Raw genomic sequence first — 43616 nt, forward strand, 5'->3', positions numbered from 1 at the left:
CGACGGCGAGCGACCGCAGCTTGCCTTCACGGGCCAGGCGCAAATGCTCCTGCAACAGGTCGATCATGGAAGCGGCATTTTCATCGACAGGTGCGACTGAGACTGGGTGGAGCCTGGTGACCGACCCATGTTGCGTCGTGTGCGTATCGGTCATATCGCGGCACTCTCCATCATTGTTGTTGGGTTCTTGCAACCTTTTGGACAACCGAGGATGCGCACGAGACGTGAACCGAGTGTCAACTCCAGGCCAATACAGCAGAAACATCGGCTGTGTCGCACTCAGGCAACAGAAAACCGGTCGCCTTGAGCATTGCAATCGCGGGCTCATTCGCATGGCCAACCGGCGGCCGAGCGGCTCTCTGAGAACGTGAAGCGCCGGCTGACCTGCGGGAGGAGGCCGAGGGGTTGAGGGTGCGGACCCTTCCCAGTTCGCAGTCGACGTTCTACGTTCCAGGCTGGATAGGGGATGAAGAATGTCGAACCTGAAGGTCGCCGCGATCGGGCTTGTCTTCGCCGTTGCTGTCGCAAGCCCTCGCTCGGCCATGGCGCTGACCCTGCAGTGCAGGCTCGCCAGCGATCCTGTCGAAGCAGAGAACATGGGGCGGGTGAACCGGTTCGCGATCGACGAGGGCAACCAGTCCGTCGGCATGTACCTGCCTGGCCAGGAGGCTGGCTCACCTGAGTGGAGCTACCAGGAGCGCGAGGGTGATGTGTTCGACCAAAAGGGGGACGTCTTCGTTGTCAGATCGGATGTAACCGGCATCTACGGCTCCGGAATCAGGGCTGGGTTCCCGCACTCGTTTTACTTCAATTCGGTGACGAAGCTGATGACGTGGTCCTACATCTGGAAGGACAAGGTCACCCGGATGCAGTGGCAATGCCGGCCGTGAATTGCACGCCGCGGGAGCCCGGTATGTGTACGTGCGTATATAGTTACCCAGGGTAGGGAAGTCTTCGGGTTATGGAGCCGGTGGATGAGGCGCAGACCAAGGCAGAAGCGGCTTCCTGGCACGACCTTAAGGCACGTCTCCGTAGCGCCCCCGCCTTGAAGGCTGAGGTTATTCGGGTGCTGAGTAGGTCTTGATCAGCTGAGGTTTTCCACACGAGCTTATTTCCTTCATTGACGGAACATTTCAGATGGATCATAGTTCCTTCAATGAAGGAGCGTCGCATGAAAACTGCTGCCGAGATACTAACTGTGGTCCGAGCTTCCCAAAGGGACATTGAGAATTGGATTGCTCGGCTCGATCTCTCGACTGAGTTTAAGGAGACGGTTCGGGGAAGAGCACGGCTCTTCAGTAGGGAGAACGCCCTTGAACTCGCGTTCATCGCGACATTCGTCCGCGGCGGCGCGAGCCCTTCTAAGGCAGCAGTTTATGCGGCCCATTTCACCTCAGATGCTCGGCGACTCGATTGGGAGAGGACGATGCGAAGGTGGTTTATCTTCCCGTCCGGCGACTTGACCCACGGCAGGGGATCCAATGCGGTCGGTGATCTGTCCGATCTCGAAGAGGATTTGGGCACAGAAACTCTAACGACAGTCAATGTGTGGAAAATTATTAAGCGTGTGAACGCCTTATACGAATGGGCGTTTTGATCATGCGTAAGGATGGCAAGTATTCGCCCGATAACCGTTATGAGGCTAAACTTACCTCTGTCGCACATGCCCGGTTCGATATTAGGCCACGCCGGCTCCTCAGCCGGGAAGACGCTGCGTTCTATATCGGCGTCAGCCCAACGACGTTTGATCGGCTTGTTGCAGACGGACGGATGCCGAAATCATGCCAGGTTTACAGCCGCGTACTCTGGGACATCCACAAGCTCGACATCGCTGTTGATCTGATCTCCGATCCCGAGGAAGCCACCAGTGGCCGCGAGATCGAGCTCTGACATGCCCCGCAGATTGCCCAAGTACTGCACCGAAGACGTGGACCGCCACGGCAACCCAAGGATCTATTTCCGGCGCTCTGGCCAGAAGAAGATCAGGCTGAAGGGCATCCCGTTCTCTGAGCCATTCATGGAGGGGTATCGCCTCGCTTTGGAGGGTAAGCTTCAGCCGGAACAAGTAACAAGGCGCCCGAAGGCAAAGCCGGATACCGTTCGGTGGCTCGTGGAGGAATATCTCGGTTCCGCCTTCTTCCTGGACCGCTGCCCCGCACCACGAACCCGGCAGGTTCGTCGGCGTGAGTTGGAAGCGATGTGTGTTAAGGCTGGGGACGAGCCGATTACGGCCATCACCTCAAAGGTGATCCGGAAAGGTATGGACCGCAGGCGAGAGACGCCGGAGGCGGCCAACGATTTCCTGAAGGCGTTGCGTGGACTCTTCGCATTCGCTGTTCAGTATGAGCACTCCACGATCGATCCGACCATTGGCGTGAAGAAGCTTCGAAGCCGCAATCCTGAAGGCTGGCATACGTGGAGCGTGGATGAGGTGCGCCAGTACGAGACCCGGCATCCGGTCGGCACGAAGGCCCGCCTAGCGCTTGCGCTGCTGCTCTATACCGGTGCTCGACGCTCTGACGTCGTGGGGCTTGGACGGCAGCACGTGCGGGAAGGACACCTGAAATTCCGTGTCTTCAAGAACCGCCTTCGAAAGCATGTTGAAGTTGAGATCCCTGTGCTGCCTGAGCTGCAGGAGGTCATCGGCGCCACGCCTGAGAAAGGTGACCTGACGTTTATGATCTCGGATCATGGTCGAGCCTGGTCGAGCGGTGACAGCTTCGGCAATAGATTTCGCGACTGGTGCACCGAAGCTGGTCTGCCCCATTGCTCGCCACATGGCCTGCGAAAGGCCGGAGCAACGATCGCTGCGGAGAACGGCGCATCGGAGGCTCAGCTCATGGCGATCTATGGCTGGTCCGATATGAAAATGGCCTCTCACTACACCCGCAAAGCGAACCGGAAGCGGCTTGCTGGAGATGCCGCGCACCTCATGGTGCCGCGTCAAACCGAGAACGAAATTGTCCCACTTTCGAGCTCGGTAGATTCAGGTGGGACAAACAGCCCTAAAAACGTGAGGAAAAACAATGCGATCTAAAGGCTATGGTGCCCCTGGCCGGTATCTTAGGGATCATACTGGCGCTCTATAGCCTTGATATTTAAAGCATCTGAGTGCGTTTGGAAAGGCGCTGTATCACCTCCTGTATCACGCTACTTGGGTGGCGCAACTTGCTCCCCCGGGCCCCAAGATACGTTTGGGATGATGCAAAGCCACAAGACGAGAGTAGCGCGAGAGCAGCAAGGTGAACGCGGAGCATCTGGGAGAGCCCTCAGAAACGGGTGCGTATGTCTATATCCTACGGAAGGTGCCTCCAGATCACCGGACCGCACTAGCAATTCACAGGGTAAGTCGATTCAGACCCAGCCCATGGCTCAGAGTGAGCCTTACCATGCGCGTAGAAGATTCACGGGCGGTTTATGCGGTTAGTAAGTGGTGGGGGCCCCGCTAAGGAGCCGCTCAAGAGGCCGGTATGAGGTTTAGGCTGCCGACACATCATCGGGGGCTAACGGAGTCTTGCCCACTGGTGTGAAGGCTCCATAATTATTTTTGAGCCGATAAAAGGATCTGCGACCATGCGTATTGGATTCCCAATTGCAATTTGTGCGGCTCTGTTATCTTGGAAAGCCGAGGCGCAAGTAAATATTAGGCCAGAAGCGCTAGAGTATTATAACGAGTGTGTAAATTCAGCAGTACAAAACAATAGGGTAGTTCAGCGTAGAAGTAGTATAGTTTATAGTTGCCGTGGTGATTTTGCCAGACGTTATTTCAACTACCTTGTTAATCGGGGGAGCCCTGTTCAAGAGGTAACGCAGAGAAACGGCAGGTTTATTATCCGATGGCTTTCGGGTACCCAGGGAGACCAAAGTCACTGTTCGCACAAGATTGAGAACGCAGATGGGACCGCAGCATCTGATTTTGGATGCTCTATCTACGCTCCAGCCCCACCTAGCTAACAAGAGAGTAGTAGAAAATGCGTGTCGCTTTGTTATTTGCTATAGCGGCAACGCTGCTATATGGGCAAGGCATAGCTCAAGTAAATATCAGGCCAGAAGCGTTACAACACTATAACAGATGTATTAATTCGGCAATACAAAGTAACAACGTCTTGCAACGGCGCGCAGAGATAGTATACAATTGTTCTGATAAAATAGCCGAAGAATACTACAATTATCTTGCCTCGAGGGGGATTGAATCCCAAGAGAGAATAGTGAGGACCGGCAGAGTTAGATTCCGGTGGATTGCAAATCCAGATAGCAGCTATTGCTGGCATAGGATCGAGAACCCAGACGGGACCGCCACTTCTGAATTTGGGTGCGCCATCTTGCAGGCGGCTCCCCCGCCCTAAGACGCTTTGGGCATTGAGAACTCCAGCGAGTCCAAGTCTTAGCGCGAGTGTCGTTAGACCCATGCTATTGACGGGTTGGCAAGTGGCCGCTTTCTTCACATAGTAGAGCGAGGTGACCTTTCCTGTAGGCTCCTGCCGTGGTCCTAAAGACCTCGCGCCTGTCCTTTACGAACTACATTCACTACTCGCTAACGGCTAACAACACTTTCCAACCCTTTAACCCTTTTTTGAACAGGTGGGTGAGGCTGTCTGGCTTCGTTAATCAGCGAGATGGGACCCTAATTCGCCCTAAGTCTGCCCTTGCTTCTCACCCGTCTCCTCCCCAAAAGAGCGCATCGCTCTTAACGTGGGGAGTGATGGTGACGATTACCCATACAAGGATTATCGAGGCCAAAACCTCAGGACACATACCTGTCAGTTAGCTTGCAAAAGCAACTTTACAAAACACCTGAACCAACTTACAAGCTTACAAGCTTACAAGCTTACAAGCTTACAAGGTGTAGTTCATGGCTGTTTACAGTTATACGCGCGTCAGCACTCAAACCCAGGCAAATGCAGGCGAGAGCCTTGGAGCGCAGCAACGGCGCGTTGAGGGGTATGCTCAAATGATAGACCTTGCCGTGGATCGCCATTTTGTTGAGCGAGGTGTAAGCGGGTCCGTGCCAGTAGCAGATCGTCCTCAAGGAGCCGCCTTGTTGGCTCTCGTTAAATCGGGTGATACCGTCATCACCCCAAAGCTGGACCGCATGTTCAGGTCAGCGCTTGATGCTCTGGATGTTCTTCGACAGCTCAAGACTCGAGGTGTCTCGCTCCACATGATTGACCTCGGTGGTGACGTGACTGGGAATGGAATCTCGAAGTTGGTCTTCACAATCCTCTCCGCCGTAGCTGAAGCAGAACGCGATCGCATCCGTGAGCGTATCGCCGATGTAAAAAAGGATCAGAAGCAGCGCGGACGTTACTTGGGTGGCAAGACCCCGTTCGGATACGTAGTAAGTCCTGATGGAAGGCTTGTAGAGGTCCCTGAGCAGCAGCGGGCGATCCGTGAGATGGTTCACCTCAAGGAACAGGGGAAGGCGCTACGAGCCATTGCAGAGAGCATGAAGGCGCAGGGATACCGAATTAGCCATGTTGCCGTGAAGGACATTCTCAACAGAGCGCGGCTGCAATCTCGGTGAACATCAGAAGAATTCGAATCCATCAGGGTGCTTTTGGTCGCGGAGTGCACCTCAATTTTGCACACCTATGCGCGCACACGGCCCATTGAATGCATCCACAAGGATGCTACTGTGTCTCGAACAAACCAAAAACAAATCACTCGGGGCAAAATGCAGAATGCAACTACTCTGGTTGGCGCTATATGGCACCAGTACCAAGGACTTCCCATCGAGACACAGTTTATGCTTGCGATGATTGTTGGTCTAATCGCAGTATTTCAATGGAATTTTAACTCAAAGACCGTCACTTATGGCCCAACTATACTTACAACGACAGGAATTTTTGCGACATTTCTCGGCATAGCAATTGGCTTGTCACATTTCAACACAACTAACATCCAGGCAAGTGTGCCTGAGCTACTTACAGGGCTTAAAACAGCTTTCTGGGCATCAGTCCTCGGTGTTGGGGGAGCCTTAAGCCTGAAATTTCGCGACTTCTTCCTTGGAGTGCGAAAAGCGTCAGGCGATACGCCCGCACCAGACGAGATTACAGCAGCAGATCTGGCTAATCATCTCATAAGCATTCAACGAGCACTTGCCGGAAGCGAAGAAGGATCTTTGATTTCGCAACTCAAATTATCTCGTCAAGATGCCAATGACAGACTTGATGCCTTGAAAGCTGCACAGGTGGAAGCACTCGCAAAGCTTTCCGAGATGGGGTCCAAAGCTTTAGTTGAAGCGCTCCGCGATGTAATCAAGGATTTTAACGCGAAAATCAGCGAGCAATTCGGCGACAATTTCAAGGAGCTCAATACCGCAGTGGCACGTCTCCTCACATGGCAAGATCAGTACAAGGAGTATATGGAGACTACGGCTCAAAGGCTTGATGCAACCTCATCGCTTATGACAAAGGCGACCTCAGACTACTCCCATCTTGTCGAAAAATCGGGTGCTTTCACTAAGGTTGCTGAAGACCTTGGGCGGCTTCTTGCTGCCCTTGAGACAGAGAAGCAGCAGCTTATCACTGTGTCAGACCAGCTCGCTAAACTATTGCAAGCAGCGTCAGGCAGCCTTCCGGAGGTGGAAAAGAAGGTCTTGGAACTTGCAAGTCAGCTCACGAGTGCTGTCAATGAGAACCAAAAGACCCTTGGAACAGCGCTGACCGAGAATGCCACCGCGATCAGAAACTCGATCCAAGCGACCCACCAAGACCTGTCTACCGCCCATTCCGAGTACAACAGGCAGATTGCTGAACTCGTAGCGAAGACAAAGGAGTAGGTTGCAACACTTGACCTCGCACTGACTGAAGAGCTTCAGAAGGCGCTTCAGAGCCTCGGACGCCAACTCGCCGCGTTATCTGAGAAATTCGTAAGTGACTATGGGCCGCTCACTGACAAGCTCCGGCGTCTGGTTGCAGTCGCAGGACAAGTTTGATGTCCCTTTCAAAGATTCTTACTGACAATCGTTCGTCTGCCCCGAAAGAGGAACATTGGATCCCTCTCAGTGACCTGATGACCGGCTTGATGATGATGTTCATGCTGGTAGCTGTTCTCTTCATGGTCAATGTCGATGCTGAGAAGGCAAAGGTCGAGGAAAGCAATAGTAAGCTGCATGACCTAATGCGCGAGACAGAGCAGCAGGCAAATCAGGTGAAGGGGATCGCGCGCCTGTACGACGAGATGCGGGAGCATCTCTATATGGAGCTTGCAAGAGAGTTCAGCAGCGACTTGCCTCGCTGGAAGGCAGTACTGGATCGTGACCTTACAATCAGGTTTCAAGAGCCTGAGGTGCTGTTTGACGTCGGGAAAGCCGTGGTGAAACCGCAGTTTGCGCGCATTCTTGGGGACTTCTTTCCTCGCTACATCCAGATCCTGGCCAGTGACAAGTACCGAGATGGGATTGAAGAGATCCGGATTGAGGGGCACACCTCAAGTGTTTGGAATACTCAGACCCCTGGAGACATTGCGTATTTCAGGAATATGGAACTGTCTCAGAGCCGGACCAGAAGCACGCTTGAGTACGTGCTGCTTCTCCCAGTAGTGGCCGACCAAAAGCACTGGCTAACCGCCCGGCTGACGGCAAATGGCTTATCGTCCTCTCGATTGCGCATGAACACTGACGGCACAGAGAACCGAGAGGCATCCCAACGTGTCGAGTTCAGGGTGAGAACTAACGCGGAAGCTCGGCTTCGGGATATCTTGGAAGCCGCTGCGCAATGAAACTGGTCGATTTTCTCAACTTCGAGCCGCTCAATCGACTGAAGGACGAAATGGGCATTCCCAGAGATGCCTATGGATCCTTTGCCATTACCGTGGATGCAGGTCGTCTTACACTCTCCGAACTGGAGGCGCTTACTTCAGGTGATGGGATTGAGATCTCGTTCAACGAGCTAACCGTCCTTCAAGACGGCACTCTCGCCTACAAAGATAGTAGGGTGTTGTTATACATCCGAGATGTGCATGAGTACGGCAGCGCCCCACGGGAGCCAAAATACCACCTCGCAAATTGCAGCACCCTTCAAGACATGCAGTCAAAGGGACGGTTCGAGAGATACGTGATCGCCACAGAAGTCACCGGCACCTTTAAGCTAAACATCATATCAAAAAACGTGAAGCGATCTGAACGCCGTCGTCTCCACGTATGCCAGAATTGCCTCACTGATATTGGCTTTGATGGATTTAGTCGTGACGATGATCGAGAGCAACGTCGTCAATATGTGGGAGCGTTTACCCCAGATCGTTTCTTCGATGTTTACCCACGATCTCTTCATGTGAAGAAGCCGAGTCATACCGCCTTTACGGCCCCATTGAACGACTATACCCCGGATTTCCCCGAGATCAGCACTACTCTGCGTAGCCGAGCAGGCTGGAGGTGCGAGATTTGCCGAAGGGAGTTATCCGAACTCCGACTTCGGAAATACCTCCATGTTCATCATAAGGACGGCGTAAAATCGAATAACAGTCCAGCAAACCTGCAGGTGCTTTGCATGAGGTGTCACGCAGAAGCTCCAAACCATAGTCATCTCAAACAGCTACCTGCATATAAAGCCTATCTCGCAGAGCACCCTCCGCTTTGAAAGCATGTGGTATCAGTACAAAAAGACTGTTCATCGGTTAAAGCAACTTGCCGGATAGCTCCAAGCAATATATTAAGAACGCGGAACGACGGCAGCCCCGACCCCCTGATGGTCGCAATATGTAAGTCCGTCACATCCTGGGTCGCGCCTCTGATGCGCACATCAGTTCCACCCCAGACCATCTCTGGCACTCAAGCCCGTGGCGCGTGAGCGTTGCGATCATGGCGTATGGTCATCATCGTGGGCGGAACTGAAAGCAAACGATCATGGACGGCATCAGCCACTCCACAAATCAACACCTGTCGCCGACGTACTCTTGGCCCACCCACCCACGGCTCCCGGTTGATACCTTTGACCCGACAACTGCATCCGATGAGGGGCCGAGCGATAGGCCTCTCTACGCCTCTCTGGACGCCAAGCCTATTACTGATGAAGCGCGCGCCTTAGTCATTGGCATCCGCAAAGGCGTTGAATTCCATGAAGCCAAGACCGGTAGCCGCAAGAACAGACGATGTGGTCACAAACTCCAAGGGTTCGACTTTGCTTTGGGAGCATTTCTGGCGGACCTCATGCGCGCACCCAACCACGAAGCAGCGGCCGGATGGGTCTTCAGGTCCATGAAGGCAGAGACTTTCACGGATGGACCCGTTAGCCACAGAACTTTCGTGCGTATCGTGAATGCGCTCTCTGAGGTTGGACTTGTCACCAAGACTCCTGGCTATCAGCGCTGGGCGAGACTAAGCGCCCAAGAGGCCGATAACACGCATCTGGTGATTGAGGCTAAGGCAGCGTGCTTCAGGGCCTCCAGAAGGCTCTTTGAGGCCGCAAAGGCTAAAGGAATAACACCCGAGAACTTCCACCTTCATTTCATGCAGTCGCTTCCCAAGCAGCCCATCGTTCTCAAGAGCGCCTCAAGGCAGGAGCGTGGAAATAAGATCGTGGGAAAGAGCATGAGGGTCATGCGAACGCCAGAGGTCGAGCGACTTAAGGCCGATGTGAAACGCCTCAACACCTTCCTCGACGGTTTCAACCTCGACGGCGGTACACACCGCGGATATCGCCGCACATTTAATCTTGGTGACCATCCTGACTTCAAATGGAACAAGGGTGGGCGTCTTTACTCTCAAGGCGAGGATTCATATCAGCGCCTGAAGAAGAATAGGCGCCTCTTGATGACTATCGATAGTGATGCAGTAGTCGAGCTCGATATTACCGCGAGCTTCCTGACCATCATCCACGGCCTCCTTCAGCAACCTTTCGATGCCTCAACTGGAGATCCCTATTTAGTGGATGATTTGAGGCTCCTTGATCTCAACAACGGCGAGGATCTTAGGCGGTGGGTGGTGAAGTCCTGGGTAGTCGCTACGCTGGGGCACGATAAACACCATGTTCGATGGCCGAGGGAAGTGATTGCTGGCTTCATAGAACGTAGTAACCATGTCCTGAGCAAGGTTTACCCAATCACCACAGTCCGAGAGGCGATGGAGCGCAAGCATCCGATCCTGAAGGCCTGGGGCAATCTCAATCTGTCATGGGCTGATCTCATGTTTGTTGAGAGCCAAGCAATGATAGACACAATGATGGAATTGATGGATCAGCATCAGGCTCCGAGCTACAGCGTGCATGACAGTCTGATTGTTAGACAGAGGGATCTTGAGATCGCTGAGGCGTGCCTAACAAGGAACTACGAGGCTGCTTGTGGTATCAAGCCTGCGCTTAAGATAAGCTCCAGTGATGGCTGAGTCCGATAGCTGCCACTATCAATATACGGACAGTGCCTGTCTTAAGAAATCTTAAGGCTTAATAGATAATCGCAATGCTCATTAGGTAACTGCTCTATCTATGTAGGTAGTATATCTATAGATCACTGTAGTATTATACACTTACTGGTTTCATTGGTCCTTAGGAGCCCCTTAGGTTTAAGGGAAACGTTTTTGACTTTCCTCTGATCCCGAAACAGTGTGCCTTAGTGTAATACACAAAGTAGAATGTAGATTAGATTTTTCACCCTGAGCAACTAAAGATTGTCATAGGCACTCGATAACACCCACGATTATCTCTACACACATGAGTAAACACAGGGCTGCGTAGGTATGTGATGGCTTGTTAGGTAAGTTTCGGAGAGTGCAAAAGGCCGTTGCATAGGGGCTCCTTGCTGCCGCAGGAGTTGGCATGGAACCGTTGGAGGTCCTATGGGGTCACCAATGCATCCATAGGCTCGATCAGGTCATCCTCCAGCATCGCGCTGAGCTTCAACAGAGCATCATGGTGCCTCTGATCCAGGCGTAATGACTGGAGCTTCTCATTGATGAGGTTCATGAGGTTACGAGCGTCCTCCTCAGGCATGATCCAGCCGTGCAGCTTCTGCATCATCGCGTTCCCCGCGTTGAATCCTGCGAGATGTGGAGGTGGATCGTAGCGGTATCAAGAGCTTGGCTACAGGGGCAGATCCAACACCCTGAATCAACCGCGCGCTGTGGGTTTGGAATGCCTTACATTGAGCCTGATCGAGGTGTGTCCTGTTCAATCCTTGGTCATGTGATCACAGGCATCGATGACTGAGAGTTCCATTCGCTCCCGCCTGCAGAGCAAGGGAGGACGCCATGAACCCTTCTCAATATGCCGACAGGCTCATCCGGAAGCTGGAGACCCTTGCCGATCTCTCGGACGAGGAGAAGCATGCGCTGCGCGGCTTGCCCATGACGGTCAAAGCCTTTGGTGCGGATCAGGATATCGTCCGCGAGGGTGACTGTCCCATGGAGTGCTGCCTGGTCCTTACCGGCATGCTGTTCCGCTACCTGGTCCTGGATGATGGCCGACGGCAGATCATGGGCTTCTACATCCCGGGAGATATCCCGGATCTGCAGAGCCTCCACATCACGATCATGGACCACTCCGTCGGCACCTTAGTCCCTACCACGGTGGCGTTCATCCCTCACCAGAGCCTCAATGATGTCAATGCCCGCTATCCCACCGTCGCGAATGCGTTGTGGCGGGACACCATCGTCGATGCCGCGATGTTCCGCTTGTCTATGGTTGGCCTTGGCCGGAAATCGGCGCATGAGCGGATCGCCCATCTCTTGTGTGAGTTGCTGGTACGCTTCAAGGCAGTGGGTTTAGCCGATGATGAACGAACTTGTGCGTTTCCGATCACGCAGGGCGAACTGGGTGATGCGCTCGGCTTGACCACCGTCCATGTCAATCGGGTTCTCCGGGACCTGAAAAGAGACGGCTTGGTCACGCTGCGCGGGCGCTCGTTGCATGTTGACGATTGGGAACGCCTGCGAGAACTTGCCAAGTTTGACCCGACTTACCTCCACCTGGAGGGGCGAAAGGCAACAGAGTGACTTCTCGTCGTCATGGGGAGCAAGGCAGTATCATCCTCACGGAGCAGCCGGTGTGACTCGCTGCGGACTGTGATGATGAAGAGGGCTATTCGGTCTTCGCGAATGACCAGCTGGTTGCCGCCCTGGTCCGCCTGTCCCAATTGCATGAGGAGATGGCAGGTCATTGGTACCTTGAGGCGGGATTGGGTCGGCTTGAGGGGCCTCAGAAGCCAACGTTTAGAGACCTTGGTGCAGCAGAACAGTAGATCACGGAGGGTCTCACGGGAAACGGCAGCACAGTCTACATTGACAATCAGGGGTCCTGATGATGAGCAAGGGTGAATACCGCCTGATACTGGTTGGACCTGCGCGGGTGTTTGCTTCCTTGGTTGATGATTAGTGACGCACAGCGTCTATTGCTTGAGCGAAATCCTTTTGGCTGAATGGCTTCTGGAGTGTTGGGCAGTCTTTGAATTTGTCCAGCAGTCCATCTGCGCCATAACCGGTTGCAAATATGACAGGGATACCGCGTCCACGAATCACTTCAGCAATGGGGTAACTGAGTGTGCCACGCAGATTAAGGTCAAGAACCGCGACCCCAAACTCCGCCTCACGGGCAAGCGCCAATGCATCATCGAACTTGGCCGCCGGGCCTACGATCTCACCGCCACAGTCCGAGACCATGTCCTCAATCAACATGCTGATAATCGCCTCGTCCTCAACGACGAGAATACGATGCTTATGCTCTCTGTTCGGCATGATGTGACTCCAAGGCTGTCTGGCAGTGTATCCTCTGAGTCCGTATGCTTTAGACAAGGCACGACCACGTTAAGAATGTTTTGACTTCTACTGAAGGCCTTGTGGTCAGACATTAACCTATGTGTTTGAATTCAACTTTTCTCTACAGACTTTCGCTGCCGAACCCAGTGGAACAACAACTGCTCGATCCTTTACTGCTTTTTTGAAAGCACCCCAAGGGCAGCAGGATGGTATAGGGCAGCGACCCGATGGGACCCATTGAGCGAGGCTCAGAAGCAGGCCGGAGCCGGTTGGGAGCCTGAGCAATCCCAAGCCACTCGTCATCATAATCATCCTGCCACAGCCAGAGGCTCCAGCAGACCACGGTCGTTGTTCTTGGGGCTGTTCACCTGTGTAGACACCAGCCACTTGGTCATGCCCTCAGACGAATGCGCCTTCAAGAGATCGCCGGGATGCTCTTCTTCGCTCATCCAGCGCTCACGGTCCTTTGTCTCGATGATCAAGGGCATTCTGTCGTGGAGTTCCGCCAAGAACTTGTTGCTCTGAATGGTGATGACCGAGAACGTGCGGACCCATTCACCGTCAGGGTTCTTCCAACTTTCCCATAGCCCAGCAAGGGTGAACGGCTGACCGTCCTCCATGCCAATCGCGTAAGGTTGCCTCCCGGCAGGCCAACGCTTCTTCCACTCATAGAAGCCGTCAACCGGGATCAAACAGCGGCGATAACGATAGGCGGCACGGAAGACATCAGTGGTCACAACGGTCTCGGCATGGGCGTTAATGAGCTGCAACGCGATCTTTGGATCATTGGCCCCGCTTGGAATGAGACCCCACTGTAACGCGCTGAACACTGGCTGATTGGCTTCTGGATGACGGCGGATTACCAAGAAGTCCTGCCCTGGAGCGCCGTTGAAATGTGCGGGGATGTCGGGAAGGTTAACTTCCGGACAACTTAGGCCAAGTGAGGCGACGTACTCCTGAGGGCTGCGATACTGCATAACTCGTCCGCACATGCCCGTTCCTCCTCCAGGCTGTCATTCTCTGCACAACCTAACCGAACAACAACAAACCAGAGTTAACGTCTTTTTCGAAGTGGCCCGGTAATCTGGCCGATGGGCCGGTAAGCCAATGGGACTCCGGAATTCCTCTCCACCCAAGGTTAAGCGGAGGCGGAGACCGAGGCAGGCCGAGTCCCTGTGTTTCCTTCTGGATAGAGCATCAAGGCATGTCCCTTGTGTGAGAGCGCACGGCGATAGAAGCGTTTGAAGCGCATTCTCCACAGATCGCTACCATCTCGTTCCTGCTTCGGAGGAGATACAATGGCTATCATCGGTTCACGGCATGCCCTCTCGATACCGTCTCAGTTTGACGAGGACCACAGCGTTGAGAGGTCTCGCCCATCCATTGCCTTGGCGTTGGTCGGAAGTGTAGCAGTAATGAACATCCTTTCGACCGTTCTGTCGCTAATAGTCTAAAGGGCGCATAACCTATGAAGGTGCTGTTCGCCTCTGTCGCCCTCATCAGCATGGGAACTGGCGCTCTGGCCCAGAGCCATCCTCTGACGGTACAGATGTCCTGTTATGGAGCGCGAGAACTGGTTTCCGTCCACGGCGCTATCGTCCTCAATACCAGCCCCACAACTTACGACCGTTACGTAGCGGCAGGTGGACGGTGTGAATTGGGTGAGGTGACGGAACCTGCTTGGGTGCCAACGGCGGATACCCATCAGTGCCCCATCGGCTACCGCTGTGTGAGCCGTACCATCCGCTCTGGAAATTGAGGCTTTCGATCCTTGGTCACTTAGCCCAAGACCGCGTTCTCCAATTGCAATCTGAGCTGTTCCAGGCGGTAACCCTCGCCGTATCCCATTCCCACTGTGCGGGAACCCCAACCACCGATAGCGTCCTGAATGTCCTGAGGCGCATTCGCGTGGCGCAGACGGTCCCGCATGGCGTGACGGAAGGAATGGCTTGTTTTGTCTGTCTTGGTCACAGTCTGGAGCCATTTGTTGATGGTATTGGAGGCGTGCGTGGCCTTGATCGAGCCATCTGAAGCATACCTTGGAAACAGCCAGCCGTTCTTGTGACCGAGCTTTCTGCTGGCTTCCGAGGCTCTCTGAGCCGCCGATAACGCGATCCCGACCAATGGCACCTTGCGTTCGCTGGCGTCCGTCTTGAGTGTCCTGCCGAGCTTCTGATGAGGCCTTATGTGGATGTGCGGCGTTGCATGGTTCAGCACTACGTCCTCAACCCTCAGGCCCACGATCTCACCCAGCCGCGCACCTGTGTCCGCCTGAAGGGCAATGATGTGACGGATATCGTCATCGTGTTCCTGACAGGCCTTACCGATGGTCCAAAGCTCCTCGGCGGTGAACGGCTCTCGGCTTTCAGCGTCGTGGTCCTCGTTCACGATGCGAAGCTTCTCAAACGGATTCTTCACTGAACCGAGGTCAAACTCTATCAGGCCCACGTTGAGAACAGCCTTGATCCGGTTGATCTCCCGCCTCACTGTCCCGGTCTTGCCGCCCCTGGCAACGAGATGCTCCCGAACCGCGTTGGCATGCTCCCGCCGGTACACGTTCAGAGGGAAGTCACCCACCGCTGCGATGACATGCTGAATAGCGCGCCGGGTATCCTTGGCGAACTTCCCCTGTTCACCCTTGTCATGGTTCTTGAGATAGACCTCCAAAGCATCGGTCAGGAGGACACGGTGCTTCTTCGGGTCGTCCATCACAAGGCGGACGGCTTCCTTCTCTACGGGGGTGTAGAACGACTCGGGTGGGAACATGGAGCCGAAGTTCTCATCGTTCCGTGCCCTCTGATAGTCACTGTATCGAGAACCAAAATAGTCGTCGAGAACGTCCACAATGTTCCCGTAGGCGATCTGGTCGGCACGAAAGCCATCGCCCGCAGCCAGACCGAGCTTCTCGATGAGCGCTTCAGCGCCCTCCCGCGCCTGAATGGTAGTCAGACCCAATCTCTGGCCTTCAGAGGATCTCAGGGATGCCCAAAGCGCATCATCCTTGGCCGCAAGTGCCGCAATCTTCTGCGCCGCTACCTGGGGCTGGTTTGTTTGCAGGCTGACCCTGCGATGAAGCTTCCCGCCGTAATGGCCCCGCAGATCTTCAGGGATTCGTCTGTAATAGAAATACACTCCCTTCTTCAGGAGCGAGTAGCGGACTGTCACGGCAAAAAACCCTGTATCGAGCAAACAAAAACCCACGGCGTATCACCTCGTGTATCACCACGAGCGCCGTGCAATCGGCCCTAAGACACTGGGAATAATGGCGAAACCAAGATGAACTTGGTGCCCCTGGCCGGGATCGAACCAGCACTCCTTGCGGAACTCGATTTTGAGTCGAGCGCGTCTACCAATTCCGCCACAGGGGCAAGGAATTGCCGAGTAGCATGCACGGGGAAGCGCGGTCAATCACGGAAGTGCGTAGGCACGCCGCATCCTGGCCTCTCGCCAGCGGCCTCGGCTTGTGCTCAAAGGGGCTGGGCCGAATGGCCTGGACCTCTCAACGCCTTCGGTATTTCATGCTCAGACGCCTCTATGACTGGACCCTTTCGCTCGCGGCCAAGCCTTCGGCTCCCTATGCGCTGGCCGCCGTGTCCTTTGCGGAGAGCTCCTTCTTCCCCATCCCGCCCGATGTGATGCTGGTGCCGATGATGCTGGCCCGGCCCGATCGGGCCTGGTTCTACGCCCTCGTCTGCACGGCCGCGTCCGTCGTCGGAGGGGTGCTCGGCTACATGATCGGCCTGCTGCTCTACGATTCCATCGGCGCGTGGCTGTTCCAGCTTTACGGGCTGACCGAGGGAGCAGAGTCGTTCCGGCATGCTTACGCGGAATACGGCCACTGGGTCATCCTGCTCAAGGGCCTTACGCCAATCCCCTACAAGCTGGTCACCATCACGTCCGGCTTTGCAGGCTACAGCCTGTTCTGGTTCGTGGTGCTGTCCATCGTCACCCGGGGAGCCCGGTTCTTTTTCATCGCCTTGCTGATGACCCGATACGGGCCCACCATCAAGGGCTTCATCGATCGCCACTTCAATGCCGTCGCGGCCGGTGCTGTCACGGCGATCATCGGCGGCTTCGTGGCCTTCCGTTATCTTTTCTAAGGAGACGGCGATGAGAGTGGGACTGACGGCCCGTCACGCGGCGCTCACCATCGCGCTCGCAGCCGCCGCGACCATCGGCGGAGCGCTCGTCTTCGAGCATGCCTGGGGCTATCAGCCCTGCAAGCTCTGCCTCATTCAGCGGAACCCTTACTACATCGCCATCCCGCTTGCCCTCGTGACCGCCTTGATGCCGGCGCGCTGGACGCGGGCGGCCTTATGGCTTCTGGCACTGGTCTTTGTGGCCAGCGCAGGCCTGGGAGCCTACCATTCCGGCGTCGAATGGGGGTTCTGGCCTGGACCGAGCGATTGCGGTGGCGGGACGGCCTCGAGCGCCGGAAACGTTGGCGACTTCCTCAATCAGCTTCAGTCCACCCGGGTGGTCAGCTGCACGGAGGCTGCCTGGCGCTTCCTCGGCCTGTCGCTGGCCGGTTGGAACGTGCTGATCTCATTAGATCTGGCGCTCTTTGCCGTCTGGGCAGCCCGTAGATCCGCAGGCGTCAGGGCGGCAGCGTTGGCGCCGAAGGCGTCTTACGGCTCCAGCTCGCTGTCCCAGTAGAGATAGTCCATCCAGCTGTCGTGCAGGTAGTTGGGCGGGAAGAGGCGGCCGTTGGAATGCAGGTCGTGGAGCGTGGGGGCGAACGGGCTCTGCTTCGGCCACATGGCCACGTCCCGGGGAAGGTGGTCGGCTTTCCTGAGGTTGCAGGGCGCGCAGGCGGCAACCACGTTTTCCCAGGTCGTCTGCCCGCCCTTGGAGCGGGGAATGACGTGATCGAAGGTCAGGTCCTCGCGATTGCCACAATACTGGCAGGTGAAGCGATCGCGCAGGAAGACGTTGAAGCGGGTGAAGGCCGGGTGTCTCGAAGGCTTGACGTAGGTCTTGAGTGAAATCACCGAGGGGAGGCGGATTTCGAAGGTCGGACTTCGTACGACCTTATCGTATTCGGACACGATATTGACCCGGTCGAGGAAAACCGCCTTGATCGCATCCTGCCAGCACCAGATGGACAAGGGATAATAACTCAAAGGCCGGAAGTCGGCATTGAGGACGAGGGCCGGGCAGGCCTCCGGTCGCACAACAGGCTGGACGTGTATCGTCACCTCACCTCCTCAAGCAGAGAAGATCATACCCCGTTGTCATTAAACTAGGTCAGCGTGACGTTGTTGTGAAGCGCCGCGCGTCCGACGTCTATGCCGCACCCACAGGAAAACGCGGATGTATGGCGAGGGTATGGCTGATATGAGTGAATACCCTCCCTGCGTGTCCCTGGCAGCCCGATGAGCATCCTCCAAGACGCCCTAGCCTGGATCGAGCCCGCCGTTGCCGCCTACGGCGCCTTTGCGCTTTTCCTCATCATTTACCTCGAATCTTTCGGGGTCCCGTTGCCGGGGGAAAGCTCCCTCATCGCCGCCGCGCTCCTGGCGTCCCGGGGGGATCTGGCCATCGGGCACGTGTTCCTGGCCGCCTGGCTCGGGGGCGTGCTGGGCGACAGCACAGGCTATCTCATCGGCCGGTTCGGCGGGCGGCGGCTGCTGCAAAGGTTCGGGTCCTGGGTGAAGCTCACCCCGGAGCGCCTCGCCCGGCTGGAGGAGATGGCCCGCAGGCGGGGCTTCCTCATGGTGCTGACGGCCCGGTTCATCGTCGTGCTGCGGCAGCTCAACGGCCTGGTGGCGGGTTCCATCGGGATGCCGTGGACCCACTTCGTTGTGGCCAACATTTTGGGCGCAGCCCTCTGGGCGGGGCTATGGACCCTCGGGCCCTACTTCTTCACGGATGTGTTTCACCGCTGGCTTTAGGGCCGGACGCGGGGACATTCCTCAGCGGGTCGGAACGGGCTTTTCGCCGCGATAGTCATAGAAGCCGCGCTTTGCCTTTCGCCCAAGCCAGCCGGCCTCAACGTATTTCACCAGCAGCGGGCAGGGGCGGTACTTGGAATCGGCCAAGCCTTCGTGGAGCACCTGCATGATCGACAAGCAGGTGTCGAGGCCAATGAAATCCGCGAGCTGGAGCGGGCCCATGGGATGGTTCGCGCCCAGGCGCATGGCCGTGTCGATGGCGTCGACGGAGCCCACGCCCTCATAGAGCGTATAGATCGCCTCGTTGATCATCGGCAGCAGGATGCGGTTGACGATGAAGGCCGGAAAATCCTCCGCGACCGTCACGGTCTTGCCGAGCTTGCCGATGAACTCCTTGGCCGATTCGTAGGTCGGGTCTTCCGTTGCGATGCCGCGGATCAGCTCCACGAGCTGCATCACGGGCACCGGGTTCATGAAGTGAATCCCGATGAAGCGCTCCGGCCTGTCCGTCGAGGCGGCCAGGCGCGTGATGGAGATGGAGGAGGTGTTCGTGGCGATCATCGCATCCGGGCGAAGAGACGGGCACAGATTGGTGAAGATCTTGCGCTTGACCTCTTCATTCTCGGTCGCAGCCTCGATCACGAGGTCACAGGCTCCGAGGTCGTCATAGGTGACGGCAGGCTGGATCCGGGAAAGTGCGGCCTGGCGGGCGCTGTCGGTGATGGCCTCCTTGGCGACTTGGCGCGCCATGTTGCCGGTGATGGTGGCCAGCCCTGTGTTGATCCGCTCTTCGGACACATCGTGAAGGCGAACATCGAGACCCGCAAGGGAGCACACATGGGCGATGCCGCTGCCCATCTGACCGGCTCCGATCACGCCAATGGTTTTAATCTCGATGCTCATCTTGCCTGCCGCCTCGGACGTCGTACCCGCAAAAAATTCCCGGGCGGGAAACCCGCCCGGACAGTTGTTATTCCTGACCTTATTGACCGGCTTTGGTCAACTCCTCCTCTAGTTGGGGGAGGATGGTGAAGAGGTCGCCGACGAGGCCGTAATCCGCAACCTGGAAGATGGGGGCTTCCTCGTCCTTGTTGATCGCAACGATCACCTTGGAGTCCTTTATACCGGCCAGATGCTGAATGGCCCCTGAAATGCCCACTGCGATGTACAGATCCGGCGCCACCACCTTGCCGGTCTGGCCGACCTGCCAGTCGTTGGGCGCATAGCCCGCATCGACTGCGGCACGGCTCGCGCCCATGGCGGCGCCGAGCCTGTCGGCGATCGGCTCCAGGTACTTGGTGAAGTTCTCGGACGAGCCGAGCGAGCGTCCTCCCGAGATAATGATGCGCGCCGAGGTCAGCTCGGGCCGGTCGCTTTGGGCGATCTCCTCGCCCTTGAAGCTCGACACTCCCGGATCCTCGGTTGCGGTCACCGTCTCGATGGAGGCTGATCCGCCTTCGCCGGCCGGCTGGAACGCGGCGGTGCGAACGGTGATCACTTTCTTGGCGTCGGTGGCCTGCACGGTCTGGATCGCGTTGCCGGCATAGATCGGCCGCTCGAAGGTGTCGGGTCCGACGACCTTGATGATGTCGGACACCTGCATCACGTCGAGAAGCGCGGCCACGCGGGGCATCACGTTCTTGCCCGTGGTGGTCGCGGGCGCAACGAGCGCGTCATAGGAACCGGCCAGCGATACGATGAGCGAAGCGGTCGGCTCGGCGAGCTGGTGCTCGTAGGCCGGTGCATCGGCGAGCAGCACCTTCTCGACGCCGTCGAGCTTCGAGGCGGCCTCGGCGGCCGCGCGGGCGTTCGATCCAACGACCAGCACATGAACGGGCGCGCCCAGCGCCGCGGCGGCGGAGAGGGCCTTGTGGGTGGCATCCTTCAGGTGAGCATTGTCGTGCTCGGCGATCAGCAACGTGGTCATTGTTCCGTCTCCCTTACAGCACGCCTGCTTCGACTTTGAGCTTCTGGACCAGTTCGGCCACGGAAGCCACCTTCACGCCGGCCTTGCGGCCGCCGGGCTCGACGGTCTTCACCACCTTGAGGCGCGGCGCGATATCGACGCCGAGCGTTTCCGGCGAAGTTTCGTCGAGGGGCTTCTTCTTGGCCTTCATGATGTTGGGCAGGGATGCGTAGCGCGGCTCGTTGAGGCGCAGGTCCGTGGTGACGATAGCCGGCAGTTTCAGGCCCACCGTCTGCAACCCGCCATCGACCTCCCGGGTCACGTCGATGGTGCCTTCGCCCGGTGCGACCTTGAACGCGAAGGTGCCCTGCGGCCAGCCGAGGAGCGCCGCCAGCATCTGGCCGGTCTGGTTGGAATCGTCGTCGATGGCCTGCTTGCCCATGATCACTAGATCGGGCTTTTCCTGCTCGATCACTTTTGCCAGGATCTTGGCGACGCCCAGCGGTTCGACGGTGGCGTCTGTCTTCACCAGGATGCCGCGATCAGCTCCCATGGCGAGGGCGGTGCGGATGGTCTCGCCCGCCTGCTGCGGGCCGATGGAGACCGCGACGATCTCGGTGGCCTTGCCCTGTTCCTTGAGGCGAACCGCTTCCTCGACGGCGATCTCGTCGAATGGGTTCATGGACATCTTGACGTTGGCGAGTTCCACGCCTGAGCCGTCGCTCTTCACCCGGATTTTCACGTTGTAGTCGACGACGCGCTTCACGCACACCAGAAGCTTCATAATGTCTGTCCTCGTTGAAGGTCAGATCCGGGCCGGCTTGCGGCCGGCTCCCCGGATGGAGAGGAAAAGGAATGGAGCGGACCGTAGCGGCAGGCTCCTGATTGTCAACGCGGAGCCTGAAGTTCCTGCGCTTGGGCGCGCGCAAGGACCGGGTCGTAGCGGTGACGCATCAGAGGCGTGAGAATAGCGCCCACGACGAATCCGCCCAGATGCGCAAACCAGCCGACGCCGTCGTCAGCGCCGAAAAAGGCCGAGATGAATTGCAGAACGAACCAGAAGCCGATGGCCCAGTAGGCCGGAAGACGCAGCGGAATGCCTTTCAGGAACAGCCCCCAGATGCGCACCCGTGGATATAAGATGAGATAAGCCGCCACCACGCCCGAAACGCCGCCTGAGGCTCCGATCAGCGGTCGATGGGAAGCCGGGTCTATGAAGGCATGCGTCAGGCTCGCCGCAGCTCCGCATATGAGGAAGAACGCGAGAAACCGCAGATGCCCCATGGCGTCCTCCACGTTGTCCCCGAAGACCCAGAGGAACAGCATGTTCCCCAGAAGGTGCAGGAGGGATCCGTGGAGGAAGATGTTTGTCACCAGGGTCAGCGGCTCGGACACGAACGGGAAGCCCTCGGGGAGGATTTCGGTGCCGAACAGAACCGACGGGATCAGGCCGAAGCCCGCCACCATGGCGTCCGGGCCCGGTGGGCCGAAGAAGGTGACCAAATAGACGACGACGCAGGAGATCAGCACGGTTCTGGTGACGTAGGGAGTCTTCATGTTCTTCAGGGGCACGCCGTCATGAAGCGGCAGGAACATGATCCGGTCCTCAGCGATTCTGCCCAGGAACCCAAAGTACGTCGAGGGCGCCCCGGTCATTGATGTAGCGTGACGCGACGAAAAGAAAATCGGAAAGCCGGTTCAGATATTTCACGGTCTCGGCCGAGACCTTTTCGTCCGGGCGGCTTGCAAGTTCGACCACGTGCCGCTCGGCGCGGCGGCAGACCGTTCTGGCAAGGTGAAGGGCAGCCGCGGCGGCGGTTCCTCCCGGTAGAACGAAGGACCGCAGGGGCGCCAGATGCCCGTTCAGCTGGTCGATTTCCTGCTCGAGCCGGTCGACCTGTCCTTGGGTGATGCGCAAGGGCGCATAGGGAAGGGGCTTGCCTGTCTCGACCGTCGCCAGATCCGACCCGAGATCGAACAGATCGTTCTGGATGCGGGCCAGCATCGGGTCGATCTCATGCTCCGCCGTATGGAGCCGGACCAGGCCCAAGCACGCATTCGTCTCGTCGACCGTGCCGAAGGCTTCGATGCGAAGATCGTATTTCGGCCGGCGTCCGCCTGCCGCCAGCGCGGTCGTCCCCTGGTCGCCTGTGCGGGTATAGATGCGATTGAGAACAACCATGGGAGGCCTTGAAAAGGTTGGTTTCGCTTAGCGCAGCGTGCGGAAAAGCGAGTCTTGTTTCACCAGAACGATGCGCTGCTTAGAGAGTAGGAGCACCGAATGAGCCCGAGAAGTGGAAGCCACTTCAAGTCCGGTGCTTAGAACGAATACCCGACCCTTGCGCCAACGTTGGTCAGCCCCCGATTATCAGAGCAGGCGCCGGCGTTCGACAGGTGTTCGACCGTGGCCATCACGCTCCAGTTCGCCGAGAGGCGAACGCCCACCGAACCGGATTCCCTGAACAGCGGCGAGCAGCCGAGCGCCTGATGGCGATCAAGGGTGCTCACCGGATGATCCTTGCCATTGTGGATCGCGCCGCCAAGGCTTCCTTCGACGAACAGGTTGGGGGTGATGTCGACCGTCCACGACAGGCCCGCATAGGCAAAGCTGGTCATGCCGTCGAGGTTCGCGCTGCCGCCGATATGCGGCCGCGGAATGAAATAGCTGGTGAAGAGGTCGGAGGCCGTGAACGGCTTCGCAAAAAGAATCTCGCCCGTCAGATTGGCGGATCCGTTCCGGCCTTCAGGACCCCAGGGGTCTTGTGCCGCGAAGCCGAAGCGAAATTCCGACAGGAAACTCGGTTGAGCCGAAACGGTCGCGCCGGGCTGGCGCTTGAGGTCCGAACCCAGGGAGCCCGTGGCTCCCATGGAGACGACCAAAAGGCTGAGGCCCAAAACCGTGCCGAGGCGCATCGAAGCTTCCACTACTCAAATAAGAATCATGCCGTAGGGTGACGATACCCAGATATGGCTAACGAGGTCTTATAAAGAACGATGGCTGAAACGTGTCAATAAGGAGCAAGTCAGACGGCTCTCCACCAGATCACGCCCATGATCAGGATAATGGCCAGAAATTGCAGCAGAACACGCAGGCGCATGAGCTGTTGGGATCGGCTCGGAGAACCGCCCCGGAGCATGTTGAAGAGGCCCAGGAGTAGCACAAAAGCCACAGCGACAAGCGCCACGGGCACAAGGAGATCGGCAAAACTGGTCATGGTGATTCCATAGAAGATTCGGGCGGACGGTGGCCCGAACCTTCAGGCGAGGCAAGGGGCGGTTGGGTTCGGCCTCAGTTTCTTCGCAGCAGCCGGTCGAAATAATCGAGCTCTTCCTGAGGCCGGGTCGGATCGCCGAGCTTCCGCCGCAGTTCCTCCAGAATCCGCCGCGCCCGTTCGGCTGCGGATTCGCCTGCCTCCGGCACGTGGACGCGGCCGTCCGAGATATCGCGATCCCTTCTGGGGCGGCCAAGGGGATCGGTGTCGCGCTGTGAGGCTTGGCCTCGACCCTGGGGATCGCCCTGGCCGGGCTGGTCTCCTGCCTGCTCGTTGCCCTGGCCCTGCTGCATCTGCTGCATTTGCTGGGCCATACCCTGCATGCCGCGGCGAAGGCCCTCGAGCGCCCTTCCTTGAGCGTCGACGGCGGGGCCGTCCTGTCCCTGGCCAAGGGCGCCCTCGGCTTCGCGCATGGCCTGTTCGGCGTCGCCGAGGCCCTGCTCGCCCTGCATTCCCATACCCTGCATCCGCCGCTGCAACTCCTCCAGGCGTTCCCTGAGCGCTTGCTGCTGCTGGTCGAGGCCTAGGGGATCCTGGTCCTGCCCGCCCTGTCCATTCTCGGCCTGTTCCTGGCCCTCGCCCTGTTCGCCCTGCTGACCCTGTTGGCCTCTCTGGCGCTGGCCCTGCCTTTGGCCTTGGCGGTTGCGGTCGCCCTGCTGCATGCGCCGGTTCTGTCCCTGCCGGAAGGTGTCGTCCCGCAGGTTTTGTTGCTCGCGCGCCATGTCTTCCAGGTCCCGCATGGCCTGATTCATCTCTCGTCCGAGCGGGTCGGTCATGCGGCTGTTCGGCTGGGTGGTCTGGAGGTTTTCGAGGATATTACGCAACTCGTCGAGAAGGCGCTGGGCCTCGGCCATGTCGCCGCGGCGCATGGCGTCCTCCATCTGCTGGAGCATCCGGTTGAGATCGTCCTGCGAGATCACCCGATCAGGCGAGCGCTGGTTCTGGTCTTGGGATTGCTGCTGGTTCTGCTGCATGCGCTGGGCGAACTCGCGCAAGAACTTGTCCATCGCCTGACGCAGCTCGTCGGTCAGCTTTTTGATTTCCTCGTTCGGCGCTCCCCGATCCATCGCCTCCTTGAGGCGGTCCTGGGCCGCGCGCAGCTCGCGTTCGGCATCCGACAGGTTTCCGTCCTCGATCTGGAGCGCCATGTTCCAAAGCCAGTCGGCCACGTCGAGAAGATCCTGGTCGCTGCGGGCGCTGCGCAGCCGGTCGGAGCCCATCCGCAATCCCATGAACACGCCCCATTGCGGCGTGAAGGTTTCAGGAGCGATGAGCAGGGCGTCGAGAGCCGTCTGCACGCGCTTCCTGTCATCAGGGGCCAGCACGATGTTGCGCCGCTGCTCCACCAGCGCTTTCGCCAGCGGGTTGGTGAACGGGCGCTGAGGCAATGTGAAGGATACGGCTTCGCTCAGACCCTCCTGATTGGCTTCGTCCTTCGCCCGAAGCTTGATCGTGACCCGTGCACCGGCCCAGGGGTGGTTGGTGAGATCGACCGGCGAGCGGGTGTCCGGCGCATTCTCGGCGACGTTGGGGGCCGGGAGATTAATCTGGGGGGGCGCCACCAGGGATCGTCCCGCGCCGCCCTCGGCTTTCTCGACCAAGCCTTCAGCCGATGAAATCCCGTAATCGTCCTTGCCTTTGTAGGCGAGCGTGAAGGTACCTCGCGCATTCACCTCGGGCGGAGCCGCGAAGGCGATCTCGGGAGGCGCATCCGGAACGGCCTCGATGAGGAGCTTCACCTTCTGGGCGAAGCCGGTGCGGACAGCGAGTTCGCTGCTTCCCTCCAGGGTGAAGCGCTCCTCACGCAGGTCCGTACGCTGGTTGCCCCTGGCGGCCAGAGGGGTAAGGCCCTGACCGGGCGTGACCTCGGCCGTGCCTTCGCCAGCGATCCGGATGACCACCGTCGAATGGATGGGGGCTCGCAGACGCTGGTCCCGCGCCAGATCGATCATGAGGGGCGGCATGCGGGTGTAGAGCGGCGGATCGACCCAGCCATCGATACGGAATGCCGGAGCGGAGGCGTCGATCTGCCTCCAGTCGAAGGCCGCCGTCAGGCGCGAGCCGAGTTCGGGCCCGGCCACGAAGGCGCTGCCCACGAGGGCCAGCAGACCGGCGGCGCGCAGGGCATAGCGGTCATGCCTCGGCATGTCGGGACGCGGCAGGGCTACCCGCATGCGCCCGACGGCCTCCTCGGCGCGCCTGCGATGCAGGGCCCACAAGGCGCGGGTGCCGAGATCGGCGGAGCCGAGCGCGAGACTGTCGTCGAGCACCCGGGCGGGGCCGTGCTTCAAGCCCGTGTCCCGGTCGAGGCGGTCCAGGGCCTTGGCGCGGTTCGGCATCTGGATTCGCAGGAGCGGCCAGAGGGACGCCAGGAAGGCGAGCGCAAAGAAGCCGAGGCCGATCATCCGCCAAAGGGGTGGCGCATCGAGCCAGAGGCCGAACCAGGACAGGGTGAGGAAGAGAAGGACGATGGAAACCGGCAGCCAGACGCGCGGCCAAGCTTGCTCCCATAGGAGGGACCACCGGGCGCGCCCGACGAGACGCCCGAACCGCTTGTCCAATGGAGTCTGCGGGGGCAACGGATTCGGGCCTTCGCTCATGCCATGATCTCCGCCATGCGGTCTCTTTCGCCAGTGCCCCGTGGAAAAGCTAGCACGGCATCGAGGGATGACCAGCGGTCAAATAGGCACAGACCTTGAGCCGGGCGAATTAATGCACTCGGCCGGGATCAATTTCTCGTCAGGTCGAGCCGAGAGAGGGGCCTGGGGCCTATGCGAGCCAGTCCGGAACCTGGTCGAGGCCGATCAGGTCCTCGTAGGTCGGGCGCCGGCGGACGACCGCATGGCCGTCGCCCCGCACCAGCACCTCGGGCACGAGCCGGCGGGTATTGTAGGTGTTGGAGGCAACCGCCCCATAGGCTCCGGTGGTCATGAGGGCGATCAGATCGCCGGCCTTCAAGGTCGGGAGGTCGCGCGACAGGGCTAGGTAATCGCCAGTCTCGCAGACCGGCCCGACCACGTCGGCTACGATCCGGCCCGTTTCCGGCCCAGGCTCGACCACGGGTTTGATGTCGTGATGGGCGTCATAGAGCGTCGGACGGATCAGGTCGTTCATCGCCGCGTCCACGATGACGAAGTTCTTGTCCGCCCCTTCCTTCACGTAGATCACTTGGGTGACCAGGACGCCCGCATTGCCGGCGATCAGGCGACCCATCTCGAAGACCAGCTTGAGGCCGAGGTCGCGGGTGTGGAGCTTGATGATGGCCGCATAGGCCTGCGGATCGGGCGGGGGCTCGTTGTCCTCACGGTAGGGAACTCCGAGGCCGCCGCCGACATCGATATGATGCAGCTTATGGCCATCGGCCATGAGATCCCTGGCCAGTTCCGACAGGAGCGCCGTGGCGTTGTCGAAGGGCTGGAGGTCGATGATCTGGCTGCCGATATGCATATCGACGCCGGTGATCTCGATCCCCTTGAGCTTCGCCGCCCGGGCATAAACCTCGCGGGCGCGGGCAATCGGGATCCCGAACTTGTTCTCGGACTTTCCGGTCGAGATCTTCTTGTGGGTCTTGGCATCCACGTCCGGGTTGATGCGGATCGAGACCGGCGCGCACATACCCTTGGACAGGGCGACTTCCGACAGCGCCTCCAGCTCGGGCTCCGACTCCACGTTGAAGCACAGAATTCCATTGTCGAGCCCAAAGGCCATTTCAGCCTTGGTCTTGCCGACGCCGGAGAAAACGATGCGCTGACCCGGCACCCCGGCTGCCAATGCGCGGCGCAGCTCGCCTTCCGACACGATATCCATGCCGGCGCCGAGCCGGCTGAGGGTTTTGAGCACCGCCTGGTTGGAGTTCGCCTTCATGGCGTAGCAGACGAGGGCGTCGGTATCCGCGAAGGCTTCTGCGAAGACGCGGTAATGCCGCTCGAGGGTTGCCGAGGAATAGCAATAGAACGGCGTGCCGACCTCGTCCGCGAGGCGGCGCAGGTCGACGGCCTCGGCGTGGAGAACCCCACGACGGTAAGCAAAGTGATGCATGAAAAGGAGCCTTACAGCAGCGGATCCAGAATGAAAGGCTTATTGGGTACGTTAAAGGGCCGGTTGGCATTCGAACGGCGAGGCGTTCCCACCGGGGAAGGGAGCGTCCCTTCCGGAGCTGTAGCGATGGCCTCCTGCGCGGCCGACGGATCCGGCGGCGGCTCGAGCGCTCCGCGACGCCCGCAGGCCGAAAGGCTGAGAAGGAGAAGGCCCGCCACCAGGACAGGGCGGGAAAATACCAGGCTAGACGACATCAGACGCTCCGAAACGTGGCCGCACCATAGCGGGATCCAGTCCCAGAGGCGAGAGGCAAAGGTGACGTCTTGGGGCATTCCCGGAAGGGGGGCGCCTGAGACCCAAGCTATGCCAGGTGCCGGGCAGACGAAGACTTCTATAGGTCTCGTGGCGAGCATCACCTGATGACGCCGAGATTGCAGGCGAATGTCGGTTCAGCTTGGCAGTATAGCGCTCGATTTCATGGAAAAATTTTCTGTATCAGAGCATGGAACCAACAAGATAACGTAACGTTATATGGTTACGGAATGATATACCGTCTCATCTTGTCCCGGAGTTCCGGAAATCTGCACCGAAATGAACCAACTGGAGCCGCTCTCATGGCAACCCGTTACGACGAACTACGCCTCTACATCTTGGAAGCGGGAGACACCGATTTCACGCTGACACCAGCAGACGGGGCGTTCAACGTCCTTGGAAATGGTGATAACAACAAGCTGACCGGCAACGCGTTCGACAACGTGCTGAACGGCGGCGCGGGAGCAGACACTCTCATCGGCGGCGCGGGCAACGACACTTATGTCATCGACAACGTCGGTGACACGGTCACCGAAGCCAATGAGACTGGCGTCGATCTGGTCCGGTCGAGCGTGACATTCACCCTGGCGACCGCAGGCGCGGCCTTCGTCGAGAACCTCACCCTGGCCGGCACCACCGACATCAACGGCACGGGCAACGACCTCGGCAACGTGATCGTCGGCAACTCCGGAGCCAATTCGCTCGACGGCGGAAAGGGGGCCGACAGCCTGTTCGGCGGAGGAGGCATCGACACGCTGATCGGCGGAGAGGGGAACGATACTCTCGATGGCGGCGATGGCATCGATGAAATGGCCGGCGGCGTCGGCGACGATCTTTACACCATCAACGATGCGACCGAAGTGATCACCGAGGCTGCGGGAGCCGGGACGGATACGGTGAGTTCGTCCGTCACCTACTCCATTGCCGACAAGGCGAACCTCGAAAACATCATCCTGACCGGTACCGGCGCGCTGAACGCAACCGGTAACGCCAGCAATAACAGCCTCACCGGCAACAGCGGCGTCAACGTCCTGACCGGCGCAGACGGTAACGACACGCTCGATGGCGGCGCCGGAGCCGACCGCCTGGATGGTGGAGCCGGTGACGATACCTACGTGGTGGACAATACGGGCGATGTGATCGTCGACACGACAGGCGTTGACACGGTCGTGTCTTCTCTTGTGAGCTACACACTGGGCGCCAATCTCGAAAACGCTCGTGCTGCCGTCGGTGTAGAGGCCTTCAACCTTACGGGTAACGCCGCCGACAACACCCTGACTGGCAATGCTGGCGCTAACGTTCTCGATGGCGGCGCTGGAGTAGACCAGCTCATCGGCGGTGCAGGCAACGATACCTACCTTGTCGACAACACGCTGGATCTTGTCACGGAGGCCACCGGCGGCGGAAGCGACACGGTTCTCACCAGTGTCCGGTATGCCCTTGCAACTGCGTCCGAGGTCGAGGTTTTGACCGCGACGGGCCGCTCCAGCATCAACCTCACAGGCTCCGAGTTCGCCAATGCCATCAACGGCAATGCCGGTCGCAACGCCATCTCGGGCCTTGGCGGGAACGACGTTCTCAATGGCGGCCTCGGACGCGACGATCTCAGGGGCGGTGCGGGCCGCGATACCTTCGAGTTCGATACGCGGCTGTCATCCAGCAATGTCGATCGGGTGCTGGACTTCAACGTACGGGATGACTCCTTCGCGCTCGACAATGCAATCTTCAGGAGGCTCGGATCGGGCAGCGAAGAGCGGCCCGGCAAGCTGAAGTCCGGTTACTTCAAGATTGCGACCGATGCACAGGATTCGAACGACTATCTGCTCTATGACAGGGCAACCGGGGTCCTATCCTATGATGCGGACGGTTCCGGCGCCGGTCGTGAGATCGCCATTGCGACCCTCCGACCCGGTCTGCGACTGACTTCCTCCGACTTCGTCATCATCTAAGGGCAGCGCCTTTAGGGCCCTTTGACCCCGGCTGTGTTCACAGCCGGGGTTCTGCTTGTTGATCGAACCCCTGCTTCTCAACATAATCGTGATGAATCGGCCACGTTCACGCTGACGTTTTCGACTTGAGAAGCGTGGCAAAAAAGATCACATCGCGGGCATGTCGAACGAAACTCAAGCCAAAGCATCCCGATCTGTCCCTTTGATCGTCGGACTTGCGGCCCTGGGGCTCCTGGGCGCAGGTGCTGCCTGGTACGGCCTCTCGCAGAAGGATCCTTCCTTTGCGGGTTCCGCCGAGTGCCAGCCCGCTGCCGCGGCGGCGGAACGGCTGAAGCCCCTGGCCAAAGGGGAATTGGCGGCCGTGGGGGTGAATGCACCCAAGCCTGCGCCGGTAATCGCCTTCAACGGGCCTGATGGCAAAGTGATGAGTCTTGGCGACTTCGGCGGCAAGACGGTTCTGGTCAATCTGTGGGCCACGTGGTGCGTGCCATGCCGCCAGGAAATGCCGGCTCTCGACAAGCTGCAGGCGGAATTGGGAGGCAAGGACTTCGAGGTGGTGGCCGTCAACGTGGACACGCGCAACCCCGACAAGCCCAAGGCCTGGCTTCGGGAGAACGGGATCCACAACCTCGCCTATTACGCCGATCCCGGCGGCAAGCTGCTGCAGACGCTCCAGAGGTCCGGGCATGTGGTGGGCTTGCCCACCACTTTCATGGTTCATGCGTCCGGCTGTGAGATCGCGCTCCTCAAAGGACCAGCCGAATGGGCGTCGCCCGAGGCCTTCACGTTCGTGCGGACTGCGCTCGGCCGCACTTAAACGGGAAGCGACCCCAGGCCATCCGGGAGGCCGGGCTGACCTGAAAAAGCAGGCTTCACGAGCCGCCAGGGCCGGTCCATCGCCTTGCGGGCCTCGCCGCGGGCGAGGGCTCGTGGGGTGCCGTCTGCCAGGATTTCCTCGATCAGCAAAAAGCCTAGGGATTGCAGCATGGCGGCCGCCACCTTGGTGGCGACGTCGTCGGCCCGCACGGGAAGCGAGCCCGCAGCGTAGATCCGCTCAAGCAGGCTCTTTGGATGATGCTGCGCCGCCGCCTTGCGGGGCTTGAACGCGACGACGTTCGTTTCTGATTCGACCATGGATAGCCCCCAGTTTCGCGCCGCCTCGGTTTTTGATTTTGCGGCCGATCCGATTTCATCGGAGTAACACTATTATGCCGGAAACTTGGCTGGGGCTGGAATGCGACAAAAAGCGAGCATGAAAAAAGGCAGGACGTCAGCCCTGCCTTTGAGGTCTTCGATAGCAGCTCGGCCGATCAGGCGCTCTGCTCGACCTTGATGCCCTTCTCGGTGAAGAACTGCTGCAGTTCGCCGGCCTGGAACATCTCGCGGGTGATGTCGCAGCCGCCGACGAATTCGCCCTTCACGTAGAGCTGCGGGATCGTCGGCCAGTTGGAATAATCCTTGATGCCCTGGCGGATGCTCTCGTTCTCGAGCACGTTCACGCCCTTATAAGGCACGCCGAGATAGTTCAGGATCTGGACCACCTGGCCCGAGAACCCGCACATGGGGAATTGTGGCGTGCCCTTCATGAACAGCACCACGTCGTTGGACTTCACTTCGTTGTCGATCACCTGATGGGCGTCGGTCATGGAATGCTCCTGTTCCACGGCGTTCAAGGCGCCGGGTTTCGTCTCAATTGTCGGGGGTCTGCGTCGTCAATGCAAGCGCGTGCAGCACGCCGCCCATGCGGCCCTGCAGCGCCGCATAGACCATCTGGTGCTGCTGGACCCGGGACTTGCCCTTGAACGCTCCGGACACGACGGTCGCGGCATAGTGGTCGCCGTCCCCCGCCAGATCCTTGATCTCGACCGTGGCGTCCGGAAGGGCGGCCTTGATCATGCTTTCGATTTCACGGGCATCCATCGGCATCGTGTCAGCTCCTCAAGCCTTGCCGGCCATATAGTCCGGCAGCCAGGATTCGTGCGCTGCCTTCAGATCCGCCACCGATATGGTCTGCTCGCCCGGCAGAATCAATGAAGCGCCGCCGGTGACGCCAAGCATCACGGCGGAAATCCCCACGGCCGAGGCCTCATAGAGAATGTCCGCGGCCGCATCCGTGTCGACGGCCATCACGTAGCGGCCCTGATCCTCGCCGAACAGGAAGGCGTGAAGGGGCATGTTCTCCGGAACGGCCGTGATGACCGCCCCAATATCGCCCGCCATGGCCATTTCGGCGACCGCCAGTGCAAGCCCGCCATCCGCGCAATCGTGGACCGTGTCCACCTGACCGGAGCGGATGAGCTGGCGCACGAAGTCGCCGTTGCGCTTCTCATGCGCGAGGTCGACCGGCGGCGGCGCGCCTTCCTCCCGTCCGCACACGTCGCGCAGATAGATGGACTGGCCGAGCCAGCCCCGCATGCCGCCGATCAGGATGATGGCGTCCTCGTCGCGCTTGAACGCCACGGAGGCGTTGACCGTCACGTCGTCCAGGAGGCCGACGCCGCCGATGGCCGGTGTCGGCAGGATGCCCTGGCCGTTGGTCTCGTTGTAGAGGGACACATTGCCGGACACGACCGGAAAATCGAGGGCCAGGCAGGCCTCCGAGATCCCCTTCAGACAGCCGACGAACTGGCCCATCACCTCGGGCCGCTCTGGGCTGCCGAAGTTGAGGTTGTCGGTAATGGCCAGCGGCAGGCCGCCGACCGCCGTGATGTTGCGCCAGGCTTCCGCCACCGCCTGCTTGCCGCCTTCGACGGGATCGGCCTCGCAGTAGCGCGGGGTCACGTCGGTTGTCATGGCGAGGCCTTTCGGGCCGTCCTCGACGCGCACCACCGCAGCGTCGCCGCCGGGCATCTGCACCGTGTTGCCGAGAATCAGGTGGTCGTATTGCTCCCAAACCCAGCGCTTCGAGCACTGGTCTGGGGAGCCTACGAGCTTCACCAGCGCCTCGATCTCCGAGACAGGCGGCTTGACGCTCTCGGGCGCGATCACAGGCTGATAGGTGTTGGAGATATGAGGCCGGTCATAGATCGGCGCTTCATCGCCGAGTTCTTTGATCGGCAGGTCGGCCATTACTTCGCCGTGGTGCTTCACCACGAACCGCAGGGTGTCGGTGGTCTTGCCGATGACGGCGAAATCGAGGCCCCACTTCACGAAGATGGCCTCGGCTTCCTTTTCCATGCCGGGCTTGAGCACCATGAGCATGCGCTCCTGGCTCTCCGACAGCATCATCTCGTAGGCGGTCATGCCCTCCTCGCGGCAGGGGACCTTGTCGAGGTCGAGCTCCACGCCGAGATCGCCCTTCGCGCCCATCTCCACCGCCGAGCAGGTGAGGCCTGCAGCCCCCATGTCCTGGATGGCGATCACCGCGCCGGATTTCATGAGCTCGAGGCAGGCCTCCAGCAGGAGCTTTTCGGCGAAGGGGTCGCCCACCTGCACGGTCGGGCGCTTCTCCTCCGATGCATCGTCGAACTCCGCCGACGCCATGGTGGCGCCGTGGATGCCGTCACGGCCTGTCTTGGACCCGAGATACACGATGGGGTTCCCGACGCCGGTGGCTGCCGCGTAAAAGATCTCGTCGGTGCGGGCGAGGCCCACCGCCATGGCGTTGACCAGAATGTTGCCGTTGTAGCGCGGGTGAAAGCCCACGCTGCCGCCCACCGTGGGCACGCCGAAGGAATTGCCGTAGCCGCCGATGCCGGCCACCACGCCCGACACCAGGTGAGGGGTTTTCGGATGGTTCGGCTCGCCGAAGCGCAGGAAGTTGAGGGCAGCGATCGGCCGCGCCCCCATGGTGAACACGTCGCGCAGGATTCCGCCCACGCCCGTCGTCGCGCCCTGATAGGGCTCGATGAAGGACGGATGGTTGTGGCTCTCCATCTTGAAGATGCAGGCCAACCCGTCGCCAATGTCGATCACGCCCGCATTCTCGCCCGGCCCCTGGATGACCCAGGGAGCCTTGGTGGGCAGGCCGCGCAAATGCAGGCGCGAGGACTTGTAGGAGCAGTGCTCGTTCCACATGGCCGACACGATGCCGAGCTCGGTGATGGTCGGCGTCCGGCCGATCAGCTGCACGAAGCGCTCGTATTCGTCAGGCTTCAGCCCGTGCTCCTTCACCAGTTCCGGGGTGATGGCGACGTCGTTGCGGATCATCAGGGTCTCGCGATTTTTGAAGGGTCAGGCCGCTTTGGCGAAGGAGGTGACAAGGCTCTCGAACAGGCCGCGCCCATCGGTTCCCCCAACCAGGTCTTCGATGAGGTTTTCCGGGTGGGGCATCATGCCGAGCACATTGAGTTTGTCAGAATAGATGCCCGCGATGGAGTTCATGGAGCCGTTGCGGTTGGCGTCCGCCGTCACGTGTCCGTGGCCATTGCTATAGCGGAAGGCCACGAGGCCTTCGCCCTCGAGGCGGCGCAGGGTCTCCTCGTCGGCCGTGTAGTTACCCTCGCCGTGAGCCACGCAGACATCGATCGCCTGGCCCTGCTTGTAGGCCCGAGTGAAGGCGGTGTCGTTGCGCTCCACCCGCAGGAACTGGCGGTGGCAGATGAACTTGAGATTGGCGTTGCGCATCAGGATGCCCGGCAGGAGCCCGGATTCGCACAGGATCTGGAAACCGTTGCAGATGCCGAGCACGAGGCCGCCCCGCGCCGCGTGAGCCCGCACCGCATCCATCACGGTCGCGCGGCCCGCAATGGCGCCGCAGCGGAGATAGTCGCCGTAGGAGAAGCCGCCCGGCAGAACCACCAGGTCCGTACCCGCGGGCAATTCGGTCTCGGCATGCCAGACCTTCTGCACCTGGGACCCGGCCTGCTTGAGGGCCCGGACCACATCGCCTTCGCGATTGGAGCCGGGAAAGACGATGACAGCGGAATTCATGATCGCCTCACGCGATTTCGACGCGGTAGTTTTCGATGACCGTGTTGGCCAGAAGCTTCTCGCAGGCCGCCTTGAGGGAGGCCTCCGCCTGAGCCTTGTCGGGGGTGTCGACCTCGATGTCGAACACCTTGCCCTGGCGCACATTGGCGATGCCCTCGACTCCGAGGGACTTGAGCGCGCCTTCGATGGCCTTGCCTTGCGGATCGAGAACGCCGTTCTTGAGGGTCACGGTGACACGGGCTTTCATGAGGGCCTCGGGCTGTTGGAAGGATGGCCAACGCCATAAAGCCAATAGACTTCAGTGACAACGCCTTAAGGCAGCAATTCACGGACTGCGACCTCCCGGACCGTGGATTGAACGGCGTCAGGCGCTTCACCAACGACGAGCACAAGGCGAAGGTCCTCGCCCACGCGCCGCCCGAGGGCTGCCCCATAGGCGGGGACCTTTCCCTCATCGGCGGGCGCAAGGCTGATGGCAAATCCGTAGGCGGCAGCCTCTTTCATCGGCTCCACCGACACCATGGTCTTGACCGGCTTGGTGCGGCCCGCTGGGGACCGCAGGGCGCGGGCGAGCCGCTCCGGGTCTTTCAGGACACCGTCTGTGATTTCGGCATCCTTGCCGGAGAGCCGCACGACGATTGCCGCAAGGCCTGGCCGGCATTCCGGCGGAGCGCAGAAGGACAAGGCCTCCGGCTCGGCCCGGTCCTCGGCCAGCCACTTGCGCAGGGGCAGGGCCTCCCACGGGGCACCAGGAGGAAGACCGGCCACGGGTCGGGGAACGTAGCCGCAGGCGCTCACCGCCAGCAGCCCGGCCGCCAGTCCAAATGACAATGCCCGGCGTGAGGCCGGGCATTGGAGTAGTCTTGTCAAACCAACGCGGCTCACTGCACGAGGCGCGGGCCGCCGTTGGTGGGGTTCTCGTTCTCGGACATGATGCCGAGACGGCGGGCGACCTCCGAATAGGCCTCTACCAAGCCGCCCATGTCGCGGCGGAAGCGGTCCTTGTCGAGCTTGTCCTTGGACTTGATGTCCCAGAGGCGGCACGAATCGGGGGAGATCTCATCGGCCACGACGATGCGCATCAGCTCGCCTTCCCACAGGCGGCCTGTCTCCATCTTGAAGTCTACGAGACGGATGCCGACGCCGAGGAAGAGGCCGGACAGGAAGTCGTTGACCCGGATGGCCAGCGCCATGATGTCGTCGATCTCCTGGGGAGTCGCCCAGCCGAAGGCCGTGATGTGCTCCTCCGAGACCATGGGATCGTTGAGCGCGTCGTTCTTATAGTAGAACTCGATGATCGAGCGCGGGAGCTGCGTGCCCTCTTCGAGCCCGAGGCGGGTCGCCAGCGATCCGGCAGCCACGTTGCGCACCACCACTTCGAGCGGGATGATCTCAACTTCGCGAATCAGCTGCTCGCGCATGTTGAGGCGGCGGATGAAGTGGGTCGGGACGCCGATATCGTTCAGATTCTGGAAGACGTATTCCGAAATCCGATTGTTGAGCACGCCCTTGCCGTCGATCACTTCATGCTTCTTGGCATTGAAGGCGGTTGCGTCATCCTTGAAGTGCTGGATGAGTGTTCCGGGCTCCGGTCCTTCATAGAGGACCTTCGCCTTGCCCTCGTAGATGCGACGGCGACGATTCATAGGTGTGTACCGAGGTTTGAGGAAATCCATTGCCGAGGCTCCTTAAGGCCAAGCTGTCAGATCCGCGGCTGGCGTGAGCGCGGCTTTTACCGTCTCCCCCGCTTGCGGGGCAACCTATCCGATCCCTTGAATAAGCACAACGCAGGCTGTGAGATGCAAAGTTACAGCCCGCCGGGGCTTTGCATTTTTTCAATGTGGGGGCTAATGGCGGTGCTGCGAGTGCGCCCTTATATCGCGGAAAGCTACGATTCTTTAGGAGGACGACCCAATGGCCGGTTTCGACGAGCGCAAGGATGCCTTTGAGAACAGGTTTGCGCATGATGAGGAGCTCCGCTTCAAAGCGACCGCTCGCCGCAACAAGCTCTTTGGTCTTTGGGCCGCCGAGCAGCTGGGTAAATCCGGCGCTGACGCCGAGGCTTACGCCAAGACTGTTGTTCTGGCCGATTTCGAGGAAGCCGGAGACGCGGACGTCATCCGCAAGGTGCGGAAGGATCTCGAAGCGGGCGGCAAGACGATCGGTGACGCCGAGCTCAGCCGCGCCCTGACGGACTTGATGGGAAAAGCCATCGAGCAGATCCAGGCCGGTCGATAAGCCCATCCCGCTTCTCAGGGGCTGGTAAAGCTCCCAAAACCTTTCAGGAGGGGCTTCATGCTTCCCCGTGCGTCCATCCACGACCGCCTGAGAAGCGGTTCCCCTGCCTTGGCGGCTTGGTGCGGCTTGCCGGAAGCGGCCATCCCGGCCCTGTTGGCCCGTGAGGCTTTCGACATGGTGGTGATCGACACCCAGCATGGGGCCGTCGATTTCGCCACGGCCGTCCGGGCCACCGCCCTTATCGAAGCCGCGGGCAAGCCGGCGATGGTCCGAATCCCCGTGGGAGATTTCGCGGCCGCCTCCCGGTATCTCGATGCCGGCATGTCGGGCGTGATCGCCCCGATGATCAACACCATCGAGGATGCCCGCCGGTTCGCCAGCTTCATGAAGTTTCCGCCGGTCGGCGAGCGAAGCTGGGGGCCTCATGGGGCTCTTGCCCTGTCGGGCCTGCAGCCCGGCGATTATTTCCAGAAGGGCAATGGCCTTTCGGTTTCCTTCGCCATGGTGGAAACCCGCGAAGCGCTCGATATCATCGACGACATCCTGGCGGTCCCCGGCATAGACGGCATCTTCATCGGCCCGTCCGATCTGTCCATCGCGCTCTCAGGCGGCACGGATATGAATCCCGCCAGCGCCATGGTGGAGGAGGCGCTCGACCACGCGCTCGCCAGAGCAAGGGCCGCCGGCAAGTTCGCGGCGATCTACTCGGCAACAGGCGAACGCGCCGCCGATCTGGTCCGCAAGGGTTTCCACATGGTGTCTATTGCCAGCGACACGGCCCTGCTTCGAGCCGGCGCTCAGATGGCCCTGAAGGCGGCGCGCGCCTGAGCCGCCAGCCCCATCGAACGGTGCTCTAGGCGGGTTAGGAGAGGCCGAAAGCATGAGCCAGGAAAAGGCCGCCATGCCTCAGCGCATCCTCATCGATGCCATGCGAAACGCCGCGCGACAGGTGCCATTGGCAAGGCACTCTGGCTGCGGCCAATGCCTCCTTGGTGGAGAAGAACATCTCGGGCGGCACCACGTCGTCCTGATCCCCATGGACGAGCAGGATCGGCGGTTTCGACCGGATCACGGTCTGTAGGCTCTCCACCCCTTTTCCGTCCTCCAGCACCACGACCCCCGAATAGCCCACGATGGCCGCCGGGGCCGTGGCTCGGCGCAAACCTACATGCAGGGCCATCATGGTGCCTTGGCTGAAGCCCACGATGGCAAGCTTCGAGGCGGGAAGTCCGTGATGCGCCAGCTCCGCGTCTAGGAAAGCCTCGAGGCGGGGCGCCGCATAATTAACGCCCCGCCAGAATTCGGCTGGATCCCGGAAGGTGAGCGGGAACCATTGCCGCCCCACCGGCGCTCCGTCATATGGGTCGGGCGCATGGGGCGCCACGAAGGCGGCGTCCGGCAGCCAGCTCTGCCACATGGTTCCGATATCGATCAGGTCCCGGCTATCCGCGCCCAATCCGTGCAGAAACACCACCAGCTGCTTGGCTTGGCCTGATTTCGGCGCAAGACGTGGACTGTCAGCAAAAGCCATTATGGATTCCTTGTTCACGCGACTGGGCTCCCCTCGCGGGACTTCGCGATCCGATAATAGGCCCAGAGCACTTTTGCCGCGACGCCGCGCCAAGGCCGCCAGCGCTCAGCCAGGGCCGTGAGCTCCTTGGGGCCAGGACGCGCCTCCAGCCCATAGGCGAGGCGGGCCGCTTCCTGCACGGCCAGGTCGCCGCTGGGAAAGGCGTCGGGGTGTCCCAGACAGAACAGAAGATAGATGTCCGCCGTCCAAGGTCCGATCCCCTTCACGTTCGTGAGGAGGCGATGAGCCTCGTCGGCTGGAAGGTCATGCAGCCGGCCCAGCGGCAGGCGGCTGTCGAGAATGTCCGTCGCGGCAGCCCGCAGGGTCTTGATCTTGCCCGCCGACAATCCGGCTTGGCGAAGATCCTCGTCCGAGAGCGTCATGAAGTCCTGTGGCGAATCGGTGTCGAAGAGCAGCCGCGTTCGTTCCCATATGGCTGCGGCGCTCGCGGTTGAGAGCTGCTGGCCGACAATAATCCACGCCAGCCCTCCGAACCCCGGCGGGCGCTTGCGGAGCTTCGGCGTGGCCCCATTGGCCACCAGGGCCTTCATCACCGGGTCCGACCGCATCACCGCGTCGAGCCCCCTCTTGAGAACCTCATCCGATTCGAGGAGGGTGCTCATCGGTTCCATATCCTTGCACAAAGGCTCCCGTGACGAAGCCGGTCTTTCGATTCGCCCCCAGCCCGAACGGGCGGCTGCATCTTGGGCATGCCTACTCGGCTCTGCTCAATGCGGATTTTGCACACAGGTTCGGCGGACGTCTCCTGCTGCGGATCGAGGATATCGATGTGACCCGCTGCCGCCCAGAATTCGAGACAGCCATTTACAGCGATCTCGCCTGGCTAGGCATCCGGTGGGAGGAGCCGGTCCGGCGGCAATCCGAACATTTTTCAGACTACAAGGCTGCCTTTTCCAGGCTGAAGGGCAGGGGAGTGGTCTATCCGTGCTTCTGTTCCCGCAAGGCCATCGCCGATGCCGTCCAGAACCAAGAGGCCGAATCCGGCCGACCCTGGCCACGGGATCCGGATGGAGCGAGTCTCTACCCGGGCACCTGCAAAGCCTTGTCGGCTGAGGCGGCCGAACGTCGGATCTCCCGGGGCGAGGCGCATGGATGGCGGATCGACATGGCGGCAGCCCGAAGGATCTCACCAGGGCCTTATGCGTTCCGGCGCTTCGGTCGGGACAACAGGGGCGACACGGTGAAGGCCGACCCGTGGCGCTGGGGCGACGCGATGATCATGCGCAAGGACGTGCCGACGAGCTATCACCTCTCCGTGGTCACGGACGATGCGCTGCAAGGCGTGACCCACGTGGTCCGGGGCCGGGATCTCGAGGCCGCCACCGACCTCCATGTTCTGCTCCAGTCGCTGCTCGGCCTGGATGCGCCGCTGTATCACCATCACGAACTCGTCCTTGATCCGATCGGCGACAAGCTCTCGAAGAGCAGGGGCTCCGAAGCGCTGGCGGACCTGAGACGGGAGGGGACGACCGCCGCAGCCATCCGGCAGCGTCTCGGCTTCATGCACTTTGGAACTTGACGCATCGTCCGGTGCGGAAAACCGGGGCTAATTTTCCGCACGATGCTCAGCCGATGCCGAGCACGTAAAGCCACAGAAGCGTCGTGCCCAGCGCCAGCATGGTCGACAGCGTGACGGTGCTCGATGCGAGCGCCACGCCCTCCCCGTAACGTTCGGCGAACAGGTAGGCATTAATGCCGGACGGGCAGGAGGCGAACAGCACCGCAACGCCGGCCCAGACCGGGGGCATCTCGAAAACCATGGTTGCCAGCAGGAGAACGACCAGCGGATGGACGATGAGCTTGAGCCCCGAGAGCAGGGTCGGCAGCTTCCAGCCCATCTGCAACCCATAGCGCCGCAAGGCGATTCCCATCGAAACCAGCGCACACGGAACCGCCGCTCCTCCCAACAGGTCAACGATCTGCAGGGTCCATCCAGGCAGATAGGGAGCAAGCGGCCGGCATGCGGAGCCGGCCAGGATGCCGACGACGATGGGATGGGTCGCCAGCCGGCGGAGGATCACGAGGGGTGAGGCCTGACGTCCCTCGGCCAGAATCGTCGCAAGCGTCATGGTCACAGGCAGGTGCACGGCGATCAGAAGAAACAGCGGCACCGCGCCTTCGCTGCCATAGGCCTTCAGGATCATCGGAACGCCTACGAAGACGGTGTTCGCCTGACCGGCGGAAAAGCCAGCCACGACCGAGGAGACGCCTCTCAGGCCGAACACGCGCTGGCCGACTATCGTGGCGATAACCCAGACAACCGCCACGCCCAGGAAATATGAGATCCAATATCCCCATGGCTGCACGGCGGGGATCTCGGCTTTGACGAGGGTTCCGAAGATCAGGCAGGGGACCGAGAGCGTGAAGACGAATTCCGACAGACCGTCGCCCATCCGCTCCGACACCAAGCCGGATCTGCGTCCCAGGTAGCCGATGGCGATCAAGCCGAAGACCGGCAGAACGATCGTGAGCAGGTCGAGCATGAAACTCAGCGCAACTCGACGCGCTGGGCGACGCTGGCCGAGGCCGTGGCGTGGCTCATCAGCTCGTCCACTTGCTCCCGCTGGCGCTTGAATTCGGCAAGGCCACGCCCTTCGAGCTCTCGGCCACGCGGCAGGCGGATCTTCAAGGGATCCACGAAGCTGCCGTTGATGATCACCTCGTAGTGAAGGTGTGGCCCCGTGGAAAGGCCCGTGCTGCCCACATAGCCGATGACCTGACCCTGCTGGACCCGGGTGCCCGGCACGATGCCGTTGCCGAAGCGGGACATGTGGGAATAGGCCGTCACGTAACCGTTCGTGTGCTGGATCTCGACCCGGCGGCCATAGCCGCCTGTATCCCATTGCGCCTTGAGGATCGTGCCATTGCCGGCCGCGAGGATCGGGGTGCCGATGCGATTGGACCAGTCGACGCCCGTATGGGGGCGCGTATAGCCCAGGATCGGATGGTTGCGCGATCCGAAGCCCGACCGCAGAATGCCGTCGGCGATCGGTTTGCGAAGCAGGAACTTCTTGAGGGAGCGGCCGGCCTCATCGAAATAATCGATCGTTCCGTCATCACCCTGATAGCGATAGACCCGCCTTGCCTCTCCGCCCACGGTCAGCGCCGCGTAGAGGATTTCCGGCGCCTCATCGCCTTCGTCCGATCCGAAGAAGATCTCGAACGTGTCGCCGGACGAGACGCGGCGCTGGAAGTCGAGATCGTATCCGAAGATCCGAATGAGCTCCTCGACGGTTTGGCGCGGCAGCTCGTTCTTCAGGGCAGTCTCGTAGAGGCTCTCATAAAGCCGGACTCCGCCGCGCCCTTCGGTTTCCTCTTCATCCTCAGTGACGATGGTTTGCTGATCGCCTTCATCGCTGGGGGGGGTGACCGATACGAAAACGCCCCGGTCGTTCGTCGCGGCGATGGCCTCGATGCCCTTCTCGCCCAGGACGAGGACCCGAACGATCTGCCTTGGATCGCCCAGGAGAGGACCCGGGGCGATGAGGATACGCATCCGCTGGCCCTCACCCAGTCCCGCAACCTTGACTCTCGCGGCAAGAGCCGTCGTGATCGCAACGATCTGTTCGGGGGTGCCCCCATAGGAACGCAGGACTGTCTCGAGGGTCTCGCCCTTTTTCAGCACGACATCCCGCTCCTCAACGACAGGGCCGATGGCGCGCTGCTCGATCTTGGGCAGGCTCGTGACGTTCTCAGGGACGACCCGAACCTCGATGGTGCTGAACGGCGCATCGACAATCCGGGCGTAGCCAAGCGCGTCGCCCAGGCCCTCGGGCTGCCGGAGCGTCCGCGACAGCATCTGCTGAGCCGGGATGAGAACCGAGGCCCGGCGGCCGGCTTCGGCCCCGACGCGACGCTCCTCCTCCAGGATGGCAAGCACGTCGTCGTCGGACAGCGAGGGCGCGCTCGCCTCGACGGAAAGCAGGCCGAGGTCGCGCCGAACCACCGATACGTCGGCGTCGGAGACCTCAGGTCCGGGATCGACCAGACGAAGCTGAACATCATCGGTAAAAAGGCGCATCGGATTGAACGCCGGGATGTCAGTCGCGTAGGTGCCCGTGGTGAGCGAAAGGTTTGTTGCGACCCGCACGAACTGGCGGACCTTGATAGCCTCGCGATCGCCGCTGCGGATGGTCATGGGCGCGCGGAAGCTCTGCCTGGCCAGAACCGTGTTCTCGGTCCGGTCGAGCTTGTCCGCCTTGCGTGCGACGTTGGACATGCGCCCTGCATCGTCGGGAGCGCGCGGCACGGAGGCCGCGGCCCGCTCCGGAGGCGTTGCAGACGTGGTTGCCCCCTGGAGAGCGATATAGATGGAAGCGCCGATCAGCCCGGCGCCGGTCAGACCTGTGAGAACGCTCGCCCCGAGCCAGCGAAGGCTCACTTCCCGCTTGTCAACTTCGGGAGCCGTCCCGCCCAGGGCGTTCAGCGGGGGCTCATGGCCCAGATCGATGCCCGACGACGTGCGGAAAGCGCCCCTGGAGGGGCTCTCGATGCGATCGTCGTCTGAAGGAGGGTGGCTCATTACGGCGGAGGCTGATCGGAATGATTGGTGTTACAAACGTGCAATGGGCTCTACCACAAGAGATCCGGGACGCACAGGCCGATCCGGCCCAGCAGCGCAAGTTCCTCGAATGGCCTCGTCCAAGGAGCCATATGCCTTCCCGTCCTAGTGTGGCTGCAGTGAGGCGGAAACCTTGTCTGCACCGGCAGCGACGGGCTGACCGTCAAAAAACCTTCACATCGTTGTTGACAGCCAAAATCTCTTGGGCCTATAAAGCGCCCATCGGCGGCGAGGTTATGTTTGGTTTTGCTGCTGGAGTGTTTGGCGCTTTGGGTTGGAAAGTTTTCGATCCGGGTGT

The 43616-nt window shown here is 60.2% G+C and carries 46 protein-coding genes and 1 tRNA gene; 19 read left to right on the forward strand and 28 right to left on the reverse strand.

Annotated features, from left to right (window positions below; all coding sequences use genetic code 11):
• The first annotated feature begins 473 nt into the window (after positions 1-473).
• The 9 genes from DRB19_RS21800 to DRB19_RS21840 all read left to right on the forward strand — a co-directional run bounded on the left by DRB19_RS21800 (position 474) and on the right by DRB19_RS21840 (position 10321).
• Complete coding sequence (locus DRB19_RS21800; RefSeq protein ID WP_114188136.1) at positions 474-890, forward strand: hypothetical protein; 417 nt, start codon at positions 474-476, stop codon at positions 888-890.
• A 281-nt stretch (positions 891-1171) separates the two neighbouring features.
• The gene (locus tag DRB19_RS21805; RefSeq protein ID WP_114188137.1) at positions 1172-1597 is read left to right on the forward strand and encodes a hypothetical protein; all 426 of its coding nucleotides are present in this window, start codon (positions 1172-1174) and stop codon (positions 1595-1597) included.
• 2 nt (positions 1598-1599) lie between these two features.
• The gene (locus tag DRB19_RS21810; RefSeq protein ID WP_245439736.1) at positions 1600-1890 is read left to right on the forward strand and encodes a helix-turn-helix transcriptional regulator; all 291 of its coding nucleotides are present in this window, start codon (positions 1600-1602) and stop codon (positions 1888-1890) included.
• A 1-nt stretch (position 1891) separates the two neighbouring features.
• Entirely contained in the window at positions 1892-3037 is a 1146-nt protein-coding gene (locus tag DRB19_RS21815) for a tyrosine-type recombinase/integrase (protein ID WP_114188138.1), read from the forward strand.
• Positions 3038-4852: 1815 nt separating this feature from the next.
• Positions 4853-5524 carry a recombinase family protein gene (locus DRB19_RS21820; RefSeq protein WP_114188139.1) on the forward strand — a complete coding sequence of 224 codons (672 nt, stop codon included), beginning with the start codon at positions 4853-4855 and terminating at the stop codon, positions 5522-5524.
• Positions 5525-5746: 222 nt separating this feature from the next.
• A complete protein-coding gene (locus tag DRB19_RS30095) occupies positions 5747-6781 on the forward strand; it encodes a hypothetical protein (RefSeq protein WP_170285037.1) in 1035 nt (344 codons plus the stop codon).
• Between the two features lie 155 nt (positions 6782-6936).
• On the forward strand, positions 6937-7722 hold the full coding sequence (locus DRB19_RS21830; RefSeq protein ID WP_114188141.1) for an OmpA family protein: 786 nt from the start codon (positions 6937-6939) through the stop codon (positions 7720-7722).
• On the forward strand, positions 7719-8579 hold the full coding sequence (locus DRB19_RS21835) for an HNH endonuclease (RefSeq protein ID WP_114188142.1): 861 nt from the start codon (positions 7719-7721) through the stop codon (positions 8577-8579). Before DRB19_RS21830 ends, DRB19_RS21835 begins: the two co-directional genes overlap by 4 nt.
• 266 nt (positions 8580-8845) lie before the next feature.
• Positions 8846-10321 (forward strand): hypothetical protein, encoded by a 1476-nt coding sequence (locus DRB19_RS21840; protein WP_114188143.1) that lies wholly within the window; start codon positions 8846-8848, stop codon positions 10319-10321.
• A gap of 448 nt (positions 10322-10769) precedes the next feature.
• On the opposite strand, the gene DRB19_RS21845 is transcribed toward DRB19_RS21840, so the two are convergent.
• Positions 10770-10952, reverse strand: a complete 183-nt coding sequence (locus DRB19_RS21845; RefSeq protein ID WP_147021871.1) for a hypothetical protein — start codon at positions 10950-10952, stop codon at positions 10770-10772.
• Between the two features lie 230 nt (positions 10953-11182).
• Here DRB19_RS21845 and DRB19_RS21850 point away from each other — a divergent pair, with 230 nt between their 5' ends.
• Positions 11183-11926, forward strand: a complete 744-nt coding sequence (locus DRB19_RS21850; protein WP_114188145.1) for a Crp/Fnr family transcriptional regulator — start codon at positions 11183-11185, stop codon at positions 11924-11926.
• A gap of 375 nt (positions 11927-12301) precedes the next feature.
• Here DRB19_RS21850 and DRB19_RS21855 read toward each other — a convergent pair whose 3' ends face one another.
• The 4 genes from DRB19_RS21855 to DRB19_RS21875 all read right to left on the reverse strand — a co-directional run bounded on the left by DRB19_RS21855 (position 12302) and on the right by DRB19_RS21875 (position 16053).
• A complete protein-coding gene (locus DRB19_RS21855; protein ID WP_114188146.1) occupies positions 12302-12664 on the reverse strand; it encodes a response regulator in 363 nt (120 codons plus the stop codon).
• Positions 12665-12993: 329 nt separating this feature from the next.
• Positions 12994-13677, reverse strand: a complete 684-nt coding sequence (locus DRB19_RS21860; RefSeq protein ID WP_114188147.1) for an SOS response-associated peptidase — start codon at positions 13675-13677, stop codon at positions 12994-12996.
• A 787-nt stretch (positions 13678-14464) separates the two neighbouring features.
• Positions 14465-15886 (reverse strand): tyrosine-type recombinase/integrase, encoded by a 1422-nt coding sequence (locus tag DRB19_RS21870; protein WP_114188149.1) that lies wholly within the window; start codon positions 15884-15886, stop codon positions 14465-14467.
• Positions 15887-15968: 82 nt separating this feature from the next.
• Positions 15969-16053, reverse strand: a tRNA-Leu gene (locus DRB19_RS21875).
• A gap of 150 nt (positions 16054-16203) precedes the next feature.
• Here DRB19_RS21875 and DRB19_RS21880 point away from each other — a divergent pair.
• Both DRB19_RS21880 and DRB19_RS21885 read left to right on the forward strand, forming a co-directional pair.
• Positions 16204-16785, forward strand: a complete 582-nt coding sequence (locus tag DRB19_RS21880) for a YqaA family protein (RefSeq protein WP_114188180.1) — start codon at positions 16204-16206, stop codon at positions 16783-16785.
• 10 nt (positions 16786-16795) lie between these two features.
• A complete protein-coding gene (locus DRB19_RS21885) occupies positions 16796-17341 on the forward strand; it encodes a disulfide bond formation protein B (RefSeq protein ID WP_114188150.1) in 546 nt (181 codons plus the stop codon).
• Here the strand turns inward: DRB19_RS21885 and DRB19_RS21890 are convergent.
• Complete coding sequence (locus DRB19_RS21890) at positions 17314-17883, reverse strand: HNH endonuclease (RefSeq protein WP_162815798.1); 570 nt, start codon at positions 17881-17883, stop codon at positions 17314-17316. The two genes, DRB19_RS21885 and DRB19_RS21890, sit on opposite strands and share 28 nt — an antisense overlap.
• Before the next feature lie 177 nt (positions 17884-18060).
• Here DRB19_RS21890 and DRB19_RS21895 point away from each other — a divergent pair, with 177 nt between their 5' ends.
• Positions 18061-18579, forward strand: a complete 519-nt coding sequence (locus DRB19_RS21895) for a DedA family protein (RefSeq protein ID WP_114188152.1) — start codon at positions 18061-18063, stop codon at positions 18577-18579.
• A gap of 21 nt (positions 18580-18600) precedes the next feature.
• Here DRB19_RS21895 and DRB19_RS21900 read toward each other — a convergent pair whose 3' ends face one another.
• The 10 genes from DRB19_RS21900 to lptM all read right to left on the reverse strand — a co-directional run bounded on the left by DRB19_RS21900 (position 18601) and on the right by lptM (position 28049).
• Positions 18601-19482: a 3-hydroxybutyryl-CoA dehydrogenase gene (locus DRB19_RS21900; protein WP_114188153.1), complete on the reverse strand. Its 882-nt coding sequence runs from the start codon at positions 19480-19482 to the stop codon at positions 18601-18603.
• Between the two features lie 79 nt (positions 19483-19561).
• Complete coding sequence (locus DRB19_RS21905; RefSeq protein WP_114188154.1) at positions 19562-20506, reverse strand: electron transfer flavoprotein subunit alpha/FixB family protein; 945 nt, start codon at positions 20504-20506, stop codon at positions 19562-19564.
• A 13-nt stretch (positions 20507-20519) separates the two neighbouring features.
• A complete protein-coding gene (locus tag DRB19_RS21910; protein ID WP_114188155.1) occupies positions 20520-21269 on the reverse strand; it encodes an electron transfer flavoprotein subunit beta/FixA family protein in 750 nt (249 codons plus the stop codon).
• Between the two features lie 104 nt (positions 21270-21373).
• Positions 21374-22081: a rhomboid family intramembrane serine protease gene (locus tag DRB19_RS21915; protein ID WP_114188156.1), complete on the reverse strand. Its 708-nt coding sequence runs from the start codon at positions 22079-22081 to the stop codon at positions 21374-21376.
• 10 nt (positions 22082-22091) lie between these two features.
• Complete coding sequence (locus tag DRB19_RS21920; RefSeq protein ID WP_114188157.1) at positions 22092-22667, reverse strand: cob(I)yrinic acid a,c-diamide adenosyltransferase; 576 nt, start codon at positions 22665-22667, stop codon at positions 22092-22094.
• 137 nt (positions 22668-22804) lie between these two features.
• The gene (locus tag DRB19_RS21925; RefSeq protein WP_114188158.1) at positions 22805-23398 is read right to left on the reverse strand and encodes an acyloxyacyl hydrolase; all 594 of its coding nucleotides are present in this window, start codon (positions 23396-23398) and stop codon (positions 22805-22807) included.
• Positions 23399-23508: 110 nt separating this feature from the next.
• Positions 23509-23700 (reverse strand): twin transmembrane helix small protein, encoded by a 192-nt coding sequence (locus DRB19_RS21930; protein WP_114188159.1) that lies wholly within the window; start codon positions 23698-23700, stop codon positions 23509-23511.
• 74 nt (positions 23701-23774) lie between these two features.
• Positions 23775-26357 carry a TIGR02302 family protein gene (locus DRB19_RS21935; RefSeq protein WP_114188160.1) on the reverse strand — a complete coding sequence of 861 codons (2583 nt, stop codon included), beginning with the start codon at positions 26355-26357 and terminating at the stop codon, positions 23775-23777.
• Between the two features lie 169 nt (positions 26358-26526).
• Entirely contained in the window at positions 26527-27795 is a 1269-nt protein-coding gene (gene lysA, locus DRB19_RS21940; RefSeq protein WP_114188161.1) for a diaminopimelate decarboxylase, read from the reverse strand.
• Between the two features lie 11 nt (positions 27796-27806).
• Positions 27807-28049 (reverse strand): LPS translocon maturation chaperone LptM, encoded by a 243-nt coding sequence (gene lptM, locus DRB19_RS21945; RefSeq protein ID WP_114188162.1) that lies wholly within the window; start codon positions 28047-28049, stop codon positions 27807-27809.
• Positions 28050-28409: 360 nt separating this feature from the next.
• Between lptM and DRB19_RS21950 the strand changes: the two genes are divergently transcribed.
• On the forward strand, positions 28410-30056 hold the full coding sequence (locus tag DRB19_RS21950) for a calcium-binding protein (protein WP_162815799.1): 1647 nt from the start codon (positions 28410-28412) through the stop codon (positions 30054-30056).
• Between the two features lie 160 nt (positions 30057-30216).
• Positions 30217-30873 carry a thiol:disulfide interchange protein TlpA gene (tlpA, locus tag DRB19_RS21955; RefSeq protein WP_114188164.1) on the forward strand — a complete coding sequence of 219 codons (657 nt, stop codon included), beginning with the start codon at positions 30217-30219 and terminating at the stop codon, positions 30871-30873.
• Here tlpA and DRB19_RS21960 read toward each other — a convergent pair.
• The 8 genes from DRB19_RS21960 to purC all read right to left on the reverse strand — a co-directional run bounded on the left by DRB19_RS21960 (position 30870) and on the right by purC (position 36604).
• Positions 30870-31190 carry a hypothetical protein gene (locus DRB19_RS21960; protein ID WP_114188165.1) on the reverse strand — a complete coding sequence of 107 codons (321 nt, stop codon included), beginning with the start codon at positions 31188-31190 and terminating at the stop codon, positions 30870-30872. The two genes, tlpA and DRB19_RS21960, sit on opposite strands and share 4 nt — an antisense overlap.
• Before the next feature lie 176 nt (positions 31191-31366).
• Positions 31367-31702: a Grx4 family monothiol glutaredoxin gene (gene grxD / locus DRB19_RS21965; RefSeq protein ID WP_114188181.1), complete on the reverse strand. Its 336-nt coding sequence runs from the start codon at positions 31700-31702 to the stop codon at positions 31367-31369.
• 43 nt (positions 31703-31745) lie between these two features.
• Entirely contained in the window at positions 31746-31982 is a 237-nt protein-coding gene (locus DRB19_RS21970) for a BolA family protein (RefSeq protein ID WP_114188166.1), read from the reverse strand.
• 12 nt (positions 31983-31994) lie between these two features.
• Positions 31995-34205 carry a phosphoribosylformylglycinamidine synthase subunit PurL gene (gene purL / locus DRB19_RS21975; RefSeq protein ID WP_114188167.1) on the reverse strand — a complete coding sequence of 737 codons (2211 nt, stop codon included), beginning with the start codon at positions 34203-34205 and terminating at the stop codon, positions 31995-31997.
• Between the two features lie 24 nt (positions 34206-34229).
• Entirely contained in the window at positions 34230-34928 is a 699-nt protein-coding gene (purQ, locus tag DRB19_RS21980) for a phosphoribosylformylglycinamidine synthase subunit PurQ (RefSeq protein WP_114188168.1), read from the reverse strand.
• Positions 34929-34935: 7 nt separating this feature from the next.
• Entirely contained in the window at positions 34936-35175 is a 240-nt protein-coding gene (purS, locus tag DRB19_RS21985) for a phosphoribosylformylglycinamidine synthase subunit PurS (protein WP_114188169.1), read from the reverse strand.
• A gap of 65 nt (positions 35176-35240) precedes the next feature.
• Complete coding sequence (locus DRB19_RS21990; protein WP_147021870.1) at positions 35241-35798, reverse strand: hypothetical protein; 558 nt, start codon at positions 35796-35798, stop codon at positions 35241-35243.
• 11 nt (positions 35799-35809) lie between these two features.
• Positions 35810-36604 (reverse strand): phosphoribosylaminoimidazolesuccinocarboxamide synthase, encoded by a 795-nt coding sequence (gene purC, locus DRB19_RS21995; protein WP_114188171.1) that lies wholly within the window; start codon positions 36602-36604, stop codon positions 35810-35812.
• A 238-nt stretch (positions 36605-36842) separates the two neighbouring features.
• Between purC and DRB19_RS22000 the strand changes: the two genes are divergently transcribed.
• Together DRB19_RS22000 and DRB19_RS22005 are read left to right on the forward strand one after the other, a co-directional pair.
• On the forward strand, positions 36843-37166 hold the full coding sequence (locus DRB19_RS22000; RefSeq protein WP_114188172.1) for a DUF1476 domain-containing protein: 324 nt from the start codon (positions 36843-36845) through the stop codon (positions 37164-37166).
• Positions 37167-37223: 57 nt separating this feature from the next.
• Entirely contained in the window at positions 37224-37994 is a 771-nt protein-coding gene (locus tag DRB19_RS22005; RefSeq protein ID WP_114188173.1) for an HpcH/HpaI aldolase family protein, read from the forward strand.
• A gap of 34 nt (positions 37995-38028) precedes the next feature.
• Here DRB19_RS22005 and DRB19_RS22010 read toward each other — a convergent pair whose 3' ends face one another.
• Together DRB19_RS22010 and DRB19_RS22015 are read right to left on the reverse strand one after the other, a co-directional pair.
• Positions 38029-38697, reverse strand: coding sequence for an alpha/beta hydrolase (locus DRB19_RS22010; protein ID WP_114188174.1), 669 nt, complete (start codon positions 38695-38697; stop codon positions 38029-38031).
• Between the two features lie 14 nt (positions 38698-38711).
• On the reverse strand, positions 38712-39359 hold the full coding sequence (locus DRB19_RS22015) for a DNA-3-methyladenine glycosylase family protein (protein WP_114188175.1): 648 nt from the start codon (positions 39357-39359) through the stop codon (positions 38712-38714).
• Between the two features lie 29 nt (positions 39360-39388).
• Between DRB19_RS22015 and gluQRS the strand changes: the two genes are divergently transcribed.
• Positions 39389-40276: a tRNA glutamyl-Q(34) synthetase GluQRS gene (gluQRS, locus tag DRB19_RS22020; protein ID WP_114188176.1), complete on the forward strand. Its 888-nt coding sequence runs from the start codon at positions 39389-39391 to the stop codon at positions 40274-40276.
• Positions 40277-40322: 46 nt separating this feature from the next.
• Here the strand turns inward: gluQRS and DRB19_RS22025 are convergent, their stop codons facing one another.
• Both DRB19_RS22025 and DRB19_RS22030 read right to left on the reverse strand, forming a co-directional pair.
• Complete coding sequence (locus DRB19_RS22025) at positions 40323-41240, reverse strand: AEC family transporter (protein ID WP_114188177.1); 918 nt, start codon at positions 41238-41240, stop codon at positions 40323-40325.
• A gap of 5 nt (positions 41241-41245) precedes the next feature.
• Positions 41246-43279: a M23 family metallopeptidase gene (locus DRB19_RS22030; protein WP_114188178.1), complete on the reverse strand. Its 2034-nt coding sequence runs from the start codon at positions 43277-43279 to the stop codon at positions 41246-41248.
• Positions 43280-43299: 20 nt separating this feature from the next.
• Here DRB19_RS22030 and DRB19_RS30815 point away from each other — a divergent pair.
• Positions 43300-43616 (forward strand): hypothetical protein (locus tag DRB19_RS30815; RefSeq protein ID WP_210207509.1); only part of this gene is annotated, 317 nt, incomplete at its 3' end.

It is taken from the genome of Microvirga aerophila, assembly GCF_003332305.1.
Lineage (GTDB): Bacteria > Pseudomonadota > Alphaproteobacteria > Rhizobiales > Beijerinckiaceae > Microvirga > Microvirga aerophila.

Coding starts and splice junctions, on each gene's coding strand:
- DRB19_RS21800 (WP_114188136.1), top strand. CDS start 474: ATGTCGAACCTGAAGGTCGCCGCGATCGGGCTTGTCTTCGCCGTTGCT.
- DRB19_RS21805 (WP_114188137.1), top strand. CDS start 1,172: ATGAAAACTGCTGCCGAGATACTAACTGTGGTCCGAGCTTCCCAAAGG.
- DRB19_RS21810 (WP_245439736.1), top strand. CDS start 1,600: ATGCGTAAGGATGGCAAGTATTCGCCCGATAACCGTTATGAGGCTAAA.
- DRB19_RS21815 (WP_114188138.1), top strand. CDS start 1,892: ATGCCCCGCAGATTGCCCAAGTACTGCACCGAAGACGTGGACCGCCAC.
- DRB19_RS21820 (WP_114188139.1), top strand. CDS start 4,853: ATGGCTGTTTACAGTTATACGCGCGTCAGCACTCAAACCCAGGCAAAT.
- DRB19_RS30095 (WP_170285037.1), top strand. CDS start 5,747: ATGCTTGCGATGATTGTTGGTCTAATCGCAGTATTTCAATGGAATTTT.
- DRB19_RS21830 (WP_114188141.1), top strand. CDS start 6,937: ATGTCCCTTTCAAAGATTCTTACTGACAATCGTTCGTCTGCCCCGAAA.
- DRB19_RS21835 (WP_114188142.1), top strand. CDS start 7,719: ATGAAACTGGTCGATTTTCTCAACTTCGAGCCGCTCAATCGACTGAAG.
- DRB19_RS21840 (WP_114188143.1), top strand. CDS start 8,846: ATGGACGGCATCAGCCACTCCACAAATCAACACCTGTCGCCGACGTAC.
- DRB19_RS21845 (WP_147021871.1), bottom strand. CDS start 10,952: ATGATGCAGAAGCTGCACGGCTGGATCATGCCTGAGGAGGACGCTCGT.
- DRB19_RS21850 (WP_114188145.1), top strand. CDS start 11,183: ATGAACCCTTCTCAATATGCCGACAGGCTCATCCGGAAGCTGGAGACC.
- DRB19_RS21855 (WP_114188146.1), bottom strand. CDS start 12,664: ATGCCGAACAGAGAGCATAAGCATCGTATTCTCGTCGTTGAGGACGAG.
- DRB19_RS21860 (WP_114188147.1), bottom strand. CDS start 13,677: ATGTGCGGACGAGTTATGCAGTATCGCAGCCCTCAGGAGTACGTCGCC.
- DRB19_RS21880 (WP_114188180.1), top strand. CDS start 16,204: ATGCTCAGACGCCTCTATGACTGGACCCTTTCGCTCGCGGCCAAGCCT.
- DRB19_RS21885 (WP_114188150.1), top strand. CDS start 16,796: ATGAGAGTGGGACTGACGGCCCGTCACGCGGCGCTCACCATCGCGCTC.
- DRB19_RS21895 (WP_114188152.1), top strand. CDS start 18,061: ATGAGCATCCTCCAAGACGCCCTAGCCTGGATCGAGCCCGCCGTTGCC.
- DRB19_RS21900 (WP_114188153.1), bottom strand. CDS start 19,482: ATGAGCATCGAGATTAAAACCATTGGCGTGATCGGAGCCGGTCAGATG.
- DRB19_RS21905 (WP_114188154.1), bottom strand. CDS start 20,506: ATGACCACGTTGCTGATCGCCGAGCACGACAATGCTCACCTGAAGGAT.
- DRB19_RS21910 (WP_114188155.1), bottom strand. CDS start 21,269: ATGAAGCTTCTGGTGTGCGTGAAGCGCGTCGTCGACTACAACGTGAAA.
- DRB19_RS21915 (WP_114188156.1), bottom strand. CDS start 22,081: ATGTTCCTGCCGCTTCATGACGGCGTGCCCCTGAAGAACATGAAGACT.
- DRB19_RS21920 (WP_114188157.1), bottom strand. CDS start 22,667: ATGGTTGTTCTCAATCGCATCTATACCCGCACAGGCGACCAGGGGACG.
- DRB19_RS21925 (WP_114188158.1), bottom strand. CDS start 23,398: ATGCGCCTCGGCACGGTTTTGGGCCTCAGCCTTTTGGTCGTCTCCATG.
- DRB19_RS21930 (WP_114188159.1), bottom strand. CDS start 23,700: ATGACCAGTTTTGCCGATCTCCTTGTGCCCGTGGCGCTTGTCGCTGTG.
- DRB19_RS21935 (WP_114188160.1), bottom strand. CDS start 26,357: ATGAGCGAAGGCCCGAATCCGTTGCCCCCGCAGACTCCATTGGACAAG.
- lysA (WP_114188161.1), bottom strand. CDS start 27,795: ATGCATCACTTTGCTTACCGTCGTGGGGTTCTCCACGCCGAGGCCGTC.
- lptM (WP_114188162.1), bottom strand. CDS start 28,049: ATGTCGTCTAGCCTGGTATTTTCCCGCCCTGTCCTGGTGGCGGGCCTT.
- DRB19_RS21950 (WP_162815799.1), top strand. CDS start 28,410: ATGGCAACCCGTTACGACGAACTACGCCTCTACATCTTGGAAGCGGGA.
- tlpA (WP_114188164.1), top strand. CDS start 30,217: ATGTCGAACGAAACTCAAGCCAAAGCATCCCGATCTGTCCCTTTGATC.
- DRB19_RS21960 (WP_114188165.1), bottom strand. CDS start 31,190: ATGGTCGAATCAGAAACGAACGTCGTCGCGTTCAAGCCCCGCAAGGCG.
- grxD (WP_114188181.1), bottom strand. CDS start 31,702: ATGACCGACGCCCATCAGGTGATCGACAACGAAGTGAAGTCCAACGAC.
- DRB19_RS21970 (WP_114188166.1), bottom strand. CDS start 31,982: ATGCCGATGGATGCCCGTGAAATCGAAAGCATGATCAAGGCCGCCCTT.
- purL (WP_114188167.1), bottom strand. CDS start 34,205: ATGATCCGCAACGACGTCGCCATCACCCCGGAACTGGTGAAGGAGCAC.
- purQ (WP_114188168.1), bottom strand. CDS start 34,928: ATGAATTCCGCTGTCATCGTCTTTCCCGGCTCCAATCGCGAAGGCGAT.
- purS (WP_114188169.1), bottom strand. CDS start 35,175: ATGAAAGCCCGTGTCACCGTGACCCTCAAGAACGGCGTTCTCGATCCG.
- purC (WP_114188171.1), bottom strand. CDS start 36,604: ATGGATTTCCTCAAACCTCGGTACACACCTATGAATCGTCGCCGTCGC.
- DRB19_RS22000 (WP_114188172.1), top strand. CDS start 36,843: ATGGCCGGTTTCGACGAGCGCAAGGATGCCTTTGAGAACAGGTTTGCG.
- DRB19_RS22005 (WP_114188173.1), top strand. CDS start 37,224: ATGCTTCCCCGTGCGTCCATCCACGACCGCCTGAGAAGCGGTTCCCCT.
- DRB19_RS22010 (WP_114188174.1), bottom strand. CDS start 38,697: ATGGCTTTTGCTGACAGTCCACGTCTTGCGCCGAAATCAGGCCAAGCC.
- DRB19_RS22015 (WP_114188175.1), bottom strand. CDS start 39,359: ATGAGCACCCTCCTCGAATCGGATGAGGTTCTCAAGAGGGGGCTCGAC.
- DRB19_RS22025 (WP_114188177.1), bottom strand. CDS start 41,240: ATGCTCGACCTGCTCACGATCGTTCTGCCGGTCTTCGGCTTGATCGCC.
- DRB19_RS22030 (WP_114188178.1), bottom strand. CDS start 43,279: ATGAGCCACCCTCCTTCAGACGACGATCGCATCGAGAGCCCCTCCAGG.